Raw genomic sequence first — 56,463 nt, 5'->3', positions numbered from 1 at the left:
CAGGTGGTCCATGGCCTTCAAGGCCGGCGTTCGAAATTCTTCGCCGCCGCCGCCGCCAGGTCCGGTGGCAGGAAATCCTTGTCCGGGTTGTAGTCGGCTTTCAGGTACCGCCCCAGGTCCTGCAGGTCCTGCGGGCTCAGGGTGCCGGCGGCCTGCTTCAGGCGCAGGTTGTCGAGGATGTAGTCATAGCGGCTGTTGTTGTAGTCACGCACCGAGGTGTACAGCTGACGCTGCGCGTCGAGCACGTCGACGATGTTGCGGGTGCCGACCTGGTAGCCGATCTCGGTGGCCTCCAGCGCGCTCTGGTTGGAGATGATCGACTGCTTGCGCGCCTGCACCTGCTCCACGTCGGTGTTCACCGCCCGGTGCAGGTTGCGGGTGTTCTCCACCACCTGGCGGCGCAGGCTTTCGCGCTGCTGCTCGCTCTGGGTCAGGCGGGCGTAGGCCTCGCGTACCTGGGAGCTGGTCAGGCCGCCGCTGTAGATCGGGATGTTCAACTGCAGGCCGACACTGGTCTGCTCGACATCGCCGCCGTAGCGCACGCCGTTCTGCGAAGGGTTGGTGAAACCGAGGTTGTCGTTGTCGCCCTTCTGGTACTTGGCCACCGCGTCGAGGGTCGGCGCATGGCCGGCCTTGCGCTGGCGCACGGTCTCCTCGGCCGCCGCCACGGCGTGGTTGGTCGCCAGCAGGTTGAGGTTCTGCCGCCCGGCGGTCTCGACCCAGGCCTTGGCGTCGTTGGGCGTGGGCACCTGCACCGGGAGGGTGTGGACGACGCCCTGGATCGCCGAGTACTGGCGGTTGGTCAAGGTGATCAAGGCTTCGAAGGCATCCTGCACCTGGCGCTCGGCGATGATCCGGTTGGCCCGGGCGGTGTCGTAGCTGGCCTGGGACTGCAGCACGTCGGTCTTGTCCGAGAGGCCGACGTCGAAGCGCTCGTTGGACTGGTCGAGCTGGCGCTTGAAGGCCGCTTCTTCAGCCTTGGTCGAGGCCAGGTTGTCCTGGGCGCGCAGCACCGCGAAGTAGTTCTCGGCGCTCTGCAGGATCAGGTTCTGCTCGGTGGCCGACAGTTCCAGGGCGGCCTGTTCGTTGACCGACTCGGCGGCTTGCAACTGGAACCAGCGGTCGGCACGGAAGATCGGCTGCGCCAGGGTCGCGCTCCAGGCGTTGCCGCTGCGGTTGGAGGTGACCGAGGGCTCGTCGAGCTTGGTCCGGGTGTTCATCATTTCGGCGCCGGCCGAAAGGTTCGGCAACAGGCCGGCGCGGGCCTGGGGCACCACTTCACGGCGGGCGCCGTAGTCGGCGCGGGCGGCGGCCAGGTCGGCGTTGTTGTCGACTGCTTCCTGGTAGACGCTGACCAGGTCGGTCTTTACCGTCGTGGGCGTATCCACTGCCCAGGCCACTCCGTGGGACGCACAAGACACGGCAATTGCCAGTGAGAGTTTGCGCAGCATAGGGCAATCCTTGATCAAATTTTATTTACTGTACTGTCGGGTATCGAGCGATGCGCCAGTGTAGTGCCGCCCGCCGTCATCAACAATCCACCGTGTGTGCCATTTATCACCCCCGGATTTACCCGCTTGGCTTTGCCGGCCACTCCAGTCTAGACTGCGCATGTTCTTGTCGGGGTGCCTTGAAGCAAAGGCTGAGATCGCAGAGGTGCGGATCCCGTTGAACCTGATCAGGTTAGCGCCTGCGTAGGGAACAAGATTGCTCTCATATCCCGGGAGCCTCTTGTGCCAGGTCCGGGATCGCCACAGCTGCTTGCAGCCCACGGCTCCCCATGTCCGGCACTGCACTCGTCAACACGGGTGCGTCCACGCCTTTCAGGTTCACCCCGACATTCCACCGCCTGGAAGCTGTCTGGAGAGCCTGTGATGAGCAAACAAGAAAAAACAATCAGTCTGAGCGAGTCGGCCCAAGTCGACCAACAGTCCGTGCAACCCCTGCCCAATTCGCGCAAGGTCTATGTCGAAGGTTCGCGCCCCGACATCCGCGTGCCCATGCGCGAGATCAGCCTGCACGACACCCCCACCGATTTCGGCGGCGAAAAGAATGCCCCGGTGCTGGTGTATGACACTTCCGGCCCGTACACCGACCCCAATGTCATCATCGATGTGCGCAAGGGCCTGGGCGATGTGCGCTCGGCCTGGATCGACGCCCGTGGCGACACCGAGCGCCTGGATGGCCTGAGCTCGAACTTCGGCCAGCAGCGCCTGAACGACGCGGAGCTGGCCAAGCTGCGCTTCGCCCATGTGCGCAACCCGCGCCGCGCCAAGGCCGGTGCCAACGTCACGCAGATGCACTACGCGCGCCAGGGCATCATCACCGCCGAGATGGAATACGTCGCCATCCGCGAAAACATGAAGCTGCAGGAAGCCCGCGCCGCCGGCCTGCTGAACCAGCAGCACGCGGGCCACAGCTTCGGCGCCAGCATCCCGAAAGAAATCACCCCCGAGTTCGTCCGCGAAGAGATCGCCCGCGGCCGCGCGATCATTCCGGCCAACATCAACCACACCGAGCTGGAGCCGATGATCATCGGCCGCAACTTCCTGGTGAAGATCAACGGCAACATCGGCAACAGCGCCCTGGGTTCCTCGATCGAGGAAGAAGTGGCCAAGCTGACCTGGGGCATCCGCTGGGGCTCGGACACGGTCATGGACCTGTCCACCGGCAAGCACATTCACGAGACCCGCGAGTGGATCATCCGCAACTCGCCGGTGCCGATCGGTACCGTGCCGATCTACCAGGCCCTGGAGAAGGTCAACGGCGTGGCCGAGGACCTGACCTGGGAGCTGTTCCGCGACACCCTGATCGAACAGGCCGAGCAGGGCGTGGACTACTTCACCATCCACGCCGGCGTGCTGCTGCGCTATGTGCCACTGACCGCCAAGCGCGTCACCGGCATCGTCAGCCGCGGCGGCTCGATCATGGCCAAGTGGTGCCTGGCGCACCATAAAGAGAACTTCCTGTACACGCATTTCGACGAGATCTGCGAGATCATGAAGGCCTACGACGTCAGCTTCTCGCTGGGCGACGGCCTGCGCCCGGGCTCGATCGCCGACGCCAACGACGCCGCCCAGTTCGGTGAGCTGGAAACCCTCGGCGAGCTGACCAAGATCGCCTGGAAGCACGACGTGCAGTGCATGATCGAAGGCCCCGGCCACGTGCCGATGCAGTTGATCAAGGAGAACATGGACAAGCAGCTCGAGTGCTGCGACGAGGCGCCGTTCTACACCCTCGGCCCGCTGACCACCGATATCGCCCCGGGCTACGACCACATCACCTCAGGAATAGGCGCGGCGATGATCGGCTGGTTCGGTTGCGCCATGCTCTGCTACGTCACGCCCAAGGAGCACCTGGGCCTGCCGAACAAGGATGACGTGAAGACCGGCATCATCACCTACAAGATCGCTGCCCATGCCGCGGACCTTGCCAAGGGCCACCCGGGCGCGCAGATTCGTGACAATGCGCTGTCCAAGGCGCGCTTCGAATTCCGCTGGGAAGACCAGTTCAACCTCGGCCTGGACCCGGATACCGCGCGTTCCTTCCACGACGAGACGCTGCCCAAGGAGTCGGCCAAGGTCGCGCACTTCTGCTCGATGTGCGGGCCGAAGTTCTGCTCGATGAAGATTACCCAGGAAGTGCGTGAGTACGCGGCCAAGATCGAGACCGTTGACGTGACGGTCGAACAGGGCATGCGTGAGCAGTCCGAGCGGTTCCGCCAGGAAGGCAGCCAGTTGTACCAGAAGGTGTAAGTAGACCTTGGGGGCCGCTTTGCGGCCCTTTCGCGGCACAAGGCCGCTCCTACAGGGACCGCGCAGGCCTCTGTAGGAGCGGCCTTGTGCCGCGAAACGAGGACGTAGTCCTCGCCAGTAACAACTCCAATATTCCGGCGAGCCCCTCCATGACCACCCCCAGCCACTTCTCCCCAGATCATCCGGTCCCCTCCCACCACCGCCAGTTCGGCGCCCGCGACCTGTTCTCGTTGTGGTTCTCCCTCGGCATCGGCCTGATGGTGCTGCAGGTCGGTGCCCTGCTGGCGCCGGGCCTGGGCCTGGCCGGCTCGATCCTGGCTATCACCCTCGGCACGGCGGTGGGCGTGCTGCTGCTGGCCGCGGCGGGGGTGATTGGCAGCGACACCGGCCTCTCGGCCATGGCCACCCTGCGCCTGACCCTGGGCAGCCATGGCGCGCGCCTGCCAGCCTTGCTCAACCTCCTGCAGCTGGTGGGCTGGGGGTCGTTCGAGATCATCGTCATGCGCGACGCCGCCAGCCTGCTGGGCGCCCGTGCCTTCGGCGAGGGCAGCGGCTGGAGCAGCCCGCTGCTGTGGACCCTGTGCTTCGGCGCCCTGGCCACCCTGCTGGCGGTCAGCGGACCGTTGGCGTTCGTGCGCAAGGTGCTGCGCAAATGGGGCATCTGGCTGCTGCTGGGTGCCTGCATCTGGCTGACCTGGAACCTGTTCGCCAAGGCCGACCTGGCCGCGCTGTGGCAGCGCCCGGGAGATGGTTCGCTGTCCCTGGCCCTGGGCTTCGACATCGTCATCGCCATGCCGCTGTCGTGGCTGCCGCTGATCGCTGACTATTCACGCTTCGGCCAGCGGGCCAGCCGGGTGTTCGGTGGCACGGCGCTGGGCTTTTTCATTGGCAATGCCTGGCTGATGAGCCTGGGCGTGGCCTATACCCTGGCCTTCGCTCCGAGCGGTGAAGTAAATGCGTTGCTGCTGGCGCTGGCCGGCGCTGGGCTGGGCATTCCGCTGCTGCTGATCCTGCTGGACGAGTCGGAGAACGCCTTTGCCGATATCCACTCGGCAGCCGTTTCCACCGGGCTGCTGGTCAAGCTCAAGGTCGAGCACCTGGCCTTGGCCATCGGCGTGTTGTGCACGCTGATCGCCCTGCTGGCGCCGCTGGCCCAGTACCAGAACTTCCTGCTGCTGATCGGCTCGGTGTTCGCACCGCTGTTCGGCGTGGTGCTGGTGGATCATTTCGTGGTCCGTCGCCGTCGCCTGCCGGCGCTGGTCGAGGGCTTGCACTGGCAGGCGCTGCTGGCCTGGGCGGTGGGGGTGGCGGCCTATCACCTGCTGGCCAGCCAGGCACCGGAGCTGGGGGCGACCCTGCCGGCACTGCTGCTGGCAGGGGGGCTGCATCTGCTGCTATCGCTCAGCCGCGGCCGGGAAACAGCTCGGGCTTGATCACGCCGTTCAGGCGTGGGTAGGGGATCTTCAGCTCGACGTGGCCCATGGAGTAGGGGGCGATGGCGTAGACCTCGTACTTGATCACCACCGCGCCGTAGGTCAGGGCGATGTGCGGTGACTGCTTGAAAGGCCAGGTCTTGACGAACTCGGGGTCCTTGTCCATGCCGGTGCTGATCAGCCAGGCGCGGTGGGACTCCTCGGCGGTCTTCCAGAAGGTCGCTTCCTGGCCGGGCACCAGCATGTCGTCCAGGGTCAGCACCTTGTCCAGCTTGCGCGAGTAGTTGATGAAGCCGCGCCCGGGCATGCCATGGGCACCGCCGCTGTCCAGGTAGCTGGACAGCTCGACGATCACCAGCCCGTCATGCTGCTCGCGTACCTTGGCCTGCAGGTAGCTGCTGTTGCGCTTGTCGGCGCGGGCCAGGTACTGCTGTTCATAGGCTTGCAGCGAGGCTGGCGGGGTGCCGCGCTGGTTGTCCTCGGTCAGCATCAGCAGGCGTTTCTCGACGATGGCGTCGAGCTTGGGCAGGTCGGGGAAGTGCACCACGTCGATGTTGACCAGCGGGCAGTCGCTCTCGCTGCAGCCGGGCTTGACGTGTTCCCAGGCCTCGCGCTTGACCTCGAGCGGGGCGCGGTAATTGGGCGTGAACAGGCTCTGGCAGGCGCCGAGCGCCAAGGCCAGAACGGCCACGGAAGTCAGTTTGACAAGCGTCATGTTGCCTCTTTCACAACGGTGATGATCGGCCTTGGACCGCCTGCGCGGCCTTCAGTTCGCCACTAAGCTAACAGAGAGCGGCGCGCCTGTCCCGGCTGCCCGAACGGTCGCCGGAAAGGGATGAAACCGGGCGGCGCGCAGAGTAGGATTGCGCGATGCGGTAAACGAGGTATCAAGGAGTTTGCATGACGGACACGTCAAATACTGTGCCCACCCAGGTCGAAATCGCCCGGCGTGAGCATCTGTTCAAGGGCTTCTACAAGCTCGACAAGCTGCACCTGCGCCACGAATTGTTCGCCGGCGGCATGAGCCGCGAGTTCACCCGCGAGCTGTTCGTGCGCCATGACGCCGTCTGTGTGCTGCCCTACGATCCGCAGCGCGACGAAGTGGTGCTGATCGAGCAGTTTCGAGTCGGCGCGGTGGGCAAGATCGATAATCCCTGGCTGATCGAGATGGTCGCCGGCCTGATCGACAAGGACGAGGAGCCGGAAGAGGTCGCTCACCGTGAAGCCGATGAGGAAGCTGGCCTGACCTTCAGCGCGCTGTGGCCGATGACCTGCTACTTCCCCTCGCCAGGCGGCAGCGACGAGTACGTCCACCTGTTCCTGGGCCGTTGCATCAGCGAGGGCGCCGGTGGCCTGCATGGCCTGGAAGACGAGAGCGAGGACATCCGCGTGCGTGTCTGGGCATTCGAGGATGCCCTGCAGGCGGTGCGTGACGGGCGTATCTGCAACGCCGCCACGATCATTGGCCTGCAATGGCTGGCACTCAACCGTGACGAAGTTCGAGGTATGTGGAAGTGAACCTGCTGCGTGAGCGCTATCGGGTCGACCTGGTCGGGCTGCAGTCGGCCTGCGAGGCCAACTATGCCCGCCTGATGCGCCTGTTGCCGGAGATGCGCACCACGCAGAGCTCGCGCCGCATCGGCATGACCCAGGGCGACCAGATGCTCGGCGTGCTGGTGCTCGAAGTGCTGCTGGCCTGTCCCTATACCACCACCCTGAAGGTGCGCCAGGAGCACAGCCTGCCTTGGCTGCCGGTGCCCGAGCTGGAAGTGCAGGTCTACCATGACGCGCGCATGGCCGAGGTGGTCAGCGCCGAGCATGCCCGCCGCCTGCGCAGCATCTACCCGTACCCCAACACGGCAATGCACCAGCCGGACGAGAAGGCCCAGCTCAACCTGTTTCTCGGCGAATGGCTGAGCCACTGCCTGGCCTGCGGCCACGAACTGGAAGCGGTGCGCTGAAATGTGATGCGCGTCGGTTTCGAGTACTTGCTCGAAACCGATCCGCCGCCATAATCGGTGCTGAATCCGTTCGAGGAGACGGCCGTTGCCGCAACCACACTCACTTCCGTCACCCATCCATGTGGTGCAACTGACTGACGCCCACCTGTTCGCCGATCCGGCGGGCACCTTGCTGGGCCTGAATACCCGCGCAAGCCTCGGGCATGTGATCGAGCAGGTGCGCCGCGAGCAGGCGCGCATCGACCTGCTGCTGTGCACGGGCGATCTGTCGCAGGATGCCAGCGTCGCCTCCTACCATGCTTTCAGCGAGTTGACTTCGAAGTTGGGGGCGCCGGCGCGCTGGCTGCCGGGCAATCATGACGAGGCCCAGGTGATGCAGACCGTGGCGCCGGAGCTGGTGCAGGCGGTGACGGACATTGGCCAATGGCGCATCGTCATGCTCGATTCGGCAGTGGTGGGTGCCACCTTCGGTTTGTTGGCTGACGACCAGTTGGCGGTGCTTGACCAGGCTCTGGACGGGGCAGGCGAGCGCCATTGCCTGGTGTGCTGCCATCACCAACCGGTGGATATCGGTTGTGCGTGGATTGCACCGATCGGGTTGCGCAATGCCGATGAGTTGTTGAAGCGCTTGCGCAGTTATCCACAAGTGAAGGCGCTGCTTTGGGGGCATATTCACCAGGAGTGGGATGAAGAGCGCGATGGTATCCGTTTCCTTGCCACGCCATCGACCTGCATTCAGTTCGCGCCGCGCAGCGAGGATTTCAAGGTGAGCGAGGAGCAGCCGGGCTACCGCTGGTTGCGGCTGCATGCCGACGGGCGGTTGGAGACTGGCGTGGAGCGGGCGCGCGATTTCGAGGTGAAGCTGGACTTCGATAGCCCAGGCTATTAAATGCGTCGCGTTTCCTGTGGGAGCGGGTTTACCCGCGAACACCGGCGAAGCCGGTGCCAGCCACCGCAGCGCTTGCTTCGCGGGTAAACCCGCTCCCACAGGGGGCAGTACCTTGTCCCAGATTTTGTTGCGAAAATCCCCACGCTGCGCCAATGCCCTTCGAACGCGCTACACTGCGCGTCTTTGCGTCCGGGGGCAGCATGTCGGGTTCCATCCTCTATATTCATGGCTTCAACAGCTCGCCGCTGTCGAAGAAGGCGCGCCAGCTCGAGGCGGTGATGCAGCGGCTCGGCCTGGCCGACCAACTGCGCGTCCCGGCCCTGCACCACCACCCGCGCCAGGCCATCGCCCAGCTGGAGGCCGCCATTGCCGAGCTCGGTGCCCCCTTGCTGGTCGGCAGCTCCCTCGGCGGCTACTATGCCACTCACCTTGCCGAGCGCCACGGCCTCAGGGCCCTGCTGGTCAACCCGGCGGTCGGCCCGCACCGCCTGTTCGACGGCTACCTCGGCACCCAGCGCAACCTTTATACCGATGAGGCCTGGGAGCTGACCCACGACCACGTGGACGCCCTGGCCGAACTGGAAGTGCCGCCGCCGCAGGACGCCGCCCGCTATCAAGTGTGGTTGCAGACCGCCGATGAAACACTGGACTATCGCCACGCCGAGCGCTATTACCGCGCTTGTGCCCTGCGTATCCAGGCCGGCGGCGACCACAGCTACCAGGGCTTCGCCGAACAGCTCCCGGCCCTGCTGGCCTTCGCCGGCATTGCCCGTGGGCAGTATGCGGCGCTGGATTTTTCTGTATTTTGACTTTTGCACTCACCAGACTGACGACGAGAACCCATGGCCAATCCCAGCGCTAGCGCCTATAACGCAGACGCCATCGAAGTCCTCTCGGGCCTTGACCCGGTCCGCAAGCGGCCGGGCATGTACACCGACACCAGCCGGCCCAACCACCTGGCCCAGGAAGTCATCGACAACAGCGTCGATGAAGCCCTGGCAGGCCACGCCCGCTCGGTGCAGGTGATCCTGCATGCCGACCACTCGCTGGAGGTCAGCGACGATGGCCGCGGCATGCCGGTGGACATCCACCCCGAGGAAGGCGTTTCCGGCGTCGAGCTGATCCTCACCAAGCTGCACGCCGGCGGCAAGTTCTCCAACAAGAACTACCAGTTCTCCGGCGGCCTGCATGGCGTCGGTATCTCGGTGGTCAACGCCCTGTCGAGCCAGGTGCGGGTGCGCGTGAAGCGCGACGGCAACGAATACCAGATGACCTTCGCCGACGGCTTCAAGGCCAGCGAGCTGGAAGTGGTCGGCACCGTCGGCAAGCGCAACACCGGCACCAGCGTGTACTTCACCCCCGATCCGAAGTACTTCGACTCGCCGAAATTTTCCATCAGCCGCCTCAAGCATGTGCTCAAGGCCAAGGCCGTGCTGTGCCCGGGGCTGTCCATCAGCTTCGAGGACAAGGGCACCGGCGAGAAGGTCGAGTGGCACTACGAGGACGGCCTGCGTTCCTACCTGGTCGACTCGGTCAGCGAGTACCTGCGCCTGCCTGACGAGCCATTCTGTGGCAGCCTGGCCGGCAACAAGGAAGCCGTGGACTGGGCCTTGCTGTGGCTGCCCGAAGGCGGCGACAGCATCCAGGAAAGCTACGTCAACCTGATCCCCACCGCCCAGGGCGGCACCCACGTCAACGGCCTGCGCCAGGGGCTGCTGGACGCCATGCGCGAATTCTGCGAGTTCCGCAACTTGCTGCCACGCGGGGTCAAGCTGGCGCCCGAGGACGTCTGGGAGCGCATCAGCTTCGTGCTGTCGATGAAGATGCAGGAGCCGCAGTTCTCCGGCCAGACCAAGGAGCGCCTGTCGTCCCGCGAGGCGGCGGCGTTCGTCTCCGGCGTGGTCAAGGACGCCTTCAGCCTGTGGCTCAACGCCCATCCCGAGCTGGGCATGCAACTGGCCGAGCTGGCCATCAGCAATGCCGGCCGTCGCCTGAAAGCAAGCAAGAAGGTCGAGCGCAAGCGCATCACCCAGGGCCCGGCGCTGCCCGGCAAGCTGGCCGACTGCGCAGGCCAGGATCCGATGCGCGCCGAGCTGTTCCTGGTCGAGGGTGATTCCGCCGGCGGTTCGGCCAAGCAGGCGCGGGACAAGGAATTCCAGGCGATCCTGCCGCTGCGCGGCAAGATCCTCAACACCTGGGAAGTCGATGGCGGCGAAGTCCTGGCGAGCCAGGAAGTACACAACATCGCCGTGGCCATCGGTGTCGACCCGGGTGCCACCGACCTTTCGCAACTTCGCTACGGCAAGGTCTGCATCCTCGCCGACGCCGACTCCGACGGCCTGCACATCGCCACCCTGCTGTGCGCGCTGTTCGTCCAGCACTTCCGTCCGCTGGTCGAGGCCGGGCACGTCTACGTGGCCATGCCGCCGCTGTACCGCATCGACCTGGGCAAGGAGATCTACTACGCCCTGGACGAAGCCGAACGCGACGGCATCCTCGACCGTCTGGTCGCCGAGAAGAAGCGCGGCAAGCCGCAGGTCACCCGATTCAAGGGCCTGGGCGAGATGAACCCGCCGCAGCTGCGCGAGACCACCATGGACCCGAACACCCGGCGCCTGGTCCAGCTCACCCTGGACGACCTGCAGGGCACCACCGAGATCATGGACATGCTGTTGGCCAAGAAACGCGCCGGTGACCGCAAGAGCTGGCTGGAGACCAAAGGCAACCTGGCCGAGGTCCTGGTTTGATTCGTCCGCTGCTCATGGCCTGCCTGGCGCTGTTCGCCCTGCAGGCCCAGGCCGGCGACTGGCCGCAGCTCAAGCTCAGCGGCGAGCACGTGGTCGATGGCATGCGCGGCGGCAACCTGTCGGGCTTGGCCTGGTGTCGGGGGGCGTTGTGGGCGGTGTCCGACCGCGATGACGATCGCATCTACCGCCTGGACCAGGAGGGCGCGGCCTGGCAGGCCCAGCCGCTGACCTTCACCCCGCCGCCGGCCCCCGATACCGGGTTGCCCTGGGGGCTGAAGTCGCGCAACTGGGCGGCGTCGTATATTCGTGGCGGCGCGCTGGATTTCGAAGGCATCACCTGCGACCAGGCCGGCAACCTGTTCATCGTCAGCGAGGCCCAGGCCGCCGTGCTGCAACTGCCTGTGGACGGCGAGCCGGACTGGCTGCGGATCGACCAGGCCATGGTGCGCCAGGCGCGGGCCAGCGGCATGCTGCTGCATTTCAACGCCCTGTTCGAAGGGTTGGCGATCAACCCGGCGGGCGATCGCCTGTGGCTGGCCGCCGAGCGCGAGCGACGCGGGCTGCTCGCCGTGCAGCGCCAGCAATCGGTATGGACCTGCGGGCGCGGCTGCGTGCTGCTCAGTGAAGCCGGCGTGGAAATGCAGCCGCCGCAATTCCCCGAGGCACGCCCGGTTTCCCGCGACTTCGCCGACCTGGCCTGGTTCGAGGGCAAGCTGTTCACCCTCGAGCGCAACGCCTACCGTATTTGCCGGCGCGACGCCGACAGTGGCGCCGTGGAGCGCTGCTGGTCGTTCGCCGCCGACGCCCTGGTGGAATCGCGTCGCTATTCACAGCCCTATGGCCTGGCCGAGGCGCTGGTGATCGACAAGGACGGCGCCTGGATCGGCGTGGACAACAACGACCGGCCGCGGTCGGACGGTGAAACGCGGCCGGTCGTCTGGCGCTTCGGTGCGCCGGCCGGCGGCTGGAGCGCCAAGCCATGAGCCAGCCAGCGGGCAAGCGGGCGGGCAGGGTGCTGATGATCGTCGCCTGGGCGGCGGCGATGTTCCTGGCCACGCGCTTTTTCGGCCAATGGGAGGCGCGTCAGCAAAATCCCAACACCGTGGTGCAGAGCGAGCAGGGCGACGGCTTCGTCGAAGTACGCCTGCTGAGCAACGGCCAGGGCCATTTCGTCGCCGACGGCGCGATCAATGGCAGGGTGGTGCATTTCATGCTCGATACCGGCGCCACCGATGTGGCGATCCCCGAGGCGCTGGCCCGCGACCTGGACCTGGCCCGCGGCGCCCCGGTGCAACTGAGTACCGCCAATGGCCGCACCGAAGGCTACCGCACCCGGCTCGACAGCCTGCAGCTGGGTGATATCCACCTGCGCGACGTGCGCGCGCTGGTGGTGCCGGGCCTGGATGGCCAGGCCGTGCTGCTGGGCATGAGTGCCCTGAAACAACTTGAATTTACCCAGCGCGGCGGCACCATGCTGCTGCGCCAGAACCTGAAATGACGAGGCCCGCATGAGCGACTCACTCGAACTCAGCCTTGAAGGCGTCGAACGCCGTTCCCTGGCTGACTTCACCGAACAGGCCTACCTCAACTACTCCATGTACGTGATCATGGACCGTGCCCTGCCGCACATCGGCGACGGCCTCAAGCCGGTGCAGCGCCGCATCGTCTATGCCATGAGCGAGTTGGGGCTGGACGCCGACTCCAAGCACAAGAAGTCGGCGCGTACCGTCGGCGACGTGCTCGGCAAGTTCCACCCCCACGGCGACTCGGCGTGCTACGAGGCCATGGTGCTGATGGCCCAGCCGTTCAGCTACCGCTACACCCTGGTCGATGGCCAGGGCAACTGGGGTGCGCCGGACGATCCGAAGTCGTTCGCCGCCATGCGTTACACCGAGGCGCGCCTGTCGCGCTATTCCGAAGTGCTGCTCAGCGAGCTGGGCCAGGGTACCGTCGACTGGGTGCCGAACTTCGACGGTACCCTGCAGGAGCCGGCGGTGCTGCCGGCGCGTCTGCCGAACATCCTGCTCAACGGCACCACCGGCATCGCCGTGGGCATGGCCACCGACGTGCCGCCACACAACCTGCGGGAAGTGGCCAGCGCCTGCGTGCGCCTGCTCGACGAGCCCAAGGCCACCATCGAGCAGTTGTGTGAGCACATCCAGGGCCCGGACTACCCGACCGAGGCCGAGATCGTCACCCCCCGCGCCGATATCCTCAAGCTCTACGAGACCGGCAAGGGTTCGATCCGCATGCGCGCGGTGTACCGCGTCGAGGACGGCGACATTATCGTCACCGCGCTGCCGCACCAGGTCTCCGGGGCCAAGGTGCTGGAGCAGATCGCCGCGCAGATGCAGGCCAAGAAGCTGCCGATGGTCGCCGACCTGCGCGACGAGTCGGACCACGAGAACCCTTGCCGCATCGTCATCATCCCGCGTTCGAACCGCGTCGATGCCGCCGAGCTGATGCAGCACCTGTTCGCCACCACCGACCTCGAGAGCACCTACCGGGTCAACGTCAACATCATCGGCCTTGACGGCCGTCCGCAGCTGAAGAACCTGCGCGCGCTGCTGCTGGAGTGGCTGGAGTACCGGATCGGTACCGTCCGTCGCCGCCTGCAGCACCGCCTGGACAAGGTCGAGAAGCGCCTGCACCTGTTGGAAGGCTTGCTCACCGCGTTCCTCAACCTGGATGAAGTGATCCATATCATCCGCACCGAGGAGCACCCCAAGCAGGCCCTGATCGCCCGTTTCGACCTGACCGAGATCCAGGCCGACTACATCCTCGAGACCCGCCTGCGCCAGCTGGCCCGTCTGGAGGAGATGAAAATCCGTGGCGAGCAGGACGAGCTGCTCAAGGAACAGAAGCGCCTGACCACCCTGCTGGGCAGCGATGCCAAGCTGCGCAAGCTGGTGCGCAGCGAGCTGATCGAAGACGCCGAAACCTATGGCGACGACCGCCGCTCGCCGATCGTCGAGCGCGCCGAGGCCAAGGCCCTGTCGGAAAATGAGCTGATGCCGACCGAGCCGGTCACCGTGGTGCTGTCGGAGAAGGGCTGGGTGCGTTGCGCCAAGGGCCACGACATCGATGCCACCGGGCTTTCGTACAAGGCCGGTGACGGCTTCAAGGCCGCTGCCGCCGGACGCTCCAACCAATTCGCCGTGCTCATCGACTCCACCGGCCGCAGCTACTCACTGGCCGCCCACAGCCTGCCGTCGGCTCGTGGCCAGGGCGAGCCGCTGACCGGTCGCCTGACCCCGCCGCCCGGCGCCACCTTCGAGTGCGTGCTGCTGCCGGAGGACGACGCCCTTTACGTGGTGGCCTCCGACGCCGGCTACGGTTTCGTGGTCAAGGGTGAGGACCTGCAAGCCAAGAACAAGGCCGGCAAGGGTCTGCTCAGCCTGCCCAACGGCGCCAAGGTGATGACCCCGCGCCCGGTGGCCGACCGCGAGCAGGACTGGCTGGCCGCGGTGACCACCGAAGGCCGTCTGCTGGTGTTCAAGGTCGCCGACCTGCCGCAGCTGGGCAAGGGCAAGGGCAACAAGATCATCGGCGTGCCGGGCGACCGGGTGGCCAGTCGCGAAGAGTATGTGACCGACCTGGCGGTGATCAGCGAGGGCTCGACCCTTGTATTGCAGGCTGGCAAGCGTACCCTTTCCTTGAAGCCGGATGATCTCGAGCATTACAAGGGTGAACGGGGGCGTCGTGGTAGCAAATTGCCACGTGGCTTCCAGCGCGTCGACGGGCTGATGGTGGAAACCCCGGCCTGAGTGGATGGACCGTCTGCTGCGGCATTTTCGACGCCGCTTCAGGCGGAAATGCTGGAGTCTGGCGGTTATTTCACGGATGATAGTGCCCGCGTGGCGCCGGCGTGGCCGTGTGCCAGGATGAATCTACATGAGTATCACTGCGGTCAGTCTGGTGACGGCCGCCTGGATGGGATGAATGAAATTTCCGCGCCTTCCATTTGCGCTGCTGATGACTGGTTTGCTGGGCCTGAGCGGATGCAGCATGCATCAGCCGGTCGCCCTGTATCAGCTCGACAGTGGTGAACCCGGCCAGCCGACCCAGGCGGCGGGCATGGCGGTGGTGCTCGGCCCGGTATCGGTGGCCGACTACCTGCAACGCGAGACCTTTCTCCAGCGTCAGGCCGACGGCAGCCTGACGGCGGCCACCGATGGCCGCTGGGCCGGTAGCCTTTCGTCGGATATCGACCAGTTGCTGGTGCGCCAGCTGGCTTGGCGCCTGGACAGCCAGCGCGTGGTGTTGGCGCCGGCGAGCGCCGGCTTCACGCCGGACGTGCAGGTGCTGTTGTCGATCACCCGCCTGGACTCGGGCAAGAACCAGCCGGCGATCCTGGATGCCCAGTGGCGCGTGCTGGACCGCCGTGGCCAGGTGCGTGACAACCGTATCATCCACCTCGAGCAACCCCACGCGGGCACCGAGTCGGCGCAGGTCCAGGCCCAGGGGCAATTGCTGCAGAAGCTGGCCGAACAGCTGAGCACCGCGGTCAAGCCACTGGCCAATCAGCCGGCCATCGCCGAGGAGACGCCACGCAAGCAGGCGGCGCCGGTGCAGGTGAAGAAAGAGCCAGAGAAGCCGAAGATTCCAATGGCTTCGCCGATTCGTACCGATATGGAAGTGTTCCGCTTCTGATGTCCGCAGCCACAAAAAAGCCCGCAGCGATGCGGGCTTTTTTGTGGCTGTGTGCTCGGGACGACGTTATCGGATCGGCGTGGGAGCGGGCTTGCCCCGCGATAGGGCTTCCAAGACAGCAACATCGCCTGCCCCGACGCTATCGCGGGGCAAGCCCGCTCCCACGCAAATCCTGGATCAGTCGTCGCGCTCAGGCCCGCCGCTCATGCATCCGTGCCAGCTGGCGCTCCAGCATCGACGGGTAAGGCTCCATCAGGCGTTCGACACAGCAGGCGCCCTCGGGGCTTGCGATCGGCCGAATACGCGCACGCTGGCGCACAAGGGCGTCATCACTGATGCGGCGCTCGACCAGCAGCAGGTTGCGGCTGTGCTGCGACAGGGCCAGGGCGTCCTGGGCCTGCTCGGTCATCAGCAGGTCGACCTGATCCATGCCTTGCAGGTCGTCGGCCAGTACCAGGCCCAGTTGCAGTTGCAGGGTGATGCCGCTGTCGGCCACCTCGATCTGCAGGGCGTGGCCCAGGGCACGCAGCAGCTCGCCACAGCAGATGGCGTTGGTCAGGTAGTCCTCGCCGCAATCGCGGCTGTGGAACAACAGCAGGGTGCTGCCGTCGTTCAGGGTGTGGACTTCCCCTTCGTACAGCGAAGCGGCCTGGTCCAGGCAGTCGCGGTAGCGTTCCAGCAATTCGGTCAGGCGGGTGCGTGGCAGGCGGCGCAGTTGCTCCTGAGAGCCCAGCTGCACGGCCAGCACGGCACTGAACTGCGGCTCGTCGGACTCGACGATGACAGGCTTGGCCGGGGCGCTTTGCTCATCCATCAGGTCGGCGAAGGCGTCGTCGTCCTCGTCGTGATCGACAGTCTGTAGCGCCGCATTCGTCCGTGGGGCGAGCTTGGCAGCGGGCGCGTCGTCGAAATCGTCTTCCTCGTCTTCTTCCTCCGGCTCCGGTGGCGGCGGTGGGGCGAGGCGGGCGTGCAGCTGGCGCGCCAGGTCGCCGATTTCGTCCTGGCGGTCGGTGCCCGGCGTGTACGGGTGCGGGTCGCGCAACCAGACGCGCAGTTGCAGCAGCGGGGTCGAGATGAAGCGGCCCAGGCGCAGGCTGAGGGTCAGGGCAAGGGCCAGCAGGATCGCGGCGAGAATGCCCATGCTCTGCAGGCTGATCAGCATCGGCTGCTGGAACTGGCTCATGTCCAGGCTGATGCGCAGTTGACCGGCGGTCACGTCCTGGAAGGTGATCTTGGTCTGGTAGACCCCTTCGGTTTCGCCCAGCAGGCTGTTGCGCGGGCGCTGGCCGGCCTCGGCGAGGATGCGGTTGTCCACGCTGTAGATGGCCGCATGGGCCACCAGCGGGTTCTTCACCAGGTTGCCCAGCAGCACGTTGAGGCTGAGGATGTCGTTGGACACCAGCAGCTCGGTGGCCGAGGTGGCGGTCTGGGTGGTCAGGCTCTGGCCGACGGCATCGGCCTGCTCGTGCATGGCCTGCTTGAACTGCAGGCCCATCACGCAGGCGTAGATCACCAGGGCCAGGGCCACCAGGAAGATGTTATGGCTGGCAATGCGCAGGGCCAGTGGGATTCGGCGCTGGCTCAGGGCTCGGTAGATCATCAGGAAGAAGTTGTCGGGTTTTACGGGCGTGGGCCGGTTCACAGAGCTCGGCTCTTTATGGCGAGAAAGTTGCTGCGCAGTATAGCGATACGTGTTTTGTCGGCAAAGTATCGTTGGCGCCCGATGGTCATGGAAAATCGGTAGAATGCGCATTTTTCATCGAGTTGGAGCCCCGGTCTTGCGCGAAATCGTCCTGATCAACATCACTGGTGAAGACCGTCCGGGTCTCACTGCGGCCATCACCGGCGTCCTGCTCCAGGGCGGTGTGAACATTCTCGACATCGGCCTGGCGGTCATGCACGGCACCCTGTCGTTCGGCATCCTGGTCGATATCCCCGACAACGAAGTGGCCACCGCGCTGCTGCAGAGCGTGCAGTCCAAGGCTCACGAACTGGACTTGCAGGCCCGCTACACTCCCATTTCCGAGGCCGACTACCAGCACTGGGCCGACAGCCAGGGCGAGGCGCGCCATATCGTCACCCTGCTCAGCCGCCGGGTGACCCCGCAGCAGTTGCAGCGGGTCAGCGCGATCATCAGCCAGTATGGCCTGACCATCGAGCGCATCGAGCGGCTGTCCGCCCGCGTGGCGCTGGACGCCCCGACCGACAAGGGCAAGTCCGCGCTGGAAATTTCCGTGCGCGGCGAGGCCAGCGATGCCCAGGCCTTGCGCGCCGACTTCTTTGCGCTGTCCGAAGAGCTGAACATTGACATCGCTTTCCAGCGCGACGACCTGTTCCGCCGCAACCGCCGCCTGGCGGTGTTCGACATGGACTCGACCCTGATCGAGGCCGAAGTGATCGACGAGTTGGCCAAGGCCGCCGGCGTCGGCGAGCAGGTGGCGGCGATCACCGAGCGCGCCATGCGTGGCGAGCTGGATTTTCGCGCCAGCTTCAAGGAGCGCATGGCCTTGCTCAAGGGGCTGGACGTCAGCGTGCTCGACCAGATCGGCGCCTCGCTGCGCCTGACCGAGGGTGCCGAGCACCTGTTTGCCGAGCTCAAGCGCCTGGGCTACAAGACCGCCATCCTCTCCGGTGGCTTCACCTACTTTGCCAAGCAGGTGCAGGCGCGCCTGGGCATCGACTACGTGTTCGCCAATGAACTGGAGGTGGTCGACGGCAAGGTGACCGGCGTAGCCGTCGAGCCGATCGTCGATGCCCAGCGCAAGGCCGACCTGCTGCAGCAACTGGCCAGCGAGGAGGGCCTGCAGCTCGAGCAGACCATCGCCGTCGGTGATGGCGCCAACGACTTGCCGATGCTGTCCCTGGCCGGCCTGGGCGTGGCCTTCCGCGCCAAGCCGCTGGTGCGTCAGTCGGCCAAGCAGGCGATCTCGACGCTGGGCCTGGACGGCGTGCTGTACCTGCTCGGCGTGCGCGATCGCGAAGCGCGCGGCTGATCTTGAGCCCCGGGGCCGCGTTGCGGCCCTTTCGCGGCACAAGGCCGCTCCTACAGAAAGCCGCAATACCCTGTAGGAGCGGCCTTGTGCCGCGAAAGGGCTGCAACGCAGCCCCAATAAAAAGGCCCTGCATGATTCGCATCATGCAGGGCCTTTTGCTTACCGGATGCTCAGGCCTGGGTCGGCTGCGCCAGCAACTCACCCATGCGTACCGCAGAGCCGGCACCCAGGCTCTCGGCCCACTTCACCTGCTCCGGCCCGAACAGCACGATGGCGGTGGAACCCAGCTTGAAGCGACCCAGTTCGGCACCCTTTTCCAGGTGGATCGGCGCACGGCTGGCTTCGTCGTAGCGGAAGGTCTTCAGCTCGCGCTTCGGCGGCGTGACCAGGCCGGCCCAGACGGTCTCGATCGAGGCGACGATCATCGCGCCGACCAGCACCACGGCCATCGGCCCGCGCTCGGTGTCGAACAGGCAGACCACGCGCTCGTTGCGGGCGAACAGCTCAGGAACGTTTTCCGCGGTGGTCTGGTTGACCGAGAACAGCCGACCCGGCACATAGACCATCTCGCGCAGGGTACCGGCCAGCGGCATGTGCACGCGGTGGTAGTCCTTGGGCGACAGGTAGATGGTGGCGAACTCGCCGCCCATGAACGGTGCGGCCAGGGCCGGATCGCCGCCCAGCAGCTCCAGGGCGCTGTAGCCGTGGCCCTTGGCCTGGAAAATGCGGCCGTGCTCGATCGGGCCGAGCTGGCTGACGGCGCCATCGGCTGGGCAGAGGATCGCGCCGGGGGTTTCGTCCAGCGGACGGGCTCCCGGCTTGAGGGCGCGGGTGAAGAAGGCGTTGAAGTGCTCGTAGGCGCTGAGGTCTTCGACCAGTGCCTCGGACATGTTCACCTGGTAGCGCTTGGCGAACCAGGCGGTGAAGGCGTTCTTGAACCAGCGTGCGCGGCACTCGGCGACGCAGCCGGCGAGCCGCGACAACAGGTGGTGCGGCAGCAGGTACTGGCTGATGATGAACAAGCGGGATTTCATTGAGCGTCCTTAAACTTCGACGGGCGTGTCGGGGTGGTTGCCCCATTCGCCCCAGGAACCGGCATAGCCCTTCACCCGTGGATAGCCGAGGGCCTTGGCCACGAGGTAGGTGAAGCCGGAGCGGTGGTGGGTCTGGCAGTGGGTGATCACTTCCTTGTCGGGGGTGATCCCCAGGTTTTGCAGGACTTCGGCGATGTCCTTGCGGATGCGCAGGTGGTTGTTGAGGTCCATGCCGGCGGTCCACTCGAAGTTGATCGCGCCGGGGATGTGCCCGCCCTTGGCCGCCAGGACTTTCTCGCCGCTGTATTCCAGCGGCCCGCGGGCGTCCCAGATGACCAGGTCGGCGGCGCCCAGGCGGCTCTGCAGGTACTCGCGGGTGGCGGTGGGTTCGCCATGCAGGTGCAGGTTCACCGGGCCGCCGGCGACTTCAGGCGTGTCAGTGGACAGCTTGTCCGCCGGCCAGGCCTGGATGCCACCGTTCAGGTAGTGGTAACCCTTGTGGCCGATGACGTCGAGCAGCCAGATGAAGCGCCCGGCCCAGCCGCCGCCCTCGTCGTCGTAGACCACGTAGACCGCATCGTCGCGGTGGCCGAGTTCACCGAACAGCTTTTCCAGGTCTGCCCGGGCCGGCAGCAGGCCGGGGGCCGGGGGCTGGCCCAACTGGGTGCGTTTCGGGTCGACGAAGCGGGCTCCGGGGATATGCCCGCTGCCATAGCGGTTGGCGCTGGTCAGGTCGACCAGGATCAGCCGTGGCGAATCCAGGCGCGGCAGCAGGTCCTCGGCTTCGATCACCAGGGGCAGGCCGGAAAAGTCAGTCATCCACGTTCTCCAGGGTGGAAAGAGGGGCGATTGTAGCGCAAGGGTCAGGCATTGCGGGTGGCAAACACGGCCAGGGCGCGTTCCACGCATTGCGCGGTCTTGCCGAACGCCTGCACGCTGACGTCGGCCAGCGGCTTGCCGTCCTGGTCGGCCACTGCCAGCATCAGTACCTGGTCACCCACCGCCAGCGAGCGCAGCAACAGGTGCTCGCCGCGGAAGAAGGCGCGCAGCGGTGCCGGCAGCAGGGCGCTGAACTGGGCATGATTGTCGGGCGTCAGGCGCAGTTGCCCGGCTTTTGCCATCAACTTTTGCAACAATTTGTTCTGCGCAACGGGCAACGCCATGGCGGCAGCCTCGCGTGGCAGGCCGGCGGTCTGCTGCACGCGCAGGTAATCAGTGGCCTTGTCCAGGCTCAGCAGCATGATGCGCTGCATGCCGCAGGCCAGCAGGGCGTCGCGGGCCTGGGTGGCCAGGTGCACGGCGTTGCTGAACGGGCTGGGCTGGGCCAGCAGTTCCTGGCACAGCGCGCGCCAGCGGCCGAGGTCCTCGGTACTGGGTGGCGGCGGGGTGAGCATGTCCGGGTGCGGCCGGCGCTGGTGCCAGGGCCAGATCAGCGCCTCGGCCGGGTGGAACAGCGCATGCCGGGCGTGATGGCGGGCACTGGCCGCGGCCTGCTGGTGGACCTGCTGCTGGACATCGTCCAGGGTGGTCTGCAGGTACAGCGCGGTGAGCAACTGCCAGCGCAGCAGGTGCGGGTTGTCCCAGCCCACCTGGGCGGCCAGGGCCAGGCCGTTGGCCAGCAGCACGGTGTTGGGCGGCTGGTTGAACCAGCGGCGCAGGGCCGGCTCGTCGTCCAGGCGCTGCTGCTGGGCCAGCGGGTCCTGCTCGCGGGCGATGTTCAGCACCAGGGCGAGTTGTTCGCGCTCTTCAAGCAGCAGGCGGTAGCCCTGGATGACCCACTCGGGTAGGCGCCAGTGTTCGGCCAGGCTTCGGCACAGTTGCATCAGGCGCACGCCGAACAATTCCTGCTCGACCACGGCGGCGTCCTCGCCCTTGTGGATGACCCGTAGCTCCCAGGTGTCGAGCAGCTTGGGGTAAGCCAGCGCCAGAGGCCACAGCGGCGAGAGGAACAGCAGGCTGCCCCAGTGAATCTCCTGCCAAAGCCGCGCCAGGCGGCTGGCGAACAGGCCGTTGGCCTGCTGGGTGGCGTGCTGGCTGATCAACAGGAACTGGCGCAGCACCGGCGGGATCTCGTCGCCCGGCATTGCTGGCAGGCGGGCCAGCAACTGGCTGGTGCGGGCCAGGCCAAGGCGGTTGAGGGCAATTTCCAGGCTTTCGGCCGGCTCCGCCTGGCTCGCGTTGGCCGAATGATTGGCCTCGCGCATCACGCACAGCACCAGTGCGGGGCTGTCCTGCATCAGTTCGGCGATGTCGCGCAGGGAGCGGCGGCTGTCGTTGATGGCCTGTAGAACACGGTCGTGGCTGTCTTTCGGCACCGGTACTCGATTCCCGTCGAGCAGCTTTATCCAGGCCTCTAGACTCGACGGAACCTGACTTGGCACCTTGGTTTCACTTGGCATATTGACATCAGTCCGAACTGGCTTTTCGCAATGAGTGGCTATAGTCTGGCGCAGTTCTGCCGATAAGTAGAAGAAGAGTTTTCAAGCTTCCGTTCCCTACCCTGACCACGACAGCAAGTGCTTCCAACTTATGGCTAAAATTATCGGCATCATCGTCGTATTCGCGAGCGTGCTCGGCGGCTACGTGCTTTCCCACGGCAAGATCGCGGCATTGATCCAGCCGTTCGAAGTGCTGATCATCGGCGGCGCGGCCTTTGGTGCGTTCCTCCAGGCCAACCCTGGTTACATGACCATGCATGTAATCAAGAAGTCGCTGAAGATGTTCGGCACCCGCTTCACCCACACCTTCTACCTCGAAGTGCTGGGCCTGGTGTACGAGATCCTCAACAAGAGCCGTCGTGAAGGCATGATGGCCATCGAGGGTGACATCGAGGACGCCGCGGCCAGCCCGATCTTTGCCAAGTACCCGGCCGTGCTGGGCGATGAGCGCATGACCGCGTTCATCTGCGACTACCTGCGGATCATGTCCACCGGCAACATGGCGCCCCATGAGCTCGAAGGCCTGTTCGACATGGAGCTGCTGAGCATGAAGGAAGAGCTGGAGCACCCGTCCCACGCGGTGACCGGCATCGCCGACGGCATGCCCGGCTTCGGTATCGTCGCGGCGGTACTGGGTATCGTGGTGACCATGGCCTCGCTGGGCGACGGCGACCAGAAGTCCATCGGCCTGCACGTGGGCGCGGCGCTGGTCGGTACCTTCTTCGGTATTCTCGCCGCCTATGGCTTCTTCGGCCCGCTGGCCAACGCCCTGCGCCACGATGCGAAAGAGGAACTGAACGTCTACGAGGCGATCAAGGCCTCGCTGGTGGCCTCGGCCTCTGGCATGCCGCCGTCGCTGGCGGTCGAGTTCGGTCGCAAGGTGCTGTACCCGGCGCACCGCCCGAGCTTTGCCGAGCTGGAACAAGCAGTACGCGGTCGCTAAGCCATGGAGAACAATCAGCCCATCATCGTCAAGCGCGTCAAGCGCTTTGGCGACGGCCATCACGGCGGCGCCTGGAAAATCGCCTTCGCCGACTTCGCCACGGCGATGATGGCGTTCTTCCTGGTGCTCTGGCTGCTGTCGACGGCCACGCCCGAGCAGAAGATCGCCATCGCCGGTTACTTCAAGGACCCGATCGGTTTCTCCGAGAGCGGCACGCCCTACATCATCGACCTGGGCGGCTCGCCGCAACTGGCGCCGGAAAAGACCATCAACCCGGAAGTGAAGTCCGAGCCGACCCCTGACACCAGCCTGCAGCTGGACAAGGACAAGGTCGAGACCATGGCCGAGCAGGTCGAGCGCGAGCGCCTCGAGCTCTTGCTGCAGGAGTTGCAGAACAAGGTCGAGGAAAACCCGCAGCTGCAGAAGTTCAAGGACCAGATCCTGTTCGAGATCACCCAGGACGGTCTGCGCATCCAGATCATGGACGCCGAGAACCGGCCGATGTTCGACCTGGGTAGCGCACGCCTGCAGCCGTATTTCGAGGACATCCTGCTGGCCATGGCCGACACCATCAAGGCGGTGCCGAACAAGATCAGCATCAGTGGCCACACCGACGCCAAGCCGTATTCCGGCACCGGCGACTTCGGCAACTGGGAACTGTCGGCCAACCGTGCCAACGCCGCGCGTCGGGCCCTGGTTGCTGGCGGCTATCCGGACGAGCAGGTGGCGCGGGTGGTCGGCTATGCCTCGTCGTCGCTGTTCGACCGGGCCAATCCGTTCAACCCGGTCAACCGCCGCATCGATATCATCGTCCTGACCAAGAAGGCCCAGCGTGATATCGAGGGTGAGCAGGGTGCGCCGGAGGCTACGCCACCGGCCACTGCAACGCCGCCTGCGGACGCTGCACCGGGGGCCTCCGCGGCGCCGAGCGATGCGCCTATGCAGCCGCGCGAACTGCGCCAGAAGCTGAACATCTTCGAGGATGGCGTGTTGAAGATGGATGAGGCCAAGGACCAGTAAATGAAAGGGGCCGCTTAGCGGCCCTTTTTCATTGCCAGCACCACGTTCAGCGTGGGAGCGGGCTTGCCCCGCGATGAGTCAATTGCAGGCAGTGCAAGTCAGTTGCTCCCACAAGCCTGCCCTGGCGCGCTCAGAAGCCCCGCCTGATCTTGGCCTTGAGATCGGCGTGAAAGAAATCCGCGTTATCCCTGTCCGACAGGCTCCCGGGTCCGGTCATCGAGGCCATGCGCGGCCAAAGGTCTGCTCGTCATGGTAGGCCCGCACGAACAGCTCGATATGTTCCCGCTCGCGCATTGCTGGCCACCTGCCCAGGCACTCCGGCAGCTCGCCGCTGCCCGCGTGATAGAAACTCACCCGACGATTGGCCATGGCCGCGGCGCCCAACAGCCAGGTCGTCCACCAGTCGTCGACGGTGTGCTCGGACAGCACGCCGATCCAGTGGGTGGCATCGGCCATGTGCTGGCAGAAGCCGCCATGCAGGTCGTCCAGGGTCTGCCCTTCACTGTCGAAGGGCACCAGTTGGGTGGGAATGCCTTCGAGCAGGAGGCGTTCATTGAGGATGAAGGCATCGAGCCGCTCATCCCGGCGGTAACTGATGAATACCGGCATCCTTGTTGCCCTCCCTGATCAATACCGACGACAAGTCATGACGATCAGGGAAAGCAGGGGTAGGGACAATAGGTGACTGCGAAACCGGAACGGTCCTACCTAGCGCGGTAATATTTCCTACAGTCTAGGTAGGCAAACCTGCCCAATCAGTAGGTATCTTCCGGCAGGCTGGCGATGATCGAGCGGTAGCTGTTCATCCGCTGCTGGGTGACGCTGCCGTCCTCCAACGCCTTGAGCAGGGCACAACCGGGCTCGCGATCATGCTTGCAGTCGCGAAAGCGACAGTGGCCGATCAGTTCGCGGAATTCGATGAAACCATCCTCCACGTCGTCGCGGCTGACGTGCATCAGGCCGAACTCGCGGATGCCTGGCGAGTCGATCAGGTCACCGCCGTTGGGGAAGTGGTACAGCCGTGCGGTGGTGGTGGTATGCGTGCCCTGGCCGGACCACTCCGACAGGTCGCCGACCCGGGTACCGGCCTCGGGCAGCAGGCTGTTGACCAGCGAGGACTTGCCCACGCCGGATTGACCGACGAACACGCTGATATGGCCGTCGAGGGTTTCCTGCAGGCGTTGCATGCCATCGCCGTGGTGGGCCGAGACTTCCAGCAGCGGGTAGCCCAGGCCGCGGTAGACTTCCAGCATCGCGTGGAGGGTCGGACCGTTCTCGTCATTGATCAGGTCGGCCTTGTTCAGCAGCAGCAGCGGGCGGATGCCGGCATGCTCGGCGGCCACCAGGTAGCGGTCGATCAGGTTGGGGTGCGGCTCGGGCGCCGGGGCGAAGACAATGACGATCAGGTCGACGTTGGCCGCCACCGGCTTGAGCTGGCCGTGGTTGTTTGGCCGGCAAAGCTCGGTGCTGCGTGGCATCTGCGCGACGATCACGCCGATGCCCTGGTTGCCGGCGCGCCAGACCACGCGATCGCCGGTGACCAGCGCCGGCAGGTTGGCCCGCAGGTGGCAGCGGAAGACCTGACCGGCGGCCTCGCCGTCCTGGGCCTCGACCTCGACCTGCACGCCGAAGTGGGCGATCACCAGACCCAGCTGTTCCGGCCCCAGATCGCCACCCTCCAGCTCCTGCAGCACGTGCTGCTCGCGTTTGGCGGCGCGGGCGGCGCGCTCGCCCTGGATCTTTTCGATGCGCCAGTTCTGGCGGCGGTTGAGCTGGCGTTTGGCCATGAGGGTTCCGTGTCGGCGGGGCAGAAAGAAAACGGCGGGCAGTTTAGCACGGCGCGCCCACGAGCCGCCCCGCTAGGCTAATATGACGGGCTATTCGAGGAGCCTTTTCATGCAGAACCCACAGAACCTGATCTGGATCGATCTGGAGATGACCGGCCTGGACCCGGACAACGACGTCATCATCGAGATGGCCACCATCGTCACCGATAGCGAGCTGAACACCCTGGCCGAAGGCCCGGTGATCGCCATTCACCATAGCGACGAAGTGTTGGCGCGCATGGACGAGTGGAACACCCGCACCCACGGCGCCTCGGGCCTGACCCAGCGCGTGCGTGAGAGCAAGGTGAGCATGGCCGAGGCCGAGGCGCAGACCATCGCTTTCCTCGAGCAGTGGGTGCCGAAGGGCAAGTCGCCGATCTGTGGCAACAGCATCTGCCAGGACCGCCGTTTCCTCTATCGCCACATGCGCGAGCTGGAAAACTACTTCCACTATCGCAACCTCGATGTGTCCACGCTCAAGGAGCTGGCCGCGCGCTGGGCGCCGGAAGTGCGTGACAGCTTCAAGAAGGGCAGCACCCATCTGGCGCTGGACGATATTCGCGAGTCGATTGGCGAGCTGCGTCACTATCGCGAGCATTTCATCAAGGTCTGACCTTGCCGTGCGCCGACGATCGTCGGCGCGCCCCCTTTTGGTGCCCCGCGCGACTGGGTAGACTGCGCGCCTTTCCCGCACGGACCTGCACCATGTTGCTGATGCTCTACCTCATCGCCATCACCGCTGAAGCCATGACTGGCGCCCTGTCCGCCGGCCGTCGCGGCATGGACTGGTTCGGCGTGGTGCTGATCGCCTGTGTCACCGCGCTGGGTGGCGGCTCGGTGCGCGACGTGCTGCTCGGGCACTACCCGCTGACCTGGGTGAAGCACCCGGAGTACCTGGTGCTGACCAGCTTCGCGGCGCTGCTGACGATTTTCATCGCGCCCTTGATGCGGCATTTGCGGTCGCTGTTCCTGGTGCTCGATGCCCTGGGGCTGGTGGCGTTTACCCTGATCGGCTGCATGACCGCGCTGGAGATGGGGCAGGGGTTCCTGGTCGCTTCGATCAGCGGGGTGATTACCGGGGTGTTTGGCGGCATCCTGCGGGATATCTTCTGCAACGATATTCCGTTGGTGTTTCGGCGTGAGCTCTATGCCAGTGTGTCGTTTGCGGCGGCTTGGTTTTATCTTGGGTGTGTTTACTTCAAGGTGCCGGCGGAGCAGGCCATGTTGCTGACATTGTTTGGTGGTTTTCTGGTGCGGTTGTTGGCGATTCGGTTTCATTGGGAGATGCCGAAGTTTCATTACAACGATCAACAATAGATATAGCGCTGCGCTCTGAGGTGTTCAGTTGTTCTTGTGGGAGCCTGTTTGCCGGCAAGAGCATATAACTGTAGCTATACTGCCAGTGCCCCGATAATTGGCTCATGCCCGTTGATCTTGATCTTGATCTTGCTTCTAAGCGCGCGATAGTTCAGGCGCCGCCAATTGCGACTTCAGGAGCAAGAACGGAGCGAGGGAACCCCGGAGCGAAGCGTAGGGGCCGGATGAATGGAGCGAGGATTTTTTGGTTCCTTAATGAGATGGTCACCCCGGCACCCTGCGAGGCGTACGCTTTCGCAGGGTGTTTTTTCTTCGGAGACCGTCATCATGAGCACCGTGACACTGATCGGCATCGACATCGGCAAACATACCTTCCACCTGCATGCCCAGGACAAGTTCGGCAAAGAGGTATCGCGCAAGAAGTGCTCAAGGCTGCAGATGATGCGGTTTCTGGCCAATCATCCTCCCTGCACGGTGGTGATGGAGGCCTGTGCCGGTTCGCACTATCTGGCTCGAGAACTCACGGCGATGGGGCATGAAGCCAAGCTGATCTCGCCTCAGTTTGTTAAGCCTTTCGTCAAGAGCAACAAAAACGACTTCGTTGATGCGCAAGCCATCTGCGAAGCTGCTTCCCGGCCTTCCATGCGCTTTGTGACGCCAAAATCGCCTGAGCAGCAAACGCTCTCTGTTTCTCATCGGATGCGTGAATCATTGATCCGCGACCGAACCAAGACGGTGAACCAGATGCATGGGTTCCTGCTCGAATTCGGCGTCAGCCTGCCGACCGGACTGGCAGTGGTCAAACGCCTCGCTTCTGTGCTTGAAGAGCACGACTTGCCTGTACGTCTTGTCGCATTGTTGCAGCGGCTACATGAGCATTTCGTCTACCTGAGCGAGCAGATCAAGTTGTTGGACGAAGAGCTGGTGAGCCAGCTGACTGACGATGATCTGGGTAGTCGTTTGCTGAGTATTCCGTGTGTCGGACCGATCACCGCCAGCCTGCTGGCTGTGGAAATGGGCGATGGCCAGCAATACGGCAGTAGCCGGGACTTTGCGGCCTCTGTAGGTCTGGTGCCCCGTCAGTACAGTACCGGTGGCAGACAGAATTTGCTGGGGATTAGCAAGCGCGGCGACAAGAACCTTCGACGCTTGCTGGTGCAATGCGCACGGGTTTACCTGATGCGTTTGAAGTACCAGAAAGGCCCATTAGCCGATTGGGTGCGCTCACTGCTCGCTCGACGTCACTCCAACGTGGTGGCCTGCGCGTTGGCCAACAAACTGGCACGCATCGCTTGGGCCATTACCACTCGGCACACGCAATATAAAACGGAGCCAGGCGCCATGAACGCCTGACCCCGTAGTGCTGCACCGTGTTTCACCATCAGGTTTTGCGATAGCTGTACAACAGATGAAACAAACGGCCGATCGGCCTGACGATGATCCTGGGATCAAAAATGGCTCTTGGAAGCCGCTTACTTTTTAAGGATTGTCAGGTGCGAACGCTCATCGTGGCGCGGGCGGATACGAGCCCATCAGACGCCGGATAGATTTACGCAAGCCATCCATTTCATCTGATGAACAGTATTGCAGAAAACGGGGTGACCATAGATTTTGATCCTTCAAAAAGGGACCCGCCGTAAGGGCGGAAAGGTGACTTTGCGTCACTATCGCAAATGAATGCGCATATAACTTTCAAAACACACTCTCTCAAAGTCAAAGTCAAAGTCAAAGTCAAATGCGATCGGCGTGCGTTTTCATAGTTGTAAGCGCATTCATTAGCTATAATGACGCACAGTCACCCTTTCGCCCCCCGGCGAGTCACTTTTTGTCAAACGCGACAAAAAGTAACCAAAAAACGCTGCGCTCCATTCATCCGGCCCTACGCTTCGCTCCGGGTCCCCTCACTCCGGCCTTGCTCCCGGGAGGACCGCGCTGCAGGGCCCATCCTGGGCCCCAGCGCTTGACGGGCATCCATGCCCGTCACCTCCCTCCGCAAGGCCTGCGTTCGGCCTCCTGAAGTCGCGAAGGTACGGGCGGCGCCTGGGCTGATGCAGCTGTCGCTAGTGGGCTGTGGAGTTAATCTTTTGATCGCCAAAGCAAAGCCAAGCCAAGCCAAGCCAAAGCCAGAGCCAGCAAGCGTCAAAGGGCGTCGTGGCGAGCCAGCGCCCACTCCACGTGCTCGCGCACCAGCTCCGAAGGATCATCCCGTCGCGCGTTGAGCGCCTCCAACACGGGAATGGTCGAAGGGGCATTCCCCAGCCCCACCGCCAGGTTACGCAAAAACCGTTCATACCCCGCCCGCCGCAAGGGCGAACCCTCGGTGCAGCCGAGAAAACGCTTTTCATCCCACAGGAACAGCTCGGCCAGCTCGATATTGTCCAGCCCCCGGCGGGGCATGAAGTCGTCTTCGGTGGTGGTCTTGGCGAAACGGTTCCAAGGACAGACGATCTGGCAATCGTCGCAACCGAACACCCGGTTACCGATCAGTGGCCGCAGTTCCAGTGGAATGGCACCGCGCAATTCGATGGTCAGGTACGAAATGCAACGCCGCGCATCGAGCTGGTAAGGCCCGACGAATGCCTGGGTCGGGCAGATGTCCAGGCACGCCTGGCAGCGCCCGCAATGATCGCTGCCCTGCACGCCGTCAATCGGCAGCGGCAGGTCGACGAACAGCTCGGCCAGGAAGAAATAGCTGCCGGCCTTGCGGTTGAGCAGCAAGGTGTTCTTGCCGATCCAGCCCAGGCCGGCCTCCTGCGCCAGAGCCTTCTCCAGCACCGGGGCGCTGTCGACGAAGGCACGGTAGCCAAAGGGGCCGATGGCCTCCTGGATGCGGTCGGCGAAGTGCTGCACGCGCTTGCGCACCAGCTTGTGGTAATCGCGGCCCAGGGCGTAGCGCGAGATGTAGGCTTTTTCCGGCTCCGCCAGGCGCTTGGCCATCTGCGTGTCGCCGGGCAGGTAGTCCATGCGCAACGAAATCACCCGCAGCGTGCCGGGGATCAGCTCGGCCGGGCGCGAGCGCTTGTGGCCATGGTCGCCCATGTACTCCATCTCGCCGTTGTAGCCGGCCGCCAGCCAGCGCTGCAGGTGTTGTTCGTGCTCGCCAAGGTCGACGCCGGCGATGCCGACATGGGCAAAACCGAGTTCGCGGCCCCAATCCTTGATCGATTGGGCCAGTGAGACGATGTCTGGGAGGTTGGCGGACATGGATGAACAAGCATTACAAGCGGAGGTGCGTATAATTCTGCCAGACATCGGAGCCTTTGACCCCATGCCTCAGACCAAACACCCCCCATTGCTGCTGAGCAGCCTGACCTTGGCCGGGCTGCCACCCCGCGCCGCCGACGCCCACAAGGGCGATTTCGGCCATGTGCTGGTGATCGGCGGTGACCTGGGCACCGGCGGCGCAGTCATGCTCAGCAGCGAGGCGGCGCTGCGTTGCGGCGCCGGCCTGGTCAGCGTGGCGACCCGTGACGAGCACGTCGCCGCCGGGCTGGCCCGCCTGCCGGAGGTGATGTGGCAGGGCGTGAGCTCGGCCAACCAGTTGCTCGGCCCGCTCGCACGGGCCACGGTGCTGGTGGTCGGCCCCGGCTTGGGCCAGGCAGCCTGGGGCCGCAGCCTGCTGTCGGCGGTGACCCCTGCGCATCTGCCGCAGGTGTGGGACGCCGATGCCCTCAACCTGCTGGCCGCTGCGCCACTGGCGTTGCCCAGTGGCAGCATCCTCACCCCGCACCCGGGCGAGGCGGCGCGGCTGCTGGGCATCTCCACCGAGGCGGTGCAGGCCGACCGACCGGGGGCCGCGCGCAAGCTGGCGCGGCGCTATGCCAGCGTCTGCGTGCTCAAGGGCGCGGGCACGCTGGTGGCCGACCCGGCCGGGCAGCTGGCGCAGTGCGGGCGAGGGCATCCGGCCATGGCCGGTGCCGGGCTGGGCGATGTGCTCAGCGGCGTGCTGGCGGCGTTGCTGGCCCAGGGGCTGGACGCCTGGCAGGCTGCGTGCCTGGGCGTATGGCTGCATGCCTGCGCGGGCGAGCGCCTGGGTATCAAAGGTAGAGGGCTGGCGGCCAGCGATCTGGTCCCGGTTATTAGAGCGTTATTGGAGGAGCATTCAGCGTGTCAGGTGTAACCCTGTTTCTGGCCGACGAGCCAGCCACCGTCGCCTTTGGCGCCAAGCTGGCCGAAGTGACCCAAGGTCATGGCGTGATCTTTCTCGAAGGCGACCTGGGCGCCGGCAAGACCACGCTGTCCCGTGGCCTGATCCGTGGCCTGGGCCACGACGGCCCGGTGAAAAGTCCGACCTTCACCGTGGTCGAACCCTACGAAATCGGCGACATTCGCGCCTACCATTTCGACCTCTATCGCCTGGTCGATCCGGAGGAACTGGAGTTCATGGGCATTCGCGACTATTTCGAGGGCGATGCGCTGTGCCTGTTCGAATGGCCCGACAAAGGTGCGGGCGTTTTGCCAAAGCCTGACCTGACCATTACCATAAGCCCGCAAGCGGGCGGACGTTCGCTGAACCTGTCGCCGCAGGGGGCACGCGGCGAAGCCTGGTGTGCCGTTCTGGCCAAAGAATTCAAACAGTAAGTGGGGAAAGGTATGCGCATACGCGCACTGGTCGCTGTCGTTGGGCTGCTGCTGACCGCGGTGACCGTTGACGCTCTGGCCGTCACTCAAGTCAAGAGCATGCGCCTGTGGCGCGCTCCGGACAACACGCGGCTGGTCTTCGACCTGTCCGGGCCTGTGCAGCACAGCGTCTTCACCCTGACCGCACCCGATCGCCTGGTGATCGACATCAACGGCGCCACCCTGGGCGCGCCGCTGAACGTCTCCACCTCGAACACGCCGATCACCAGCGTGCGCTCGGCCCAGCGCACGCCCACCGACCTGCGCGTGGTGGTCGACCTGAAGAAGGCCGTCTCGCCCAAAAGCTTCGTCCTGGCGCCGAACGCCCAGTACGGCAACCGCCTGGTAGTCGACCTGTACGACCAGGAAGCCGACGCCGTTGCCGCCAGCAACCCGACCCCGCCACCGACGCCGCAGCCACCGGCCACCACGCCGGCGGTGCCGGTCACCCCGGCGCAGCCGGCGATCAAGCTGCCGCCAGCCCCGGCCGGCAAGCGTGACATCGTGGTCGCCATCGACGCCGGCCACGGCGGCGAAGACCCGGGCGCGTCCGGGTCGCGCGGCCAGCACGAGAAAGACATCGTGCTGGATATCGCCAAGGAGCTGCAGCGCCAGATCAACTCCGAGAAGGGCTACCGCGCCGAGCTGACCCGTACCGGCGACTACTTCATCCCGCTGCGCAAGCGCACCGAGATCGCCCGCAAGAAGGGTGCCGACCTGTTCGTCTCGATCCACGCCGACGCCGCGCCGTCGAAGGCCGCCTTTGGCGCCTCGGTGTTCGCCTTGTCCGACCGTGGCGCCACCTCCGAGACCGCTCGCTGGCTGGCCGATACGGAAAACCGCTCCGACCTGATCGGCGGTGCCGGCAACGTCAGCCTCGACGACAAGGACCGCATGCTGGCCGGCGTGCTGCTCGACCTGTCGATGACCGCCACCCTCAGCTCCAGCCTCAACGTCGGTCAGAAGGTGCTGGGCAACATGGGCCGGGTCACGCCGTTGCACAAGCAGCGTGTGGAACAGGCCGGGTTCATGGTGCTGAAGTCGCCGGACATTCCGTCGATCCTGGTCGAGACCGGGTTCATCTCCAATGCCAACGAGGCCGCCAAGCTGGCGACCCGCAGCCACCAGCAGGCGCTGGCGCGTTCGATCCACACCGGCGTGCGCCAGTTCTTCCAGCAGAACCCGCCACCGGGCACCTACATCGCCTGGCTGCGCGACAGCGGCAAGATCGCCCAGGGGCCGCGTGAGCACACCGTGCGCCCCGGCGAGACACTGGCGATGATCGCGGTGCGCTACCAGGTCAGCGTTGCCAGCCTGCGCAGCAGCAACAGCCTGAAGACCGACGAGCTCAAGGTCGGCCAGCACCTGGACATCCCCACCACCGCCCTGGCGTCCCAGCAATGAGTGGCGGTTCGCGCATCCAGCTGCTCAGCCCGCGGCTGGCCAACCAGATCGCCGCCGGCGAGGTGGTCGAGCGCCCCGCGTCGGTGGCCAAGGAGCTGCTGGAAAACAGCCTCGACTCCGGTGCCCGGCGCATCGAGGTCGAGGTCGAGCAGGGCGGCGTGAAGCTGCTGCGGGTGCGCGACAACGGCAGCGGCATCGCCCCGGACGACCTGCCGCTGGCCCTGGCGCGTCACGCCACCAGCAAGATCCGCGAGCTGGAAGACCTCGAAGGCGTGCTCAGCCTCGGTTTTCGCGGCGAGGCCCTGGCCTCGATCAGCTCGGTGGCACGCCTGACCCTGACCTCGCGCACCGCCGACGCCAGCGAAGCCTGGCAGGTGGAAACCGAAGGGCGCGAGATGACGCCGCGGGTGCAGCCCGCCGCGCATCCGGTCGGCACCTCGGTCGAAGTGCGCGACCTGTTCTTCAACACCCCGGCCCGGCGCAAGTTCCTCAAAGCCGAGAAGACCGAATTCGATCACCTGCAGGAAGTGATCCGGCGCCTGGCGCTGGCGCGTTTCGACGTCGGCTTCCACCTGCGCCACAACGGCAAGACCATCTTCAGCCTGCACGAAGCAGCCGACGAGATGGCCCGGGCGCGGCGTGTGGGCACCATCTGTGGTCCGGGCTTCCTCGAACAGGCGCTGCCCATCGATGTCGAGCGCAACGGCCTGCGGCTGTGGGGTTGGGTCGGCCTGCCGACCTTCTCGCGCAGCCAGGCCGACCTGCAGTACTTCTTCGTCAATGGCCGCGCCGTGCGCGACAAGCTGGTCGCCCACGCGGTTCGCCAGGCCTATCGCGACGTGCTGTTCAATGGCCGCCACCCGACCTTCGTGCTGTTCCTGGAGTGCGACCCGACCGGGGTGGATGTCAACGTGCACCCGACCAAGCACGAAGTGCGCTTCCGCGAAGGGCGCACGGTCCACGACTTCCTTTATGGCACCCTGCACCGCGCCCTGGCCGACGTGCGCCCGGAAGACCAGCTCGCAGCACCTGCCACGACCAGCGAGATGCTTCGCCCGAGTGGCCTGCAGGCTGGCGAGTTCGGCCCGCAGGGCGAAATGCGCCTGGCCTCGCCGATGCTCGAGCAGCCCCAGGGCGAGGCGCGGCCGGCCTTTTCCTCCGGTGGTTCTGGAGCCGGGTATCAGTACCAGTACACTCCGCGCCCCGCGCAGCCGGTCAACGTCGGCGAGGCCCAGGCGGTCTACCGCGAGTTCTACGCGCCGCTGGACAACGCCGCCGCTACGCCGAGCACGCTGCCGGAAAGCCAGGGCGACATCCCGCCGCTGGGCTACGCCCTGGCGCAGCTCAAGGGTATCTATATCCTCGCCGAGAACGCCGTCGGCCTGGTGCTGGTGGACATGCACGCCGCCCATGAGCGGATCATGTACGAGCGCCTGAAGGTGGCCATGGCCAGCGAAGGCCTGAGCGGCCAGCCACTGCTGGTGCCCGAATCGCTGGCGCTGAGCCAGCGCGAGGCCGATTGCGCCGAGGAGCACGCCCAGTGGTTCCAGCGCCTGGGCTTCGAACTGCAGCGCCTGGGTCCGGAAACCCTGGCGATCCGCCAGATCCCGGCGCTGCTCAAGCAGGCCGAGGCCAACCGTCTGGTTCAGGACGTGCTAGCTGACCTCATGGAATACGGCACCAGCGACCGCATCCAGGCGCACCTGAACGAACTGCTCGGGACCATGGCCTGCCACGGTGCGGTGCGCGCCAACCGGCGCCTGGCCATCCCGGAGATGAACGCGCTGCTGCGCGACATGGAAAACACCGAGCGTAGCGGCCAGTGCAACCATGGCCGGCCGACCTGGACCCAGATGGGCCTGGACGACCTGGACAAGCTGTTCCTGCGGGGCCGATGAGATGAGTGCGAAACCCCCGGCAATATTCCTCATGGGGCCGACGGCGGCCGGCAAGACCGATCTTGCCATCGAGTTGACCAAGGTGCTGCCCTGCGAGCTGATCAGCGTCGACTCGGCGCTGGTCTATCGCGGCATGGACATCGGCACCGCGAAGCCCTCCAAAGAGGTGCTGGCGGCCCATCCGCACCGTTTGATCGATATCCTCGATCCCGCCGAAAGCTACTCGGCCAAGCGGTTCTGCACCGATGCCCTCGAGGCCATGGCCGAAATCACCGCGCGCGGCAAGATCCCGCTGCTGGTCGGCGGCACCATGCTTTATTACAAGGCCCTGATCGAGGGCCTGGCCGACATGCCGGCGGCGGACCCTGCGGTGCGCGCCGAACTCGAGGCCCAGGCCGCCACCCTGGGCCTGGCCGAGCTGCACCGACAGCTGGCCGAGGTGGACCCGGAATCGGCGGCGCGCATCCATCCGAATGATCCGCAGCGGCTTATCCGTGCGCTCGAAGTGTATCGGGTCAGCGGCCAGACCATGACCGCCCACCGTCAGCGTCAATTCGCGGAAAGTAGCGCTGCAGACGCAGGCGCGGGCGGGCATTTGCCCTATACTGTCGCGAGTTTGGCGATTGCTCCTACAGATCGTCACATTTTGCATCAGCGAATTGCGTTACGATTTTCGCAGATGCTGGAACAGGGCTTCGTCGACGAGGTCCGAACGCTGCGGGCCAGAAGTGACTTGCACGCGGAACTGCCGTCTATACGGGCAGTGGGCTATCGACAGGTCTGGGATTATCTCGACGGTCAGCTGACTGAGAATGAGATGCGAGAACGCGGTATCATTGCCACTCGCCAGCTGGCCAAGCGGCAGTTCACCTGGTTGCGCGGCTGGGAAGGCGTGCACTGGCTGGATAGCCTGGCCTGCGACAATCTGTCCCGCACCTTGAAATACCTGGGGACCGTCTCCATATTGAGCTGAGTCCCTGCCAAATGCCGTCTATTCTTGCGGACGGGCGGCATAATTTATCGATTTTCTTGATTTTCTACTATTGATCCTTACAGGAGTGCGGCATATGTCAAAAGGGCATTCGCTACAAGACCCTTACTTGAACACCTTGAGAAAAGAAAAAGTCCCGGTTTCGATCTATCTGGTCAACGGGATCAAGCTGCAGGGCCAGATCGAATCCTTCGACCAGTTCGTTGTGCTGCTGAAGAACACCGTCAGCCAGATGGTCTATAAGCACGCCATTTCGACTGTCGTACCTGCCCGCCCGGTTCGCCTGCCAAGCCCGTCCGATGCCGATCACGGCGACAGCGAGCAAGGCAACGCTTGAAAAAAGTAGGAGCCTGCATTGTTCTTTGAGCGCCACGGTGGTGGTGAGCGAGCGCTGCTCGTTCACTTGGAAGGTCAGAACCCTGAGGCGCGCGAAGACCCGCAGGAGTTTCAGGAGCTGGCGCTGTCGGCCGGCGCCGATATCGTCTCGCTGGTAACAGTGGCGCGGCATCAGCCCACCGCCAAGTTTCTGATCGGCAGCGGCAAGGTCGAGGAATTGCGCGACCTGGTCCAATCGGCCGAAGCCGACCTGGTGATTTTCAATCACACCCTCACGCCCAGCCAGGAACGCAACCTCGAACGTGTCTTCGAGTGTCGCGTGCTGGACCGTACCGGGCTGATTCTCGATATCTTCGCCCAACGGGCGCGTACTCACGAAGGCAAGCTGCAGGTCGAACTGGCCCAGCTCGAGCACATGAGCACGCGGCTGGTGCGCGGCTGGACCCACCTTGAGCGGCAGAAAGGTGGTATCGGCCTGCGCGGCCCGGGTGAGACCCAGCTGGAAACCGACCGCCGTCTGCTGCGGGTGCGCCTGCGTCAGATCAAGGCACGCCTGGAGAAGGTGCGCAGCCAGCGCGAGCAGGCTCGTCGCGGGCGCAAGCGCGCGGACATCCCGTCGGTGTCGCTGGTGGGCTACACCAACGCCGGCAAGTCGACCCTGTTCAACGCCCTGACGCAATCCGAGGTGTACGCCGCGGACCAGTTGTTCGCCACCCTCGACCCGACCTTGCGCCGGCTCGAGCTGGCCGACCTGGGGCCGATCGTGCTGGCCGACACCGTGGGTTTCATTCGCCACCTGCCGCACAAGCTGGTCGAGGCATTTCGGGCTACGCTCGAAGAGTCGAGCAACTCCGACCTGCTGCTGCACGTGATCGACGCCCATGAGCCCGAGCGCATGGAGCAGATCGAGCAGGTGCTGGCGGTGCTGGGCGAGATCGGCGCCGAGAGCTTGCCGATCCTCGAGGTCTATAACAAACTCGACCTGCTCGAAGATGTCGAGCCGCAGATCCAGCGCGATGCCGATGGCAAGCCGCAGCGGGTCTGGGTATCGGCACGCGATGGTCGAGGCCTGGAGCTGGTTGGCCAGGCGATTGCCGAGTTGCTGGGGGACGATCTGTATGTCGGAACCCTGTGCCTGGAGCAACGGTTTGCCCGCCTGCGCGCGCAATTCTTTGCCCTGGGTGCCGTGCAGAGTGAAGAGCATGATGAAGAAGGGCGCAGCCTGCTGAGCGTGCGACTGCCCAGGGTCGAGTTGAATCGCCTGGTCAGCCGCGAAGGCATGGAGCCGCAAGTGTTTGTCGAGCAACACACTTTGCAATAAATGCCCGTCGAGGTCGTCGGGCAGCGGTGACAGGCATTCTGTAGCATTGGACGGCGCGCCGTGGGCGCGTCTTTGCTTTATCAGATGGAGAGCGCTATGGCTTGGAACGAGCCGGGTGGCAACTCGAACAATCAGGATCCCTGGGGCGGTCGCCGTAACGGCGGCGGCGGTGGTGGCGACAAGAAAGGTCCACCGGATCTGGACGAGGCCTTCCGCAAGCTGCAGGACAGCCTGAACGGCATGTTCGGCAGTGGCAAGAAACGCGGTGGCAGTGGCGACCGCAATATCGGCAAGGGTGGCGGCTATGGGCTGCTGGGCATCGGCCTGGCGGTGCTGGCTGCCATCTGGCTGTATAACGCCGTGTACGTGGTGGACGAGCAGGAGCAGGCCGTGGTGCTGCGCTTCGGCAAGTACTACGAAACCGTCGGTCCCGGCCTGAACATCTACTTCCCGCCGATCGATCGCAAGTACATGGAAAACGTGACCCGCGAGCGGGCCTACACCAAGCAGGGCCAGATGCTCACCGAAGACGAGAACATCGTCGAGGTGCCGCTGACCGTGCAGTACCGCATCAGCAACCTGCAGGACTTCGTGCTCAACGTCGACCAGCCGGAAGTCAGCCTGCAGCATGCCACCGACAGCGCCCTGCGCCACGTGGTGGGTTCCACCTCGATGGACCAGGTGCTGACCGAAGGCCGCGAGCAGATGGCCGTGGACATCCGCGAGCGTCTGCAACGATTCCTCGACACCTACCGCACGGGTATCACCGTCACCCAGGTCAACGTGCAGAGCGCGGCAGCCCCGCGTGAAGTGCAGGAAGCCTTCGACGACGTGATCCGCGCCCGTGAAGACGAGCAGCGTGCGCGCAACCAGGCCGAGTCCTACGCCAACGGCGTGGTGCCCGAGGCGCGTGGCCAGGCGCAGCGCATCATCGAGGATGCCAATGGCTACCGCGATGAAGTCATCGCCCGCGCCAAGGGTGAGGCCGACCGCTTCAGCAAGATGGTCGTCGAGTACCGCAAGGCACCGGAAGTCACTCGCCAGCGTCTGTACATCGACACCATGCAGGAGGTGTACAGCAACTCCAGCAAGGTCATGGTGGCCACCAAGGACGGGCAGAACAACCTGCTCTACCTGCCACTGGACAAGATGGTCGAAGGCAGCCGCAACAGCGCGTCGGCACCGGTCAGCAGCGTTTCGCCGTCGGTCAACGACGCCGCCGCGCGCGCCGCGCAGGACCTGCAACAACAACCGCCGCTGCGTTCCAGGGAGAGCCGCTGATGAGCAATAAATCGCTGTTCGCCCTGATTGGTGCCGTGGTCGTGGCGATCGCCGCCTGGAACTGCTTCTACATCGTCTCGCAGACCGAGCGCGCGGTATTGCTGCAGTTCGGTCGCGTGGTCAAGGCCGATGTCCAGCCGGGCCTGCACGTGAAGGTGCCGTACGTGAACCAGGTGCGCAAGTTCGACGCCCGCCTGATGACCCTCGACGCCCCGACCCAGCGTTTCCTGACGCTGGAGAAGAAAGCGGTGATGGTCGATGCCTATGCCAAGTGGCGGGTCAAGGACGCCGAGCGCTTCTACACCGCGACCTCGGGCATGAAGCAGATCGCCGACGAGCGCCTGTCGCGTCGTCTGGAAAGCGGCCTGCGTGACCAGTTCGGTAAACGCACCCTGCACGAAGTGGTGTCCGGTGAGCGTGACGCGTTGATGGCCGATATCACCGCCTCGCTGAACCGCATGGCCAGCAAGGAGCTGGGTATCGAAGTGGTCGACGTTCGCGTCAAGGCCATCGACCTGCCGAAGGAAGTCAACCGCAGCGTGTTCGACCGCATGAGCACCGAGCGTGAGCGTGAGGCCCGCGAGCACCGCGCCAAGGGTAACGAGCTGGCCGAAGGTATTCGTGCCGACGCCGACCGTCAGCGCCGCGTGCTGCTGGCCGAGGCGTATCGCGAAGCGGAAGAGACCCGCGGTGATGGTGACGCCCAGGCGGCTGCCATCTATGCCAAGGCCTACAGCCAGGACGCCGATTTCTACGCGTTCTACCGTAGCCTGCAGGCCTACCGCGAGAGCTTCTCGAGCAAGAGCGACGTACTGGTCCTGGATCCGAAGAACGAGTTCTTCCGTTACCTGGACAAGAGCAAGCCCTGAGGTTGCTCTCATGACGGGGCGCCCCGTCTGGCAGCTAAAATGCCAGGCGGGGTGCATCCTGAATGAAAAGGGGTGTATGATGCGGCAGCCGGGAAATTCCCGGCTTTTTTGCGTCTGCAAGGTTGATCGGCCCATGGCTTGTTGACGGTTTGGTCAGGACGCAAGGCAATTCGAGGGTATTGGGTACGGTGGTTGCGCTGGGATCAGTGCTGCCCGCTATTGTGCGCCAATGCCTGCTTCACTCACGGCTCGCCTGCGGGCAGGCCGCCCGGACCAGAGGGGAAATGGCGTAATGGCAACGGTAGACCGCTGGCTGCTGCCAGATGGCATCGAGGAAGTACTGCCACCTGAGGCGGCGCGCATCGAGATCGCGCGGCGTCAGGTGTTGGACCTGTTCCAGAGTTGGGGTTACGAACTGGTCGTCACGCCGCATATCGAGTACCTGGAGTCGCTGCTCACCGGCGCCGGCCAGGACCTGGACCAGCGCACCTTCAAGGTCGTCGACCCGCAGTCCGGCCGCCTGATGGGCTTCCGTGCCGACTTCACCCCGCAGGTGGCGCGCATCGACGCCCACACCCTGCGCCGTGAGGGCCCGAGCCGCCTGTGCTACGCCGGCAGCGTGCTGCACGCGCAGCCGCGTGCCCTGTCCACCTCGCGCAGCCCGATCCAGCTGGGCGCCGAGTTGTATGGCGACGCCAGCCCCACCAGCGATGTCGAGGTCATCAGCCTGATGCTCGCCACGCTGCAGCTGACCGATGTGCCGGATGTGCACATGGACCTCGGCCATGTCGGTATCTACCGCGGCCTGGCCCGTGCCGCCAACCTGTCCGGCGACGTGGAGCAGCAGCTGTTCGACGCCCTGCAGCGCAAGGCGGTCGACGAAGTGCAGGCGCTCACCGCCGATCTGCCGAAGGACCTGGGCAACATGCTGCGGGCCTTGGTCGAGCTGTGCGGCGGCCGTGAAGTGCTGGCCGAGGCCCGCGTGCGCCTGGGCCGTGCCCCGGCCAGCGTGCTGGCGGCGCTGGACGACCTGCTGGCGATCGCCGATCGCCTGGCATCGCGTTACCCGGATCTGCCGTTGTACTTCGACCTCGGCGAGCTGCGCGGCTACAACTATCACACCGGCGTGGTGTTCGCGGTGTTCGTGCCGGGCGAAGGTCAGTCGATCGCCCAGGGCGGTCGCTACGACGACATCGGCGCCGATTTTGGCCGGGCACGTCCGGCCACCGGATTCTCCACGGATTTGAAGACCCTGGTCACACTGGGGCGAGCGGAGGTCGTATTGCCTGCTGGCGGCATCTGGATGCCCGACAGCAGCGATGCGGCCCTCTGGCAGCAAGTCTGCCAGTTGCGCAACGAAGGCCAGCGTGTGGTCCAGGCCCTGCCTGGCCAGCCGTTGAGTGCTGCCTTCGAAGCGGATTGTGATCGGCAATTGATTCAGCAAGACGGGCGCTGGCAGGTTCTGCCGCTGACCCATTGAGATTCTTCGCCGGCAGTGGGCCGGCAACCAAGTTGCGTGAATGAGGACAAGTGTTATGGGTAAGAATGTCGTCGTCCTGGGCACCCAGTGGGGTGATGAGGGCAAAGGCAAGATCGTCGATCTGCTGACCGAACATGCTGCCGCCGTAGTGCGCTACCAAGGTGGCCACAACGCGGGCCACACCCTGGTGATCAACGGTGAGAAGACCGTTCTGCACCTGATTCCCTCGGGTATCCTGCGTGACGGCGTGCAGTGCCTGATCGGCAACGGCGTGGTCGTTGCTCCCGACGCCCTGATGCGTGAAATCACCAAGCTGGAAGAGAAGGGCGTGCCAGTGCGCGAGCGCCTGCGCATCAGCCCGGCCGCCCCGCTGATCCTGTCGTACCACGTGGCCCTCGACCAGGCCCGTGAGAAGGCCCGTGGCGAGGCCAAGATCGGCACTACCGGCCGTGGCATCGGCCCGGCCTACGAAGACAAGGTGGCCCGTCGCGGCCTGCGCGTCGGTGACCTGTTCCACCGCGAGCGTTTCGCCGCCAAGCTCGGTGAGCTGCTGGACTACCACAACTTCCAGCTGGTGAACTACTACAAAGAGCCGGCCATCGACTTCCAGCAGACCCTGGACGAGTGCATGGCCTACGCCGAGCAGCTCAAGCCGATGATGCTCGACGTCACCGCGGAGCTGCACAACCTGCGCCGCGCCGGCAAGGACATCATGTTCGAAGGGGCCCAGGGCTCGCTGCTGGACATCGACCACGGTACCTACCCGTACGTCACCAGCTCCAACACCACCGCTGGCGGCATCTCCACCGGTTCCGGCGTTGGCCCGATGTACCTGGACTACATCCTGGGCATCACCAAGGCCTACACCACTCGCGTCGGTTCCGGTCCGTTCCCGACCGAACTGTTCGACGAGACCGGCGCCACCCTGGCCAAGCGTGGCCACGAGTTCGGCTCGACCACCGGCCGTGCCCGTCGTTGCGGCTGGTTCGACGCCGTCATCCTGCGTCGCGCCATCGACGTCAACAGCATCTCGGGCATCTGCCTGACCAAGCTGGACGTGCTGGACGGCCTGGAAACCATCAACATCTGCGTGGGCTACAAGAACGAGAACGGTGCCGTCATCGACGCGCCGTCCGATGCCGACAGCTACATCGGCCTGGAGCCGGTGTACGAAGAGATGCCGGGCTGGAGCGAGTCGACCCTGGGCGTGAAAACCCTGGAAGAGCTGCCGCAAGCCGCGCGCAACTACATCAAGCGCATCGAGGAGCTGGTCGGCGCGCCGATCGACATCATCTCGACTGGCCCGGACCGCAACGAGACCATCGTGCTGCGTCATCCGTTCGCCTGATCTGCCGCCTCGGTAGTTGATCGAACGCCGCGCCCCCGCAAGGGAGCGCGGCGTTTTTTTTCGCCCGGTGCCTGTGGCGGCGATGGGGTCGGTGCGGGTGAGCGCAGGCCGTCAGACGAAGCAGAGCGACAGCGGTTCGGCGATGTAGGCGGGTTTTTCTTCGCCGTCGATCTCGAGGGTGACGGTGGCCTTGAGCAGCCATTGCCCTGGTTTCTTCTCGGTGGCGGCGGTCAGGTCGACCTTCAGTCGTACCTGGCTGTCGACCTTCACCGGCTGGATGAAACGCACGCTGTCCAGGCCGTAGTTGACCACCATCTTCAGCCCTTCGGGCAGCACGAGGATGTCTTCCATCAGCTTGGGGATCAGCGACAGGGTGAGGAAGCCATGGGCGATGGTGGTGCCGAACGGCGTCTTCTTTGCCTTTTCGGGATCGACGTGGATGAATTGGAAGTCGCCGGTGGCCTCGGCGAACAGGTTGATGCGTTGCTGATCGATCTTCAGCCAGGCGGAACGTCCCAGTTCCTTGCCAACGTACTGCGAAAGCTCTGTAACGGGTACATAGGGCATCGCGACATCTCCAGATTGTCATTTGGTACGAGTGTGCAAGATCAGCACGGCGAACCGTTTCAGTCAAGTTGCCCGCTTTTCGCCGAATATCGCCTTATAGGCAGATGCTTAGCGTGCTTATAATGGTCGCCATGCTCTGAGGGAGGTCCATATGCTGTTGCGTGGTTTGACCTGGCTGGTGCTGTTCCAGTTGCTGGGGACGGCGATCAACCACCTGATCCTGCCCATCCTGCCCGGGCCGATCATCGGCCTGTTGCTGCTGATGGCCTTCCTGATGATCCGTGGCGAGGTCGGCGAGCCGCTCAACGAGGCCGCCGGCAGCCTGTTGCGCTACCTGCCGCTGCTGCTGGTGCCGCCGGCGGTGGGGGTGATGGTCTATGCCAGGGACATCGCCGCCGACTTCTGGGCCATCGTCGGGGCCTTGCTGATCTCCTGCCTGCTGACCCTGGTGTTCGTCGGCGTGCTGATGGAGAAACTCATCCACCGTCAGGGCAAGCGCGAGGAGCAGCCATGATCCTCGACTGGCACGGCGCGCTCGAGGCGGTCATCCACCATCCGTTGTTCGGCATCGGCATCACCCTGGCCGCCTACCAGTTGGTGCTGGCGGGCTACGAGAAGACCCGCTGGATCTTCCTGCAACCGGTGCTGGTGTCGATGCTGGTGGTGATCGGCATCCTCCTGGCCTGCGGCATCGACTACGCCGAATACCGCAAGAGCACCGAGATCATGAACATCCTTCTGGGGCCGGCCACCGTGGCCCTGGCGGTGCCGCTCTACCTCAACCTGCGGCGTATTCGACAGCTGTTCTGGCCGACATTAACTACGCTGGTAGTCGGAGGCCTGTTCGCCACCGTGGCGTGCCTGGTGCTGGGGTGGTGGTTCGGCGCCGAAAGGATGATCCTGATGACCATGGCGCCGAAGTCGGTCACTTCGCCGATCGCCATGCTGGTGGCCGAGCAGATCGGCGGGGTGGCGGCCCTGGCCGCGGTGTTCGTGCTGATCACCGGGGTGATCGGCGCGATCTTCGGCCCGGCGCTGTTGAGCCGCTGCGGCGTGAAAAGTCCCGAGGCACGGGGCATGGCGCTGGGGGTGACCGCCCACGCGGTGGGCACTTCGGTGGCCTTGCAGGAAAGTGATGAATGCGGCGCCTTTGCCGCGCTGGCGATGAGCCTGATGGGAGTGGCCACGGCGGTGTTCCTGCCGTTGGCGGTCAGCCTGGTGGCTTGAGGAGTCGAGATGACGTTACCGCTGTTTCCCCTCAATACCGTGCTGTTCCCCGGTTGCCTGCTCGACCTGCAGATCTTCGAGGCGCGCTACCTTGACATGATCGGCCGCTGCATGAAGCAGGGCGCCGGTTTCGGCGTGGTGTGCATCCTCGAAGGCGAGCAGGTGGGCAAGGCGCCGCCTGTGGTGGCCTCGGTCGGCTGCGAGGCGCTGATCCGCGACTTCGTGCAGCAGGACAACGGCCTGCTGGGCATTCGTGTCGAGGGCGTGCGGCGGTTTCGCGTCGAGCGGACCGAGGTGCAGAAGGACCAGCTGATGCTTGCCGAGGTGCAATGGCTGCCGGACCTGGCGGACAGCCCGCTGGTGGAGCAGGACGACGACCTCCTGGCACTGCTGCTGGCGTTGGGCGAGCACCCGATGGTCGAGGCACTGGACATGCCGCGCGACGTGGACGGGCGCCAGTCGCTGGGCAACCAGCTGGCCTACCTGCTGCCGTTCATGGAAGAGGACAAGCTCGACCTGCTGGCCATCGATTCGCCACAGCTCAGGCTGGAGGCGATCCAGGCGTTGCTCGAGCGGATCCAGGGCGAGTTGTTCGCCTGATCAGGCTCGGTCCTCCAGCGGCCCATGCGATCCCTGTAGGAGCGGCCTTGTACCGCGAAAGGGGCGCAACGCGGCCCCGGCGATTTTTGCTTTAGCTCTGAAGTCCCGGGGCCGCTTCGCAGCCCTTTCGCGGCACAAGGCCGCTCCTACAGGGATTTGCGACGGCATCAGTATTGGTAACGCAACAACGCCTTTGGCAGCGCATGCAGGGCAAAGAACGCCAGCAACGCGACGCACGCCGGCAGCACCAGCCACCACACCCGCTGCGGCAGCGCCACCAGTGGCTGGCGATGCTGCACCAGGGTCAGGCTTGCCGCGCACACGCAGCACGCCAGCAATGCCCCGGCGAGGATGTCGGTCGGCCAGTGCGCCCCGAGGTACACCCGCGACAAGGCGATCGCCAGCGCCGGCAGGCAGCCCAGCATGACCCAGGTCAGGCGCATGCGCGGCGGCTGGCCGCGTCCGGCCAGCACTGCCAGCACCAGGAAGAAGGCGAACGACGCCGAGCTGTGGCCGCTGGGCATGCTGTAGCTGGTCAGCGGATCGACCAGTACTTCGGGGCGGGCGCGGGCGAACAGCCATTTCAAGGTACCGTTGGCTACCGCGGTGCCGATCAGCGTCGCGCCGGCGAACAAGGCATGGCGCCATTGCCGGGCCAGCAGTAGCAGGCCGGTGAGCAGGCCTCCCAGGAAGAACTGGGTGCGGAAGTCGCCCAGGCGGGTGACCAGCACCACGGCGCCGTCAATCACCTGGCTGCGGTGCTCCTGGACCAGGGTCATCACGCCCTGGTCGAACTCGCTCAGGTACGGCCAGCCGATGAACAGCGCGGCCACGGCCAGGCCGCTGAGGGCGGCGATCAGCCGGGTGCCATGGCGCTGGTCGCGGATGCTGGTACTCAGGCTCAGGCCGATCAACACCGCCAGGGTGCCGATGACGATCCCTGCGTCCAGCCAGAACCCTTCGGGCAGTGGCAGGCGCATGGCCGCGCCGGTGGCCCAGCCCGGCAACAGGTAGGCCACCGACCAGCCGGCGCCGGCCACCAGGCTCACGGCGATGAAGCGCGGCAGCGGCATGTCGAACATGCCGGCGACCATCGGCAGCATCGGCCGCAGCGGGCCGATGAAGCGGCCGACCAGCAGGCTGGCGATGCCGTAGCGCTGGAAGTACGCTTCGGCGCTGCCGATCCACTCCGGGTGGCTGCGCAGCAGCGGCAGGCGCCGGATGTTCTGGTGGAAGTACTTGCCGATGGCGTAGGAGATCGCATCGCCCAGCAGGCCGCCGAGGAAGCCCAGCAGCAGGGTTTCGCCGAGGCTGAATGCACCGCTGCCGGCCAGCACGGCGACGGCGAACAGCAGCACGGTGCCGGGCACGATGATGCCGGCGATGGCCAGGCATTCAACACAGGCCACGATGAAGATGGCCAGGCCCAGCCACTGCGGGTTGGCGCCAAGCCAGGCGGTCAGGCTGTCGAGCCATTGGCCCATGGTTCAGTTTCCTTGTTCGAGCATGAAGAAGTCTTTCCCTTCGACCTGGCCACGTCGCAGCGGGTTTCGGGTGCAGAAGCGCGCGTAGTCGGCATCGACGAAGCGGTAGGGCAGGTGTTCGTCGCGGCCGTGGGGGATGCCCAGGCGGGTGGTCTGGATCACCCGTGGCACCGGGATGCCGCAGTCCTCGACGTACAGGCGTTCGGGGTCGAAGCGCCGGGCGTCCCAGTGCGGCACCTTCAGGCCCATGGCCCGGCACAGCAGGGTCTGGCCGTTGCACAGGCGCTCGGGTGGACGCAGGTTGCCGCTGGCATCGGGGTTGTTCAGCTGCATCCGGGCCAGGCTGTTGACGTCGGAGATGGCGTCGGTCCAGGGGTAGGCGGACTTGATCAGCACCGCGTTGCCCGGGCCCTGGGCGCTGAAGTTCAGCGAGTCGCCGCCACGGGCGTAGTACATGTAGATGTGCCCGCCGTCGAGGAAAAGCGCCTTGCGCTTCTCGGTGAAGCCGAGGGAGGCGTGGCTGCCCTTGTCGGTCAGGTAGTAGGCCTCGGTCTCGATGATCCGCGCTGCCAGCCAGAGATCGCCCTGGCGATGGCGGATGACCTTGCCCAGCAGTTCGCGGGCAAGGGTCTGGGCGTCGCGGTCGAAGAAGCTGTCGGGCAAGGCCCGGGCCGGGCAGGGGGCTGGGACGGACATACGCGCGGTTCGTGGCTGTGGAGGCGGCGATGATAGCAATGAATGGCTTAATCGAGGCTGAATCGCCAGGTCGGTGATTGGCCCTTTCGCGGGTAAACCCGCTCCCACAGGTTATGCGCAGAGCCTGTGGGAGCGGGTTTACCCGCGAAAGGGCCGGATCAGGCGCAGGAAATGCTGATACGGGTCGTTACATCTTTCCAACACATTCCCCCCACCATTTTCGACCATCCGCCACCCGCCGCTGGGCGTACCCGAGCGCTCCAGTTATAATCAGCCGATTTCCCCTTTGCCAAGACACCGAGCCCATGACCGAGTCCGTTCTTGACTACATGACCCGCCTGGGTCGCGCCGCCCGTGAGGCCTCGCGGGTGATCGGCCGTGCCAGCACCGCGCAGAAGAACCGCGCTCTGCAGGCCGCCGCCGATGCCCTCGACGCAGCCCGCGACGCGCTCACCGCAGCCAACGAACAGGACTTGGCCAACGGTCGCAAGAACGGCCTGGAACCGGCGCTGCTCGACCGCCTGGCGCTTACTCCGGCACGCATCGACGGCATGATCACCGGCCTGCGCCAGGTGGCCAGCCTGCCGGACCCGGTCGGCGCCATCCGCGACATGAGCTACCGCCCGTCGGGCATCCAGGTTGGCAAGATGCGCGTGCCGCTGGGGGTCATCGGTATCATCTACGAATCGCGCCCCAACGTGACCATCGACGCCGCCAGCCTGTGCCTGAAGTCGGGCAACGCCACCATCCTGCGCGGCGGCTCCGAGGCCATCCACTCCAACCGCGCCATCGCCGCCTGCATCCAGCGCGGCCTGGCTGAGGCCGGCCTGCCGCCGGCGGTGGTGCAGGTGGTCGAGACCACCGACCGCGAGGCCGTGGGTGCGCTGATCAGCATGCCGGAGTTCGTCGACGTGATCGTCCCGCGCGGCGGCCGTGGCCTGATCGAACGCATCAGCCGCGACGCCCGGGTGCCGGTTATCAAGCACCTGGACGGCATCTGCCATGTCTTCGTCGATGCCCATGCCGACCTGGACAAGGCCTGGCGCGTGGCCTTCAACGCCAAGACCTACCGCTACGGCATCTGCGGCGCCATGGAAACCCTGCTGGTGGACCAGGCCGTGGCCGAGCGCTTCCTGCCGGAAATGGCCCGCCGCTTCCACGACAAGGGCGTCGAACTGCGCGGCTGCGAGCGCACCCGGGCGATCATCGACGCCAAGCCGGCCAGCGAAGACGACTGGCACACCGAATACCTCGACGCGATCCTGTCGATCCGCGTTGTCGACGGCCTGGAGCAGGCCATCGAGCACATCAACCACTACGGCTCGCACCACACCGACTCGATCATCACCGAGCACCAGGGGCAGTCCCGGCGTTTCATCGCCGAGGTCGACTCGGCGTCGGTCATGCTCAACACCCCGACCTGCTTCGCCGATGGCTTCGAGTACGGCCTGGGCGCGGAGATCGGCATCTCCACCGACAAGCTGCACGCCCGTGGCCCGGTCGGCCTGGAAGGCCTGACCTGCGAGAAGTATGTGGTGATCGGCGACGGCCAGCTGCGCGGCCAGGAGTCGTGCTGAGTTGAGCAACGCGGTCGCAGTCCGGCGCATCGGCATTCTCGGCGGAACCTTCGACCCGGTGCATATCGGCCACCTGCGCAGTGCGCTGGAAGTGGCCGAGTTCATGCGCCTGGACGAACTGCGCCTGCTGCCCAACGCCCGCCCGCCGCACCGCGACACGCCGCAGGTGTCGGCCCAGGACCGCCTGGCCATGGTGCGTAGTGCCGTGCAGGGCGTCGAACGCCTGAGCGTGGATGACCGCGAGCTGGCCCGCGACAAGCCGTCGTACACCATCGATACCCTTGAATCGATCCGTGCGCAGCTGCACGCGCACGACCAGTTGTTCCTGGTGCTGGGCTGGGACGCGTTCTGCGGCCTGCCCAGCTGGCATCGCTGGGAAGAACTGCTGCAACACTGTCACATCCTGGTGCTGCAACGCCCGGATGCCGATGTCGAACCCCCCGACGCGCTGCGCAACCTGCTGGCGGCGCGCTCGGAGAGCGATCCCACCGCCATGTCCGGCCCGGCGGGGCACATTTCGTTCGTCTGGCAGACCCCGCTTGCGGTGTCCGCCACACAGATCCGACAGCTGCTGGCCAGCGGCAAGTCGGCGCGGTTCCTGGTGCCGGACGCAGTACTGGCCTATATCGAGGCGCACGACCTGTATCGTGTGTCCAACTGACGGCGCCCATGGGCGCCTCACTTAATGAGTTGAACGAGTTTTATATGAGCAAGCAGAAAATCAATGGCATCAGTGGCGAAGAGCTGGTCAAACTGACCATCAGCGCCCTGGAAGACGTCAAGGCCCAGGACATCCAGGTCATCGACGTGCGCGAAAAGCACAGCCTGACCGACTACATGATCATTGCCACCGGTACCTCCAATCGCCAGATCAACGCGATGCTGGAAAAGGTCCGTGAAGCGGTGAAGAAAGAGGGTGCGCAACCCCTGGGTGAAGAAGGCAAGGGCGACAGCGACTGGGTCCTGCTGGACCTGAACGACGTCATCGTGCACATGATGACCGCCGCTGCCCGCCAGTTCTACGACCTGGAGCGCCTGTGGCTGGGTGCCGAGCAGAGCCGTGCCGCCGATGCCAAGCACCACAGTCCGGAAAACGCCAGCGACTACTTCACCGACAAGCTCAAAGACCGGGAATAAGGAAGCGCCGTGCGTCTGCGTCTGATCGCGGTCGGCTCGCGCATGCCCAAGTGGGTCGAGGAAGGCTGGCATGAGTATGCCAAGCGCCTGCCCCCGGAGCTTGCGCTGGAGCTGGTGGAAATCCCGCTGAACACCCGCGGCAAGAACGCCGATGTCGCCCGCCTGATCCGTCAGGAGGGCGAGGCGATGCTGAGCAAGGTGCAGCCTGGGGAACGCATCGTCACCCTCGAGGTCCATGGCAAGCCCTGGAGCACCGAGCAACTGGCGGGCGAGCTGGACCGTTGGCGCCTGGATGCGCGTACGGTCAACCTGATGGTGGGCGGCCCGGAAGGGCTGGCGCCGGAAGTCTGCGCGCGTAGCGAACAGCGCTGGTCGCTGTCGCCGCTGACGTTGCCGCACCCGTTGGTAAGGATACTCATCGGCGAGCAGATCTACCGCGCCTGGACCGTGCTGTCCGGGCATCCCTACCACAAATGAACCTGTAAGCCTGTCCGATGCCGCAGCAGATCCGCCTCAAGGACCACGAGAAAGACGCCCGCCTGGTGCGCAACCGCGTCGTCGTGGGCGCCGTGGCGGTGGTGCTGCTCGTCTGCGTACTGATCGCCCGGCTGTATTACCTGCAGGTCATCCAGTACGACTATCACTCGACGCTGTCGGAGAACAACCGGGTGCATGTGCAGCCGATCCCGCCGACCCGCGGGCTGATCTTCGACCGCAACGGCGTGGTGGTGGCGGACAACCGCCCCAGCTTCAGCCTGGTGATGACCCGCGAGCGCGCCGGCAACGCCGGCAAGTGGCAGGACGTGCTGGATGTGATAGTCGAAGTGCTCGAGCTCACCCCTGACGACCGCGCCCTGTTCGAGAAGCGCATGAAGCAGGGGCGCCGGCCATTCGAGCCGGTGCCGATCCTGTTCGAGCTCAACGAGGAGCAGATTGCCCGCATCGCGGTCAACCAGTTCCGCCTGCCCGGCGTGGAAGTGGCGGCGCAGCTGGTCCGCCACTATCCCCAGGGCGCGCATTTCGCCCATTCGGTGGGCTATGTCGGGCGGATCAACGAGAAGGAACTCAAGACCCTCGACCCGGTGAACTACAGCGGCACCCACCACATCGGCAAGACCGGCATCGAACGCTTCTATGAAGACGAGTTGCATGGCCAGGTGGGCTACGAGGAAGTCGAGACCAATGCCCGTGGCCGTGTGCTGCGAGTGCTCAAACGCACCGATCCGAAGCCTGGCAAGGACATCGTGCTGAGCCTGGACATCAAGCTGCAGGAAGCCGCCGAGCAGGCGCTGGGCGGACGCCGTGGCGCCATCGTGGCCCTCGACCCGCGCACCGGCGAGGTGCTGGCGATGGTCAGCCAGCCGAGCTTCGACCCCAACCTGTTCGTCACCGGCATCGGCTTCAAGGCTTACGCCGAACTGCGCGATTCGATCGACCGGCCGCTGTTCAACCGCGTGCTGCGCGGCCTCTACCCGCCCGGCTCGACCATCAAGCCGGCGGTGGCGATCGCCGGTCTCGACAGTGGCGTGGTGACCGCAGGCAGCCGGGTGTTCGACCCGGGTTACTACCAACTGCCCAACTACGATCACAAATACCGCAACTGGAACCGCACCGGCGATGGCTGGGTTGACCTGGATGTGGCGATCATGCGGTCAAACGACACGTACTTCTACGATCTTGCGCACAAGATGGGGATCGATCGGCTGTCCAGCTACATGAACAAGTTCGGCATCGGGCAGAAGGTCGCCCTGGACATGTTCGAAGAGTCGCCCGGATTGATGCCGTCCCGTGAGTGGAAGCGCGCTACGCGCCGCCAGGCCTGGTTCCCCGGCGAAACCCTGATCCTCGGCATCGGCCAGGGCTATATGCAGACCACGCCACTGCAGTTGGCCCAGGCCACCGCGCTGATTGCCAACAAAGGCGTGTGGAACCGTCCGCGCCTGGCCAAGACCATCGAAGGCCAGCCCCCGGTGGACGAGAACCCCATGGAAAACATCGTCCTGCGCGACAAGTCGGACTGGGCCAGGGTCACTCACGGCATGGAGCAGGTGATGCATGGCGCCCGCGGGACCGCGCGCAAGGCCGCCATCGGCTCGCAGTACCGCATCGCCGGCAAGAGCGGCACGGCCCAGGTGGTGGCGATCAAGCAGGGTGAGAAGTACGACCGTAACAAACTCCAGGAACGCCACCGCGACCACGCGCTGTTCGTCGCCTTCGCCCCGGCCGACGATCCGAGGATCGTGGTCTCGGTGATGGTCGAGAACGGCGAGTCCGGCTCCGGCGTCGCCGCCCCCGTGGTGCGCCAGGTCATGGATGCCTGGCTGCTTGACGAGAGCGGCCGGCTCAAGCCCGAGTTCGCCCCCGCCACAGTCGCCCAGGAATCGGCCCCGTGAAGAACAACTTCGACCGCATGCTCTCCAGCGAGGACGTGATGCGCAGGCGCGCCAGCTTCCTGCAGCGCATCCATATCGACGGTCCCCTGCTGCTCATCCTGCTGACGCTCGCCGCCGGCAGCCTGTTCGTACTCTATTCGGCCAGCGGCAAGAACTGGGACCTGCTGATGAAGCAGGCCAGCTCGTTCGGTATCGGTCTGGTGTCGATGTTCATCATCGCCCAGCTCGAGCCGCGCTTCATGGCGCGCTGGGTGCCGCTGGCCTACCTGGCCGGGGTGTTCCTGCTGGTCGTGGTCGACGTCATGGGCCACAACGCCATGGGCGCGACGCGCTGGATCAACATTCCCGGGGTGATCCGCTTCCAGCCCTCGGAATTCATGAAGATCATCATGCCGGCGACCATCGCCTGGTACCTGTCCAAGCGCACCTTGCCGCCGCATCTCAAGCATGTGGCGATCAGCCTGGTCCTGATCGGCGTGCCGTTCATCCTCATCGTGCGCCAGCCCGACCTGGGCACGGCGCTGCTGATCCTCGCCTCCGGCGCCTTCGTGCTGTTCATGGGCGGGCTGCGCTGGCGCTGGATCGTCAGCGTGATCGCCGCAGCGGTGCCGGTGGCGGTGGCGATGTGGTTCTTCGTCATGCACGACTACCAGAAGCAGCGAGTGTTGACCTTCCTCGACCCGGAAAGCGACCCGCTGGGCACCGGCTGGAACATCATCCAGTCCAAGGCGGCGATCGGTTCGGGCGGAGTGTTCGGCAAGGGCTGGCTGCTGGGCACCCAGTCGCACCTGGACTTTCTGCCGGAAAGCCACACCGACTTCATCATCGCCGTGCTCGGCGAGGAGTTCGGCCTGGTCGGCATCTGCCTGCTGCTGCTGATCTACATCCTGTTGATCGGCCGCGGACTGGTGATCACCGCCCAGGCCCAGACCCTGTTCGGCAAGCTGCTCGCGGGCAGCCTGACCATGACCTTCTTTGTTTATGTGTTCGTCAATATCGGTATGGTCAGCGGCCTCCTGCCCGTGGTGGGCGTGCCGCTGCCCTTCATCAGCTATGGCGGAACTTCGTTGGTGACGCTGCTGTCAGCGTTTGGCGTTCTGATGTCGATCCATACGCACCGCAAATGGATTGCACAGGTTTGAAAAAGGTGAAGAATTTCATGCAAGCAGTGCGTGGCTGGGCTGCCCGCCTGGCGCCGTGGTTCGGCGCGATGGGGCTGTTCGGCGCAATCCAGCAGGCCAATGCCGGCGACTACGACGGCTCGCCCCAGGTGGCCGAGTTCGTTGGCGAGATGACCCGCGACTACGGCTTCGCCGGTGAGCAGCTGATGGGCGTGTTCCGCGAGGTACAGCGCAAGCAGGCGATCCTCGATGCGATTTCGCGGCCGGCCGAGCGGGTCAAGCCGTGGAAGGAATACCGCCCGATGTTCATCACCGACGCGCGAATCGCCCGCGGTGTGGACTTCTGGCGCCAGCACGAGGCCGTGCTGGCCCGTGCCGAGCAGGAATACGGCGTGCCGGCGCAGTACATCGTCGCGATCATCGGCGTGGAAACCTTCTTTGGCCGCAACACCGGCAATTATCGGGTCATCGATGCCCTGTCCACGCTCGGTTTCGACTACCCGCCACGGGCCGAATTCTTCCGCAAGGAGCTGCGCGAGTTCCTCCTGCTGGCCCGCGAGGAGCAGCTCGATCCGCTCACGCTCAAAGGCTCCTATGCCGGCGCCATGGGCCTGCCGCAGTTCATGCCGAGCAGCTTCCGCGCCTATGCCGTGGACTTCGACGGCGACGGCCACATCAATATCTGGAACAACCCGGACGATGCCATCGGCAGTGTCGCCAGCTACTTCAAGCGCCACGGCTGGGTACCCGGGGAACCTGTGGTCAGCCGCGCCAGCGTGGCCGGCGAGCGGGCCGACGAAGGCCTGACCACCGGTATCGAGCCGACCAGGACGGTCGCGCAGTTGCGGGCGCTGGGCTGGTCGGGTCATGATGCGCTGCGCGATGATCTGCCAGTCACGGCCTTCCGCCTGGAAGGCGCGGATGGCCCCGAGTACTGGATGGGCCTGAAGAACTTCTATGCGATCACTCGCTACAACCGCAGCGTGATGTATGCCATGGCGGTGCATCAGCTTTCCGAACAGCTGGTTCTGGCACGGGGCGTCAAGTAAATGCGCGAACTCTTCACCATCAATACCGCAAAACTGCTGACCTGCGTCGCCGTCGGCCTGGTGCTGGCCAGCTGTTCGTCGAGCCGGCCTTCCACCCCGCAGAGCGGTAACACCGTGCGTGCGCAGCCGGGCCTGGACATCAACCGTGCGCACAAGGACGGCGCGCCCTGGTGGGACGTGGACGTCAACAAGATCCCCGACGCCACGCCGACCGTGCACACCGGCAACTACAAGGCCAACCCCTACACGGTGCTGGGCAAGACCTACTACCCGATGCAGGACTCGCGCAACTACCGCGCCGAGGGTACCGCGTCGTGGTATGGCACCAAGTTCCACGGCCAGAACACCGCCAACGGCGAGCTGTACGACCTGTACGGCATGAGCGCGGCACACAAGACCCTGCCGCTGCCGGCCTATGTACGGGTGACCAACCTGGCCAACGGCCGCAGCGTGATCCTGCGGGTCAATGACCGTGGCCCGTTCTATTCCGACCGTATCATCGACCTGTCCTACGCTGCGGCGAAGAAGCTCGGCTATGCAGAGATCGGGACCGCCCATGTGCGCGTCGAGGGCATCGACCCACAGCAATGGTGGGCCCAGCGTGGCCAGCAGCCGCCGATGGTGCTCAAGGAGCCGCAGGTGGCCCAGGCCCAGCCGATCGCCGCCAGCACCGGCCGGGTCGAGCAGTGGACTCCGCCACCGCAGCAGCACGCGGCGCCGGTGGTGCCGGTGCAGGTGGGCGGTAACAATGTGCCGAACGCCAGTGGTGGCAGCATCCTGCAAGTGGGCGCGTTCGCCAACCCGGACGCCGCCGAGTTGTTGCGCTCGAAGCTGAGCACCATGGTCAGCGCGCCGGTGTTCATCAGCTCCGTGGTGCGTAACCAGCAGACCCTGCACCGGGTGCGCCTGGGGCCGATCAACAGCCAGGGTGAGATCCAGCAGGCGCAGGACAGCATTCGCCTGGCCAATCTCGGCCAGGCCAAGGTCGTCACTGATTGAGACCAACCGCGGGGCAAGCCCGCTCCCACGCCATCTGCAAGGCGGGACGTGGGAGCGGGCTTGCCCCGCGATGAACCGACACGCCGACCTGTCGGTTTGTTCATGAATTGCCGGGCAATGACATGTACAATGCCCGCTTTTGCCCGCAGCGGCATTACGTCGCACTGTCGGGCCAGGCCACCGGCCATAAAACTAGACTGACGGGGCGCTGGGCAAACGAACTTGCCCACGGAACATCAGACCATTAGCGATTTACGAGAGACGGATGAACATCACCAACCTTGCCAAACGACTTTGCCTGCCCGTTCTGCTGATGATCATGCCCGCTGCCTTCGCAGCGGAGCAGATGATGCCGGCACCACCGCAACTGGCCGCCAAGTCCTACGTACTCATGGACGCGTCCAGCGGCAACGTGCTGGTCGAGAACAACGGTGACGAGCGCCTGCCGCCGGCCAGCCTGACCAAGCTGATGACCGCCTACATCGCCACCCTGGACATCCGCCGCGGCCAGATCGGCGAGAACGACCCGGTCACCGTCAGCGAGAACGCCTGGCGCACCGGTGGTTCGCGCATGTTCATCAAGGTCGGCAGCCAGGTCACCGTCAGCGACCTGCTGCACGGCATCATCATCCAGTCCGGCAACGATGCCTCGGTCGCCCTGTCCGAGCACATCGCCGGCAGCGAAGACGCCTTCGCCGACATGATGAACAAGACCGCCGCCGACCTGGGCATGGCCAACAGCCACTTCATGAACCCGACCGGTCTGCCGAACCCGGAGCACTACTCGTCGGCCCACGACATGGCCCTGCTGGCGCGCGCGATCATCAACGAAGATCCGGCGCACTACGCCATCTACTCGCAGAAAGAGTTCTTCTGGAACAACATCAAGCAGCCGAACCGCAACCTGCTGCTGTGGCGCGACAAGACCGTCGACGGCCTGAAGACCGGTCACACCGACGAAGCCGGCTACTGCATGGTCGCCTCGGCCGTGCGTGACGGCCAGCGCCTGATCGCCGTGGTGTTCGGCACCAACAGCGAGCAGTCCCGCGCCGCCGA

The 56,463-nt window shown here is 65.1% G+C and carries 52 protein-coding genes and 1 riboswitch (1 of these 53 cut by a window edge); of the genes, 40 read left to right on the top strand and 12 right to left on the bottom strand.

Features of this window, described 5'->3' with window-relative positions; all coding sequences use genetic code 11:
• Window positions 1-17: 17 nt before the first annotated feature.
• Complete coding sequence (locus K2O50_RS23985; RefSeq protein WP_220689947.1) at window positions 18-1,451, bottom strand: TolC family outer membrane protein; 1,434 nt, start codon at window positions 1,449-1,451, stop codon at window positions 18-20.
• 160 nt (window positions 1,452-1,611) lie between these two features.
• Window positions 1,612-1,718, top strand: a riboswitch (TPP riboswitch).
• A gap of 156 nt (window positions 1,719-1,874) precedes the next feature.
• On the opposite strand from K2O50_RS23985, the gene thiC reads away from it, so the two are divergent.
• Both thiC and cytX read left to right on the top strand, forming a co-directional pair.
• Window positions 1,875-3,755 carry a phosphomethylpyrimidine synthase ThiC gene (gene thiC / locus K2O50_RS23980; RefSeq protein ID WP_050707179.1) on the top strand — a complete coding sequence of 627 codons (1,881 nt, stop codon included), beginning with the start codon at window positions 1,875-1,877 and terminating at the stop codon, window positions 3,753-3,755.
• Between the two features lie 149 nt (window positions 3,756-3,904).
• Entirely contained in the window at window positions 3,905-5,188 is a 1,284-nt protein-coding gene (gene cytX / locus K2O50_RS23975) for a putative hydroxymethylpyrimidine transporter CytX (protein WP_050707178.1), read from the top strand.
• On the opposite strand, the gene K2O50_RS23970 is transcribed toward cytX, so the two are convergent.
• A complete protein-coding gene (locus K2O50_RS23970) occupies window positions 5,157-5,903 on the bottom strand; it encodes an RsiV family protein (RefSeq protein ID WP_050707177.1) in 747 nt (248 codons plus the stop codon). The genes cytX and K2O50_RS23970 overlap by 32 nt on opposite strands.
• A gap of 185 nt (window positions 5,904-6,088) precedes the next feature.
• On the opposite strand from K2O50_RS23970, the gene K2O50_RS23965 reads away from it, so the two are divergent.
• The 9 genes from K2O50_RS23965 (at window position 6,089) to K2O50_RS23925 (ending at window position 15,438) form a co-directional block, all read left to right on the top strand.
• Window positions 6,089-6,706 (top strand): NUDIX domain-containing protein, encoded by a 618-nt coding sequence (locus K2O50_RS23965; RefSeq protein ID WP_050707176.1) that lies wholly within the window; start codon window positions 6,089-6,091, stop codon window positions 6,704-6,706.
• Window positions 6,697-7,149: a DUF1249 domain-containing protein gene (locus K2O50_RS23960; protein WP_050707175.1), complete on the top strand. Its 453-nt coding sequence runs from the start codon at window positions 6,697-6,699 to the stop codon at window positions 7,147-7,149. Before K2O50_RS23965 ends, K2O50_RS23960 begins: the two co-directional genes overlap by 10 nt.
• 85 nt (window positions 7,150-7,234) lie before the next feature.
• Complete coding sequence (gene cpdA / locus K2O50_RS23955) at window positions 7,235-8,038, top strand: 3',5'-cyclic-AMP phosphodiesterase (protein WP_050707174.1); 804 nt, start codon at window positions 7,235-7,237, stop codon at window positions 8,036-8,038.
• A gap of 200 nt (window positions 8,039-8,238) precedes the next feature.
• The gene (locus K2O50_RS23950; protein ID WP_050707173.1) at window positions 8,239-8,847 is read left to right on the top strand and encodes a YqiA/YcfP family alpha/beta fold hydrolase; all 609 of its coding nucleotides are present in this window, start codon (window positions 8,239-8,241) and stop codon (window positions 8,845-8,847) included.
• Between the two features lie 33 nt (window positions 8,848-8,880).
• On the top strand, window positions 8,881-10,785 hold the full coding sequence (parE, locus tag K2O50_RS23945; RefSeq protein WP_050707172.1) for a DNA topoisomerase IV subunit B: 1,905 nt from the start codon (window positions 8,881-8,883) through the stop codon (window positions 10,783-10,785).
• Window positions 10,782-11,768: an esterase-like activity of phytase family protein gene (locus tag K2O50_RS23940; RefSeq protein WP_050707171.1), complete on the top strand. Its 987-nt coding sequence runs from the start codon at window positions 10,782-10,784 to the stop codon at window positions 11,766-11,768. The genes parE and K2O50_RS23940 overlap by 4 nt, the downstream gene beginning before the upstream one ends.
• Complete coding sequence (locus tag K2O50_RS23935; RefSeq protein ID WP_050707170.1) at window positions 11,765-12,283, top strand: TIGR02281 family clan AA aspartic protease; 519 nt, start codon at window positions 11,765-11,767, stop codon at window positions 12,281-12,283. The genes K2O50_RS23940 and K2O50_RS23935 overlap by 4 nt, the downstream gene beginning before the upstream one ends.
• Window positions 12,284-12,293: 10 nt before the next feature.
• Window positions 12,294-14,552, top strand: a complete 2,259-nt coding sequence (gene parC, locus K2O50_RS23930) for a DNA topoisomerase IV subunit A (RefSeq protein WP_050707169.1) — start codon at window positions 12,294-12,296, stop codon at window positions 14,550-14,552.
• A gap of 175 nt (window positions 14,553-14,727) precedes the next feature.
• On the top strand, window positions 14,728-15,438 hold the full coding sequence (locus K2O50_RS23925) for a membrane integrity-associated transporter subunit PqiC (protein ID WP_050707168.1): 711 nt from the start codon (window positions 14,728-14,730) through the stop codon (window positions 15,436-15,438).
• 190 nt (window positions 15,439-15,628) lie between these two features.
• Here K2O50_RS23925 and K2O50_RS23920 read toward each other — a convergent pair whose 3' ends face one another.
• Window positions 15,629-17,080, bottom strand: coding sequence for a histidine kinase (locus K2O50_RS23920; protein ID WP_050707167.1), 1,452 nt, complete (start codon window positions 17,078-17,080; stop codon window positions 15,629-15,631).
• 136 nt (window positions 17,081-17,216) lie between these two features.
• Between K2O50_RS23920 and serB the strand changes: the two genes are divergently transcribed.
• A complete protein-coding gene (serB, locus tag K2O50_RS23915) occupies window positions 17,217-18,431 on the top strand; it encodes a phosphoserine phosphatase SerB (protein ID WP_050707166.1) in 1,215 nt (404 codons plus the stop codon).
• Between the two features lie 170 nt (window positions 18,432-18,601).
• Here serB and asd read toward each other — a convergent pair whose 3' ends face one another.
• The 3 genes from asd to K2O50_RS23900 are packed head-to-tail and all read right to left on the bottom strand — an operon-like array spanning window position 18,602 to window position 21,864.
• The gene (gene asd, locus K2O50_RS23910; protein ID WP_028688274.1) at window positions 18,602-19,465 is read right to left on the bottom strand and encodes an archaetidylserine decarboxylase; all 864 of its coding nucleotides are present in this window, start codon (window positions 19,463-19,465) and stop codon (window positions 18,602-18,604) included.
• Between the two features lie 9 nt (window positions 19,466-19,474).
• On the bottom strand, window positions 19,475-20,284 hold the full coding sequence (rhdA, locus tag K2O50_RS23905; protein ID WP_050707165.1) for a thiosulfate sulfurtransferase: 810 nt from the start codon (window positions 20,282-20,284) through the stop codon (window positions 19,475-19,477).
• Between the two features lie 44 nt (window positions 20,285-20,328).
• Window positions 20,329-21,864, bottom strand: coding sequence for an HDOD domain-containing protein (locus K2O50_RS23900; protein ID WP_050707164.1), 1,536 nt, complete (start codon window positions 21,862-21,864; stop codon window positions 20,329-20,331).
• A gap of 130 nt (window positions 21,865-21,994) precedes the next feature.
• On the opposite strand from K2O50_RS23900, the gene motA reads away from it, so the two are divergent.
• Both motA and motB read left to right on the top strand, forming a co-directional pair.
• Window positions 21,995-22,846: a flagellar motor stator protein MotA gene (gene motA, locus K2O50_RS23895; RefSeq protein ID WP_023630652.1), complete on the top strand. Its 852-nt coding sequence runs from the start codon at window positions 21,995-21,997 to the stop codon at window positions 22,844-22,846.
• A 3-nt stretch (window positions 22,847-22,849) separates the two neighbouring features.
• Complete coding sequence (gene motB / locus K2O50_RS23890; protein WP_050707163.1) at window positions 22,850-23,866, top strand: flagellar motor protein MotB; 1,017 nt, start codon at window positions 22,850-22,852, stop codon at window positions 23,864-23,866.
• Between the two features lie 213 nt (window positions 23,867-24,079).
• Here motB and K2O50_RS23885 read toward each other — a convergent pair whose 3' ends face one another.
• A complete protein-coding gene (locus K2O50_RS23885; RefSeq protein WP_256206026.1) occupies window positions 24,080-24,475 on the bottom strand; it encodes a molecular chaperone Tir in 396 nt (131 codons plus the stop codon).
• 146 nt (window positions 24,476-24,621) lie between these two features.
• Entirely contained in the window at window positions 24,622-25,653 is a 1,032-nt protein-coding gene (gene rsgA, locus K2O50_RS23880; protein WP_050707162.1) for a small ribosomal subunit biogenesis GTPase RsgA, read from the bottom strand.
• A gap of 109 nt (window positions 25,654-25,762) precedes the next feature.
• Here rsgA and orn point away from each other — a divergent pair, with 109 nt between their 5' ends.
• The 3 genes from orn (at window position 25,763) to K2O50_RS23865 (ending at window position 28,362) form a co-directional block, all read left to right on the top strand.
• Complete coding sequence (orn, locus tag K2O50_RS23875; protein WP_028688268.1) at window positions 25,763-26,305, top strand: oligoribonuclease; 543 nt, start codon at window positions 25,763-25,765, stop codon at window positions 26,303-26,305.
• A gap of 92 nt (window positions 26,306-26,397) precedes the next feature.
• Window positions 26,398-27,009 (top strand): trimeric intracellular cation channel family protein, encoded by a 612-nt coding sequence (locus tag K2O50_RS23870; RefSeq protein ID WP_023630647.1) that lies wholly within the window; start codon window positions 26,398-26,400, stop codon window positions 27,007-27,009.
• Window positions 27,010-27,336: 327 nt separating this feature from the next.
• Complete coding sequence (locus K2O50_RS23865) at window positions 27,337-28,362, top strand: IS110 family transposase (protein ID WP_050707629.1); 1,026 nt, start codon at window positions 27,337-27,339, stop codon at window positions 28,360-28,362.
• A 786-nt stretch (window positions 28,363-29,148) separates the two neighbouring features.
• Here the strand turns inward: K2O50_RS23865 and queG are convergent.
• Window positions 29,149-30,213, bottom strand: a complete 1,065-nt coding sequence (gene queG, locus K2O50_RS23860; protein ID WP_050707082.1) for a tRNA epoxyqueuosine(34) reductase QueG — start codon at window positions 30,211-30,213, stop codon at window positions 29,149-29,151.
• Between the two features lie 64 nt (window positions 30,214-30,277).
• On the opposite strand from queG, the gene K2O50_RS23855 reads away from it, so the two are divergent.
• The 11 genes from K2O50_RS23855 to K2O50_RS23805 all read left to right on the top strand — a co-directional run bounded on the left by K2O50_RS23855 (window position 30,278) and on the right by K2O50_RS23805 (window position 42,557).
• Entirely contained in the window at window positions 30,278-31,129 is an 852-nt protein-coding gene (locus tag K2O50_RS23855) for an NAD(P)H-hydrate dehydratase (protein ID WP_050707081.1), read from the top strand.
• Between the two features lie 8 nt (window positions 31,130-31,137).
• The gene (gene tsaE / locus K2O50_RS23850; protein ID WP_371263161.1) at window positions 31,138-31,590 is read left to right on the top strand and encodes a tRNA (adenosine(37)-N6)-threonylcarbamoyltransferase complex ATPase subunit type 1 TsaE; all 453 of its coding nucleotides are present in this window, start codon (window positions 31,138-31,140) and stop codon (window positions 31,588-31,590) included.
• The gene (locus K2O50_RS23845; protein WP_371263160.1) at window positions 31,591-33,033 is read left to right on the top strand and encodes an N-acetylmuramoyl-L-alanine amidase; all 1,443 of its coding nucleotides are present in this window, start codon (window positions 31,591-31,593) and stop codon (window positions 33,031-33,033) included. It abuts the gene before it with no gap.
• The gene (gene mutL / locus K2O50_RS23840; protein WP_050707078.1) at window positions 33,030-34,931 is read left to right on the top strand and encodes a DNA mismatch repair endonuclease MutL; all 1,902 of its coding nucleotides are present in this window, start codon (window positions 33,030-33,032) and stop codon (window positions 34,929-34,931) included. The genes K2O50_RS23845 and mutL overlap by 4 nt, the downstream gene beginning before the upstream one ends.
• 1 nt (window position 34,932) lies before the next feature.
• Window positions 34,933-35,904 (top strand): tRNA (adenosine(37)-N6)-dimethylallyltransferase MiaA, encoded by a 972-nt coding sequence (gene miaA / locus K2O50_RS23835; RefSeq protein ID WP_050707077.1) that lies wholly within the window; start codon window positions 34,933-34,935, stop codon window positions 35,902-35,904.
• Window positions 35,905-35,998: 94 nt separating this feature from the next.
• Window positions 35,999-36,259, top strand: coding sequence for an RNA chaperone Hfq (hfq, locus tag K2O50_RS23830; RefSeq protein WP_028688261.1), 261 nt, complete (start codon window positions 35,999-36,001; stop codon window positions 36,257-36,259).
• An 18-nt stretch (window positions 36,260-36,277) separates the two neighbouring features.
• Complete coding sequence (gene hflX / locus K2O50_RS23825; protein ID WP_050707076.1) at window positions 36,278-37,579, top strand: ribosome rescue GTPase HflX; 1,302 nt, start codon at window positions 36,278-36,280, stop codon at window positions 37,577-37,579.
• Between the two features lie 96 nt (window positions 37,580-37,675).
• Complete coding sequence (gene hflK / locus K2O50_RS23820; protein ID WP_050707075.1) at window positions 37,676-38,860, top strand: FtsH protease activity modulator HflK; 1,185 nt, start codon at window positions 37,676-37,678, stop codon at window positions 38,858-38,860.
• On the top strand, window positions 38,860-39,729 hold the full coding sequence (hflC, locus tag K2O50_RS23815; RefSeq protein ID WP_050707074.1) for a protease modulator HflC: 870 nt from the start codon (window positions 38,860-38,862) through the stop codon (window positions 39,727-39,729). The genes hflK and hflC overlap by 1 nt, the downstream gene beginning before the upstream one ends.
• A gap of 292 nt (window positions 39,730-40,021) precedes the next feature.
• A complete protein-coding gene (locus tag K2O50_RS23810; protein ID WP_050707073.1) occupies window positions 40,022-41,209 on the top strand; it encodes an ATP phosphoribosyltransferase regulatory subunit in 1,188 nt (395 codons plus the stop codon).
• 55 nt (window positions 41,210-41,264) lie between these two features.
• The gene (locus tag K2O50_RS23805; protein WP_050707072.1) at window positions 41,265-42,557 is read left to right on the top strand and encodes an adenylosuccinate synthase; all 1,293 of its coding nucleotides are present in this window, start codon (window positions 41,265-41,267) and stop codon (window positions 42,555-42,557) included.
• Between the two features lie 111 nt (window positions 42,558-42,668).
• Here the strand turns inward: K2O50_RS23805 and K2O50_RS23800 are convergent, their stop codons facing one another.
• Window positions 42,669-43,124: a MaoC family dehydratase gene (locus tag K2O50_RS23800; RefSeq protein ID WP_050707071.1), complete on the bottom strand. Its 456-nt coding sequence runs from the start codon at window positions 43,122-43,124 to the stop codon at window positions 42,669-42,671.
• A gap of 151 nt (window positions 43,125-43,275) precedes the next feature.
• Between K2O50_RS23800 and K2O50_RS23795 the strand changes: the two genes are divergently transcribed.
• The 3 genes from K2O50_RS23795 to K2O50_RS23785 are packed head-to-tail and all read left to right on the top strand — an operon-like array spanning window position 43,276 to window position 44,951.
• Window positions 43,276-43,638 (top strand): CidA/LrgA family protein, encoded by a 363-nt coding sequence (locus K2O50_RS23795; protein ID WP_050707070.1) that lies wholly within the window; start codon window positions 43,276-43,278, stop codon window positions 43,636-43,638.
• Entirely contained in the window at window positions 43,635-44,351 is a 717-nt protein-coding gene (locus tag K2O50_RS23790; protein WP_050707069.1) for an LrgB family protein, read from the top strand. The genes K2O50_RS23795 and K2O50_RS23790 overlap by 4 nt, the downstream gene beginning before the upstream one ends.
• Before the next feature lie 9 nt (window positions 44,352-44,360).
• Window positions 44,361-44,951 (top strand): LON peptidase substrate-binding domain-containing protein, encoded by a 591-nt coding sequence (locus tag K2O50_RS23785; RefSeq protein ID WP_050707068.1) that lies wholly within the window; start codon window positions 44,361-44,363, stop codon window positions 44,949-44,951.
• Between the two features lie 167 nt (window positions 44,952-45,118).
• Here the strand turns inward: K2O50_RS23785 and K2O50_RS23780 are convergent, their stop codons facing one another.
• Together K2O50_RS23780 and K2O50_RS23775 are read right to left on the bottom strand one after the other, a co-directional pair.
• On the bottom strand, window positions 45,119-46,435 hold the full coding sequence (locus K2O50_RS23780; protein ID WP_050707067.1) for a bifunctional DedA family/phosphatase PAP2 family protein: 1,317 nt from the start codon (window positions 46,433-46,435) through the stop codon (window positions 45,119-45,121).
• Between the two features lie 3 nt (window positions 46,436-46,438).
• A complete protein-coding gene (locus K2O50_RS23775; RefSeq protein WP_050707066.1) occupies window positions 46,439-47,131 on the bottom strand; it encodes a DNA-3-methyladenine glycosylase in 693 nt (230 codons plus the stop codon).
• A gap of 305 nt (window positions 47,132-47,436) precedes the next feature.
• Between K2O50_RS23775 and K2O50_RS23770 the strand changes: the two genes are divergently transcribed.
• The 9 genes from K2O50_RS23770 to K2O50_RS23730 all read left to right on the top strand — a co-directional run.
• Window positions 47,437-48,708, top strand: a complete 1,272-nt coding sequence (locus K2O50_RS23770; RefSeq protein WP_050707065.1) for a glutamate-5-semialdehyde dehydrogenase — start codon at window positions 47,437-47,439, stop codon at window positions 48,706-48,708.
• 1 nt (window position 48,709) lies between these two features.
• Window positions 48,710-49,369 (top strand): nicotinate-nucleotide adenylyltransferase, encoded by a 660-nt coding sequence (gene nadD / locus K2O50_RS23765; protein ID WP_028690384.1) that lies wholly within the window; start codon window positions 48,710-48,712, stop codon window positions 49,367-49,369.
• A 44-nt stretch (window positions 49,370-49,413) separates the two neighbouring features.
• A complete protein-coding gene (gene rsfS / locus K2O50_RS23760; RefSeq protein ID WP_050707064.1) occupies window positions 49,414-49,845 on the top strand; it encodes a ribosome silencing factor in 432 nt (143 codons plus the stop codon).
• A gap of 9 nt (window positions 49,846-49,854) precedes the next feature.
• Complete coding sequence (gene rlmH / locus K2O50_RS23755) at window positions 49,855-50,322, top strand: 23S rRNA (pseudouridine(1915)-N(3))-methyltransferase RlmH (RefSeq protein WP_023631106.1); 468 nt, start codon at window positions 49,855-49,857, stop codon at window positions 50,320-50,322.
• Window positions 50,323-50,339: 17 nt separating this feature from the next.
• On the top strand, window positions 50,340-52,238 hold the full coding sequence (gene mrdA, locus K2O50_RS23750; protein WP_050707063.1) for a penicillin-binding protein 2: 1,899 nt from the start codon (window positions 50,340-50,342) through the stop codon (window positions 52,236-52,238).
• Window positions 52,239-52,276: 38 nt separating this feature from the next.
• Window positions 52,277-53,380, top strand: coding sequence for a rod shape-determining protein RodA (gene rodA / locus K2O50_RS23745; protein WP_050707084.1), 1,104 nt, complete (start codon window positions 52,277-52,279; stop codon window positions 53,378-53,380).
• Window positions 53,381-53,397: 17 nt separating this feature from the next.
• Window positions 53,398-54,408, top strand: a complete 1,011-nt coding sequence (gene mltB, locus K2O50_RS23740; protein ID WP_050707083.1) for a lytic murein transglycosylase B — start codon at window positions 53,398-53,400, stop codon at window positions 54,406-54,408.
• A complete protein-coding gene (locus tag K2O50_RS23735; protein ID WP_050707062.1) occupies window positions 54,409-55,407 on the top strand; it encodes a septal ring lytic transglycosylase RlpA family protein in 999 nt (332 codons plus the stop codon). It begins immediately after the preceding gene.
• A 265-nt stretch (window positions 55,408-55,672) separates the two neighbouring features.
• Window positions 55,673-56,463: the 5' portion of a D-alanyl-D-alanine carboxypeptidase family protein gene (locus K2O50_RS23730; RefSeq protein ID WP_050707061.1), read on the top strand. 370 nt of this gene lie beyond the right edge of the window; the window shows 791 of its 1,161 coding nt (coding positions 1-791); the start codon lies at window positions 55,673-55,675; the stop codon falls past the right edge of the window.

The sequence above is a fragment of the Pseudomonas sp. 2hn genome, from assembly GCF_019646095.1.
GTDB lineage: Bacteria > Pseudomonadota > Gammaproteobacteria > Pseudomonadales > Pseudomonadaceae > Aquipseudomonas > Aquipseudomonas peradeniyensis.
The sequence above is the reverse complement of the archived record's forward strand: the minus strand, read 5'-3'. Positions and strand labels throughout refer to the sequence as shown.

Bases quoted from the DNA above. Each gene is read 5' to 3' on its own strand.
- K2O50_RS23985 (WP_220689947.1), bottom strand. From the start codon at position 1,451: ATGCTGCGCAAACTCTCACTGGCAATTGCCGTGTCTTGTGCGTCCCAC.
- thiC (WP_050707179.1), top strand. From the start codon at position 1,875: ATGAGCAAACAAGAAAAAACAATCAGTCTGAGCGAGTCGGCCCAAGTC.
- cytX (WP_050707178.1), top strand. From the start codon at position 3,905: ATGACCACCCCCAGCCACTTCTCCCCAGATCATCCGGTCCCCTCCCAC.
- K2O50_RS23970 (WP_050707177.1), bottom strand. From the start codon at position 5,903: ATGACGCTTGTCAAACTGACTTCCGTGGCCGTTCTGGCCTTGGCGCTC.
- K2O50_RS23965 (WP_050707176.1), top strand. From the start codon at position 6,089: ATGACGGACACGTCAAATACTGTGCCCACCCAGGTCGAAATCGCCCGG.
- K2O50_RS23950 (WP_050707173.1), top strand. From the start codon at position 8,239: ATGTCGGGTTCCATCCTCTATATTCATGGCTTCAACAGCTCGCCGCTG.
- parE (WP_050707172.1), top strand. From the start codon at position 8,881: ATGGCCAATCCCAGCGCTAGCGCCTATAACGCAGACGCCATCGAAGTC.
- K2O50_RS23935 (WP_050707170.1), top strand. From the start codon at position 11,765: ATGAGCCAGCCAGCGGGCAAGCGGGCGGGCAGGGTGCTGATGATCGTC.
- parC (WP_050707169.1), top strand. From the start codon at position 12,294: ATGAGCGACTCACTCGAACTCAGCCTTGAAGGCGTCGAACGCCGTTCC.
- K2O50_RS23925 (WP_050707168.1), top strand. From the start codon at position 14,728: ATGAAATTTCCGCGCCTTCCATTTGCGCTGCTGATGACTGGTTTGCTG.
- asd (WP_028688274.1), bottom strand. From the start codon at position 19,465: ATGAAATCCCGCTTGTTCATCATCAGCCAGTACCTGCTGCCGCACCAC.
- rhdA (WP_050707165.1), bottom strand. From the start codon at position 20,284: ATGACTGACTTTTCCGGCCTGCCCCTGGTGATCGAAGCCGAGGACCTG.
- K2O50_RS23900 (WP_050707164.1), bottom strand. From the start codon at position 21,864: ATGCCAAGTGAAACCAAGGTGCCAAGTCAGGTTCCGTCGAGTCTAGAG.
- motA (WP_023630652.1), top strand. From the start codon at position 21,995: ATGGCTAAAATTATCGGCATCATCGTCGTATTCGCGAGCGTGCTCGGC.
- motB (WP_050707163.1), top strand. From the start codon at position 22,850: ATGGAGAACAATCAGCCCATCATCGTCAAGCGCGTCAAGCGCTTTGGC.
- K2O50_RS23885 (WP_256206026.1), bottom strand. From the start codon at position 24,475: ATGCCGGTATTCATCAGTTACCGCCGGGATGAGCGGCTCGATGCCTTC.
- rsgA (WP_050707162.1), bottom strand. From the start codon at position 25,653: ATGGCCAAACGCCAGCTCAACCGCCGCCAGAACTGGCGCATCGAAAAG.
- orn (WP_028688268.1), top strand. From the start codon at position 25,763: ATGCAGAACCCACAGAACCTGATCTGGATCGATCTGGAGATGACCGGC.
- K2O50_RS23870 (WP_023630647.1), top strand. From the start codon at position 26,398: ATGTTGCTGATGCTCTACCTCATCGCCATCACCGCTGAAGCCATGACT.
- K2O50_RS23865 (WP_050707629.1), top strand. From the start codon at position 27,337: ATGAGCACCGTGACACTGATCGGCATCGACATCGGCAAACATACCTTC.
- queG (WP_050707082.1), bottom strand. From the start codon at position 30,213: ATGTCCGCCAACCTCCCAGACATCGTCTCACTGGCCCAATCGATCAAG.
- K2O50_RS23855 (WP_050707081.1), top strand. From the start codon at position 30,278: ATGCCTCAGACCAAACACCCCCCATTGCTGCTGAGCAGCCTGACCTTG.
- mutL (WP_050707078.1), top strand. From the start codon at position 33,030: ATGAGTGGCGGTTCGCGCATCCAGCTGCTCAGCCCGCGGCTGGCCAAC.
- miaA (WP_050707077.1), top strand. From the start codon at position 34,933: ATGAGTGCGAAACCCCCGGCAATATTCCTCATGGGGCCGACGGCGGCC.
- hfq (WP_028688261.1), top strand. From the start codon at position 35,999: ATGTCAAAAGGGCATTCGCTACAAGACCCTTACTTGAACACCTTGAGA.
- hflK (WP_050707075.1), top strand. From the start codon at position 37,676: ATGGCTTGGAACGAGCCGGGTGGCAACTCGAACAATCAGGATCCCTGG.
- hflC (WP_050707074.1), top strand. From the start codon at position 38,860: ATGAGCAATAAATCGCTGTTCGCCCTGATTGGTGCCGTGGTCGTGGCG.
- K2O50_RS23810 (WP_050707073.1), top strand. From the start codon at position 40,022: ATGGCAACGGTAGACCGCTGGCTGCTGCCAGATGGCATCGAGGAAGTA.
- K2O50_RS23805 (WP_050707072.1), top strand. From the start codon at position 41,265: ATGGGTAAGAATGTCGTCGTCCTGGGCACCCAGTGGGGTGATGAGGGC.
- K2O50_RS23800 (WP_050707071.1), bottom strand. From the start codon at position 43,124: ATGCCCTATGTACCCGTTACAGAGCTTTCGCAGTACGTTGGCAAGGAA.
- K2O50_RS23795 (WP_050707070.1), top strand. From the start codon at position 43,276: ATGCTGTTGCGTGGTTTGACCTGGCTGGTGCTGTTCCAGTTGCTGGGG.
- K2O50_RS23790 (WP_050707069.1), top strand. From the start codon at position 43,635: ATGATCCTCGACTGGCACGGCGCGCTCGAGGCGGTCATCCACCATCCG.
- K2O50_RS23785 (WP_050707068.1), top strand. From the start codon at position 44,361: ATGACGTTACCGCTGTTTCCCCTCAATACCGTGCTGTTCCCCGGTTGC.
- K2O50_RS23780 (WP_050707067.1), bottom strand. From the start codon at position 46,435: ATGGGCCAATGGCTCGACAGCCTGACCGCCTGGCTTGGCGCCAACCCG.
- K2O50_RS23775 (WP_050707066.1), bottom strand. From the start codon at position 47,131: ATGTCCGTCCCAGCCCCCTGCCCGGCCCGGGCCTTGCCCGACAGCTTC.
- K2O50_RS23770 (WP_050707065.1), top strand. From the start codon at position 47,437: ATGACCGAGTCCGTTCTTGACTACATGACCCGCCTGGGTCGCGCCGCC.
- rsfS (WP_050707064.1), top strand. From the start codon at position 49,414: ATGAGCAAGCAGAAAATCAATGGCATCAGTGGCGAAGAGCTGGTCAAA.
- mrdA (WP_050707063.1), top strand. From the start codon at position 50,340: ATGCCGCAGCAGATCCGCCTCAAGGACCACGAGAAAGACGCCCGCCTG.
- rodA (WP_050707084.1), top strand. From the start codon at position 52,277: ATGCGCAGGCGCGCCAGCTTCCTGCAGCGCATCCATATCGACGGTCCC.
- mltB (WP_050707083.1), top strand. From the start codon at position 53,398: ATGCAAGCAGTGCGTGGCTGGGCTGCCCGCCTGGCGCCGTGGTTCGGC.
- K2O50_RS23735 (WP_050707062.1), top strand. From the start codon at position 54,409: ATGCGCGAACTCTTCACCATCAATACCGCAAAACTGCTGACCTGCGTC.